Source organism: Mitsuaria sp. GD03876, assembly GCF_029840635.1.
GTDB lineage: Bacteria > Pseudomonadota > Gammaproteobacteria > Burkholderiales > Burkholderiaceae_C > Roseateles.
In genome coordinates this window covers 1-55,241 of the sequence record NZ_JAOCCU010000032.1, presented here as the reverse complement: position 1 = coordinate 55,241, position 55,241 = coordinate 1, and the positions used below count along the sequence as shown (strand labels likewise).

The following is a 55,241-nucleotide window of genomic DNA, read 5'->3' as shown; positions in this document are numbered from 1 at the left end:
CGATGGTCGTGCCCTTCTGTTCCTCGCCGCCCTGGTAGACGAGCTTGAATTCGCTGCGCGGGCGCTGGTCCAGCGACAGCGGGTCGTCGGCGGTGCCCGGGTCGCGGGGCGGCACCTCGACCGCGTGCAGCAGCTTGAGCGCCTTGAACTGCGAGAACTTCAGCGGCATCGCGTTGCGCGCCGGCGGGACCACGACCTGCGCCAGGCGCTCGGACGGGACCATCAGGATCACCTTGCCGACGGTGCGGCTGCCGTTCAGGCCGAGGATCTCGCAGGCCTGCGGTTCGCGTTGCGGCCGGGGGCGGGGATAGGCGGCAAAGGGCGGCGTCGGCCATTCGAACTGCGGTACCGCCGTGTCAGCCGTTCCGGAAGTCGGCTGAGCATGGGGCCATTGCAGCGGCATGGACGGGTCGGTCATCTGGCGGTCTCCGCGGGAATGCTTTATCTAGGCAGATCAGGGCGGGAGAGTAACCCGTTTGTAGGGTGCCCACTACCGGGATAAGCAGGGCGCGTGCCTGCCAGGCGGACGGGCAAGACCTGGCCACCGGCAACCCCGGCCGCCGGACAGGCCCGCCGCGAAGACGGCTCAGAGCGTCCGGGCGGCCAGCACGCGCGGCTGGGCCGGCAGGCCTTCCCAGGCCATCGGCGTGTCCAGCAGCTCGACCCGGGTCAGCGGGCGATCCCCCGGCACCTGGACCGCGAACAGCCGGAAGCTGTCGCCACGCAGCGGGTCGCGCGTGTCCGGGCCGGGGGTGCCGCGGGCCTGGTTGAACGGACGGAAACCGCCCTGCAGCAGCCGGTGGCGCACGGTGCCGTCCGCGTAGGTGAGCCGCAGGGTGAAGTCGCAACCGCCGGCGCGGCAATACCAGTAGTTCGTCGAGGTGTCGGGCACGATGCTCGCGCGGTCCTCGGCCGACGACGGATCGATGCCGCGCGGCAGGTTGCCGGTGAAGCTCAGCACCGGATAGATCTGCGTGATGCCGGCGCTCGTGGCCGGGTTGGCGGGGTCGGCGTTGCTCAGCGTCAGCACGATCGCGTGGACCGGCACGCCGCGCCGCGTCGCCAGGCCGCGATCCAGGCCCCAGATGCCGCCCGAGGCGGTCGCCGTCGAGGCCTGCACCCAGCGCTTGTCGAGCGTGTCCCATTGCTTGAACCCGCTGGCGAAGGCCGCGTCCTCCACCAGCCGGCCGCCCGCGACGTGGTTGCCCTTGTCGTCGAGTGTGGTCTTGCCTTCCAGGTCGCGCTGCATGACCGCGGTGCTGAAGTCCGAGAAGGTCGCGTAGCGATAGCCCGAGGCCTGGTCGCCGGCGCCGCTCTGCATCGGGTCCTGTTTCACGCAGCGACCCGTCGCGTCCAGGGTGCGCGGCTTGCCGCCGTAGGTGTCGGCCTTGCAGCGGGCGTAGCTGGAGGCGGTCGTCGGCACGAACGGCGCGAGGAACTCCTTGCGGCGCGCGTCCCAGCCCCAGGCCGAACCGTTCAGGCTGCCCCAGGCGTAAGGGTAGGCGCCGTCGTCGTAGGCCTCGCCCGCGTGCGGCAGGCCGAAGGCGTGGCCTTGCTCGTGGACGAAGATGCCGGTGTACGCGTCGTCGCCGGCACCGACGCTGCCGCCGCCCAGGCCGCCGCCGGGACCGCGGGACTTGCCGGCGGCGTCCAGCGCCAGCAGCGGCGCGTAGTACTGGACCGCGAGCGGCCCTTCGCCGTTGGCGTTGCGCAGCGCCCCCAGCACGCCGAGCACGCCGGCCAGGCCGGCGAAGCCGTCCTTGTAGTCGGTCGTCGATCGCGCGACGTAGGCGGCCCGCGGCTGGCCCGACGCGTCGCCGCGCGGACCGATCACCAGCGTCGGCCAGAACGCGGCGCGGGCCGGGTGATTGACGGCGTCGAGCCGGGCGACGGGCCATTTCGCCAGCAACTCGGCGACCGCGTCGGCCGGCGGCGCGGCGGTGGCGGACAGCGGCCGGCCGGTGTTCGATTCGTCGGCGCCGAACAGGTAGAACGGCAGCACGCGCAGCGTGAACGGCATGTCCGCGCCGACCTCGACCGGCCGCGCGTCGCCGGCCGTGTAGTTGGCCGCCTTGACGCGGAGCGAGAGCCCGGGCCGCAGCCACGCGGCCGGCAGGACGGCGCTGTGGAGGTCGCCGGCATAGGCCGGGCCGCCGGCCTCGGTCGGCGGCAACTGCGCCGGCGGCGTCAGCGCGACGGTGCCGAGCGACTGGCCGCCGAGCAGGCCCTCGACCATCGGCCGGTCGGCGTTCGTGGCCGACAACCGGACCAGCGCCAGCGCCTCGCGGTCGCCGACGAGGTGCAGCGTCTCGGTGGCCTTGGCGGGACTGGGCGGCGCCCAGCTCCGCGAGCCGTCCGGCAGCAGATGCGTCTGGGCGAGCTCGAGGCGCTGGATGTTCAGCGCGCCGGACGGCTGCCCGATGCCGATGGTCGATCCATCGGCGCCCGTGTTGGCATCGCCGCCCCCCGAACCGCCGGAGCCCCCGCAAGCGGCCAGCAACGCGCTCACGACGAGGGCGGCGCCGGCCGCCAGCGCGACCGGCGTCCGCGCCCGGAGCGGGCGGCGAGCGGCGTCGGAGGAGGGCGCGGGGCGATCGGGCGGCTGGATCCGGGGCATGGGGAGCGAAGGAAGGTCGAAAGGGGCGAAGTCTCTCCGGTGCGCGCCGGCGGGGCCGCCGCCCCAAGGCGGGTTTCTGGCCGCATTTGGGTAAGCGCTGTAACGCCAGGTGTCCATCGCGCCGCGGCAACGGAACGTCGGCGTCCGGACCGCGCCGCTAGACTCGCCGCCATGAACAACGTGCTGGTAACCGGCTTCGAGCCGTTCGGGGGCGAAAGCGTCAATCCGTCGTGGGAACTGGCGCGCGCGCTCAACGGCGAGGTCGTCGCCGGGATGCGGGTGGTGGCGGTGCAGCTGCCGTGCGTGTTCGGCGAGGCGCTGGCGCGGCTGGACGAGGCGCTGCAGCGGGTGACACCGGCCGTGGTGCTGGCGATCGGGCAGGCGGGCGGCCGCTGCGACCTGTCGCTGGAGCGCGTGGCGATCAACGTCGACGATGCCCGGATCCCCGACAACGCCGGCGCGCAGCCGGTCGACGAGCCGGTCGTGCCCGACGGTCCGGCCGCCTACTTCTCGACCTTGCCGATCAAGGCGATCGTGGCGGGCCTGCGGGCGGCGGGGTTCCCGGCCTCGGTGTCGCAGACGGCCGGCACCTTCGTCTGCAATCACCTGTTCTACGGCCTGCAGCACCGGCTCAGGGAGGCCGGTGCGCGCAGTGGCTTCATGCACATCCCCTACCTGCCGGAGCAGGCCGCCCGCCATCCCGGCGCGCCCAGCCTGCCGCTGCCCACGCTGGTGGCGGCGACGCGGCTGGCGGTGGAACTGGCGATCACGGCGCGGGAGATCCGCGCCGGCGGCGGCCAGCTGGACTGAGGCCGCCGCGCCGCGATCGCCGCGGCGCTCAGAGCGAGCGCTCGGCCAGCACGCGCGGCTGGACCGCGAGGCCTTCCCAGGCCATCGGCGTCTCGAGCAGCTCGACCTTCGTCAGCGCCTTGTCGCCGGGCACGTTCAGCGCGAACAGGCGCCAGCTGTCGCCCTTGAGCGGATCCTGCGTGGCCGCCGACGGCACGCCCCGGGCGTCGCCATAGGGCCGGAATCCGCCCTGCAGCAGCCGATGGCGGATCGTGCCGTCCTCGTAGCTCAGGCGCAGCGTGAAGTCGCAGCCGCCGTTGCGGCAGTACCAGGGGTTCGCCGACGCGTTGGGGACGATGCTCGCGCGGTCCGCGGCCAAGGTCGGATCCATCGTCCGGCTCAGGTTGCCGACGAAGCTCAGCGGCGGGTAGATCTGCGTGGCGCCCTCGGTGCCCGCGTTGCTGATCGTCAGGACGATCGCGTGGACCGGCACGTCGCGCTGCTGCGGCAGCCCGCGGTCCAGGCCCCAGATGCCGCCGGAGATCGTGCCGGTCGCCGCCGCCACCCAGCGCCGGTCGATCGAATCCCACTGCCGGTAGCCGGTCGCGAACGCCGCGTCCGGCACGAGGCGGCCACCGGGCACGTGGCGGCCCTGGGCGTCGACGGTCGTGACGCCTTCCAGGTCGCGCTGCATGCCGGCCGTGCTGAAGTCGGAGAAGGTGGCGTAGCGATGGCTGGACGCCTGGTCGCCGGCGCCGCTCTGCATCGGATCCTGCTTGATGCAGCGGCCCGAGGCGTCGAGCCTGCGCGCCTTGCCGCCGAAGGTGTGGGTCTTGCACTTCGCGTACGAGGCGGCCGTCGTCGGCACGAACGGGGCGAGCAGTTCCTGCCGGTTCATGTCGAAGCCCCACGTCGATCCGTCCAGGCTGCCCCAGGCGTAGGGATACACGCCGGCATCGAAGGAATCGCCCGCGTGCGGCAGGCCGAAGGCATGGCCCTGTTCATGGACGAAGACGCCGGTGTAGTGCGCGTCGCCGACGCCGACGCTGGCCCCGCCGAGCCCGCCGCCCGAACTGCCGTACTTGCCCGCGGCGTTCAAGCCCAGCAGGGGCGCGTAGTACTGGACCGCCAGCGGGCCCTCGCCGTTGGCGGTCCGCAGCGCCGACAGCACGCCGTACAGCGCCCCCAGGCCCGCGAAGCTGTCGCGGTAGTCGCTGCTCGAGCGCGCGACGTAGGCGGGCTGCGCGGTGCCGGACCGATCGCGCGGCGGGATCACGAGCGTGGGCCAGCGTGCCGCGCCGGCGGGGTGGTTGACCGCCTCCAGGCGGGCCACCGGCCATTTCGCCAGCAGCTCCGCGACAGCGTCCGCCGGCGGCGCGGCGACCTTCGACAGCGGGAGCCCGGTGTTCGAGTCATCGGCGCCGAACAGATAGAACGGCAGGACGCGCAGCGTGAAGGCCATGTCCGCGCCGACGTCGACCGGTCGCGCGTCGCCGGCCGGATGGCCGGTGGCCTGGGCCCGGAGCGAGAGCCCCGGCTTCAGCCAGGAGGCCGGCAGCATCGCGCTGTGGAGGTCGGTGGCGTAGGCGGGACCCGATGCCTCGGTCGGCGGCAGTTGAGCCGGCGGACGCAGCGCCACCGTGCCGAGGGACTGGCCATTCAGCAGGCCTTCGAGCAGCGGCGAGGGCGCATCGGCGACGGACAGCCGGACCAGCGCCAGGGCCGCCCGGTCGCCCACCATGCGCAGCGAGCCGATGACCTTGGCGGGCGATGACGACGACATCCAGGTCCGCTGGCCGTCCGGCAGCAGATGCGTCTGGGCGAGCTCGAGCCGCTCGATGGTCAAGGGAGGCACGGCCGGCGGGGCCAGCGCATCGAAACGCGCGACCGGCGGGGCGATCGCCTTGGGCGCGGCCGTGGCGGGCACGATCCTGGAAAGGGGCACGGGTGTCGCGGACGGGCCGGCCGCGGCGCCGGGGACAGCGATGGCGAGCGCGGCGACGGGCGCTGCGACGGGTGCTGCGACGGGTGCTGCGACCGGCGGCGCGGCGACGGTCGGCAGCGCGAGAGGGGCGATGCGCCCGTCGGCTTGCGGCGAGGGCGCTGGCGCGGGGTTGGCGGCCGGCGCCTGGACCGGTTGCCCTTCGTTGCCGGGCAAGTCGACAGACAGCATGGCGGGCGACGGCTCCGTGACGGGAGGGATTGCCGTCGATGGGTCGACCGGGAACTCGCCGGGTGGAGGCGCTGCCACGGTCGGCTCGCCGATCTCGGGCAGCGCGTTCGCGATCTCGTTCGAGGCCAGGCCGCCCGCCTCGATGACCGGATCGGGGAGGACCGGCTCGGTGGATGGCGACTGGCCGCCGCCGCATGCCGCCAGGACAGCGACGCACAGCAGCGAGAGGGCGATCGGCGAGCGTCGAGGGGCGGTGCGACCGCGATCGCGAAGGCGGGGCGGGGACGAGGGCAGGGCGGTCGACGGATCGGTCGATGCGGACATGGGGGACCTCTGGCGGTGGAAGAACAACCAGTCTCGGTTCGACATCCACACGCGACCATCGCCTGCACTTGCACACCTGATCACGCATCGAGGTGGTTCGACCTCGATCCATGACGCCGGACGTCAACGAGCCGGCCCGCGACGCGAAGCGCTACTGCCGCAATCTGACAATTCCCGCGCCTACGCTGCGGCCTCTCATCCCTGATCCTTGCAGCGGAGTCCCTCATGAACAGCGCCGAACTCACCCTCTACTTCGCCCTCGTGCTCGGCATCGTGCTGATCCCGGGCATGGACATGGCCTTCGTCGTCGGCCACAGCCTGACCGGCGGGCTGCGCGCGGGGCTGGCCGCGCTGGCGGGCGTGGTCGCCGGCGCGCTGTGCCACCTGGCGATGGGCGCGATGGGCCTGGCGCTGCTGCTCAAGGCCTTGCCCGGCGCCTTCACCGCGATGTTGGCGGCGGGTGCCGTCTACCTGGCCTGGCTCGGCTGGGGCCTGATGCGCGTCGAGCCGAGCGCCGTCGCCAGCGAGCGACCCGTGGGCGGGCCGCAGGCGCGGTCCGCGTTCCTCGGCGCGATGCTGACCAACCTGCTCAATCCGAAGGCCTACCTGTTCAGCCTGGCGGTGCTGCCGCAGTTCGTGCACCCGGAGCGCGGTGGCCTGGCGCTGCAGCTCGGCGCGATCGGCCTGGTGACCGCGTCGACGCAGATCGGCGTCTACGGCGGGCTGGCCTGGCTGGCCGCGGGCGGACGCCGCCGGCTCGAGGGCGCGGACGCCGCCGCGCTGGGCCGGCAGCGCCTGCTGCTGCGCATCGTCGGGCTGCTGCTGTGGGTGACGGCGCTTTACACCGGCTGGCAGGCCTGGACCCAATCGGCATCGCTCGCGCCATGAGCCGCGTATGTGCCGCGTCATGAGCCGCGGCTGAACGCCGCGCCATTGCGCCTGCGGAGCGAACCGTCCGGCGGTTCTCACCGCCGGCGGGACCCGATTGATCGATGTCAACCGGGTGGGCCGTCCACAGCGCAAGACGGGAGAGTGACCCAACTGAGGGGCCTGCGCTCGGCGGGCACGGTCGAATGGACCGGTCGCCGGGCGCGTCCTTTTCCCTCTTCGCGGGCGTTGCCTCGCACATCGGAGTCGCTCATGACCACTCGTCACCTCGTCCTGGCCGCATTGACGGCCGCGTTGGCGGAATGCCGCCGGGAGGACGGCGTCCCGCCGCCTCGGCCGGGCCGCCTCGGCGCGGCGCTGTGGCCGGTGGCGGTGGGCCTGGGCTGGCGCCAACGCGACGACCACGAGGCGATCGCGGCCGCCACCCCGGGCATCGACTTCCTCGAGCTGCGCATCGAGGACTTCCTCGCCCCCAGCGGCGCGATCCGGCAGCGCCTGCTGGACGTGGCCGGCCGCCTGCCGGTGAGCCTGCAGGGCGTGAGCCTCGGACTGGGTTCGGCGGCCGGCATCGACTGGCAGCACCTGAAGGCGGTCCGGGCCCTGGTCGAGGCGGTCAAGCCCGGCCTGGTCTCCGAACCCGCCTGCTTCAACCGCGTCGAACGGCATCACGCGCCGATGCACGCCCATGCGCTGCTGCCGATCCCGTTCAGCGAGCGCGGCCTGTCGCTGCTGGCGGCGCAGGTCGACACGGTCCAGCAGACGCTGGGCCGGCAGATCCTGCTCGAGAACCTCGCCACCTGCGTCGCCTGGGACGAGGACGCGATGCGCGAAGCCGAGTTCTTCAATGCGCTCGTCGCGCGCACGGGCTGCGGCCTGCTGCTGGACCTCACCAACCTGCAGGTGAACGCCCTCAATCGGGGACGGGACGAGGAGGGCGCCGTGCGCGACTGCCTCGCCTGGCTCGACGAGATCGACTCGGCGGCGGTCGGGCAATACCACGTCGCCGGGCGGATCACGATCGATGGCCGGGCGGTCGCGGCGCCGGGCCGGACGGTCGACGAATCGACCTGGGCGATCTATCGCCATGCGCTGGGCCGCATCGGCGCGCGGCCGACCCTGATCGAGCGCGACGGCACGCCGCCGCCGATGACGGCGCTGCTGGCGGACATCGCGCGGGCCCGCCGGGAGCAGGACGGCTTCGCCCGCGAGGCGATCGCCCCGCCGCCACCGAGGCCCAATTCCCGCTCCGCCCCACCGGGCCGGGTCCTGCGCCACACCGTGCGCGCCGCGCTGAAGGAGGCCCGCCATGTCGCGCAATGAATTCGACGAGATGAGCGAGCGCTACGAGCTGCTGGCGCAGCAGTCGCGGCTGGTCGACGCGGTGCTCGCGCCGGAGGCGTCCGACCCGACGGCGCTGGCGCCGTCGGGCCTGCGCGCGCTGCCGGGCCTGCCTGGCGGGTTGCCGCAGGCGCTGTCGGCGTATCGGGCCGACGCTCGCGCGCAGTCGGAACAGGCGCTGGCGGCGGTTTATCCGCGGCTGCGCGGGCGCATGGAGGCGCGGGTCGCCGGCAGCTTCGCGGCACTGGCCTGGGCGTGCTGGTGCGAACGGGGACCGGCGCAGGGCGATCTCGGTGCCTGGGGCGAGGTCCTGGCCGAGCGCCTGGCCGCCGACGCGACCGGCACCCTGCCGGACGCCTGGACCGCGCTGGCGCGGATCGAGTGGGACCTGCACCGCGTCCAGCGGATCGCCGACCCGGTGCAGGACCTCGGTTCCCTGGCGCTGCTGGGCCGGCTGCCGGCCGGCGCGGTGCGGGTGGTGCTCGCGGACCACGTCGCGCTGCATCGCTGCGATGCGCCGGCATTGGCCGAGCTGCTCGAGCTGCCGGACGAGCGCTTCGGCGCCGGCCCGGCCGCGGGGCTGATCGTCTGGCGCGACGGCTGGCATGCGCGGCTGGCCGCCGTCGACGAGGCGGTGCTGCGCTGGTGCGAGATGCTGCGCGCCGGCGCGGACCTGGAGCACGCGTTGCGGGACGCGAGCCTGGCGTTCGACTTCAGCGCGTGGCTGCCGGCGGCCGTGGCGCGCGGCTGGCTGACGCGCATCGATCCCGTGGAGATGGCGGTGTCCGGCTGGGACACGCGCCGATGAACGACGGCATCGGGCGCCCATGAGCCGGCGCCGATGAAGAAAAGGCCTCGGATCGCGCCGAGGCCTTTTTCATTGGTGACGAGGTCATCGCCGACCTGTCATGGCCGTCGCACGCGAGGCCGCCGTCGGGCGGCCCGCGGGCGCGGGCGTCATTCCCGCGGACGGAAGGTGATGATCATCACCGAGGGCACCCGGCCGTCGGTGTCGGGCGGGAACTTCTCGGTCTTGTCCAGCGCGCGCAGCACCGCGTTGTCGAAGTCGGGAAGGCCGCTGGAGCGGACGACCTTGCGGGCGATGATGGTGCCGTCCGGACCGGCGCGGACCTCGACCTCGGCTTCCGGATTCGCGGCGCCGCCCGGATCGCTGTAGATGATGTTCGGCCGCACCCGGGCCTTGATCCGGCCCGCGTAGTTGGCCGACGGCCCGGAGCTCTTGAGCGCCGTGCCCGTCGAGGTCGGACCGCCGCTGGCGCCGGCCATGCCCTGGATGCGCCGCAGGTTCTCCTGGCGCTGCGCCTCGGCGCGGGCCTCGGCGTCCTTGCGGGCCTTGTCGGCCTTGGCCTTGTCCAGCTTGTCCTTGGCCTCGTCCTTCTTCGCCTGTTCTTCCTTGGCCTTGCGGTCGCGTTCCTTCTGCTCCGCTTCCTCCTTCTTGCGCAGCTGCTCCTGCTTGCGCTTGTCGTCGGCCTCGCGCTGCTCCTGCTCCTCCTTGAGCTTGCGCTCCTTGGCCTTGGCGATCGCGATGTCGGCATCGCGCTGCGCCTGGACCTCCTGGGGCGTGGGCTGCTGGGGCCGGGGCGGCTCGGGTTGGGGCTTCGGGGGCTCGGGCTGCGGGGTGGTCGGCAGTTGTTCCTTCGGGGCGGCGGCCTGCGGCACGGCGGACCAGAGTTCCGCCTCCAGCGCCGGCACCGGCGTCGAGCGCCAGCTCACGCCGAAGCTCAGCGCCACCACCAGCAGCACGTGCGCGGCCACGGCCAGGCTGAAGCCGCGGCCCAGGCCGGGCGCGGGCGGCGGCCGCAGCGGGTCGCGGTCCGGGTGGAAGCGGGAGGCCATGCCCATCGCGTTGCTCACGGCGTTGCTCATCGCGTGATGTCGCTCCGGCGCTCAGCGATCGGCCGGGGCGCCGTTCTTCACGGACAGCCCGACGCGCTGGATGCCCGCGCGCTGCAGCGCGTCCATCGTCTTGACCACCGCCTCGTACTTGACGTTGCGGTCGGCGGAGATGACGACCGGCGTGGCCGCGTCGCCCTTCTGCGCGTCCTTGACGCGCGCGGCCAGCGCCTTGAGCGGCACCGGGGAGGGATCCTGCTCGCCGTCGAGCTTGATCTTGAGCTGCTCGTCGGTGCCCACGATCACCTGGATCACGTGCTGGGGCTGGGTCTTGGCGGTGCCGACGCTGGGCAGGTCGACCACGCCGGTGGTGATCAGCGGCGCGCTGACCATGAAGATGATCAGCAGCACCAGCATCACGTCGATGAACGGGACCATGTTGATCTCGTTCATCGTGCGGCGGCGGCTGCCGCCTCGGGAGGACATCGCGGGCATGTCGGTCTTTCGAGGTCGCGCGCGCTCAGCGCTGGGCGGCGGGCGCGGGCTGGCCGGCGTTGCGCTGCAGGATGTTGGAGAACTCCTCGATGAAGGTCTCCAGCGTGATCGCGTTGCGGTCGATCTGGCGCGCGAAGCGGTTGTAGGCCAGCACGGCGGGGATCGCGGCGAACAGGCCGATCGCGGTGGCGACCAGCGCCTCGGCGATGCCGGGGGCGACGGTGGCCAGGGTCACCTGCGTCAGGTTGGACAGGCCGACGAAGGCGTGCATGATCCCCCAGATCGTGCCGAACAGGCCGACGTAGGGCGACACCGAGCCCACCGACGCGAGGAAGGACAGGTGCGATTCCATCGCGTCGAGCTCGCGCTGGAAGCTGGCGCGCATCGCGCGGCGGGCGCCGTCCAGCAGCGCGCCGGAATCGACGACGCGCTTCTCGCGCAGCTTCAGGAACTCGCGCATGCCCGAGGCGAAGATGCGCTCCAGCGGGGCGCCGTCCTGGCGGTTGGCGACGCTGTTGTAGAGGTCGTTCAGGTTCTTGCCGGACCAGAACTCCTGCTCGAAGCCCTCGTTGCGGGCCTTCACGCGGCCCAGCGCGATGAACTTGCTGAAGATCACGCTCCAGCTCGCCAGCGACACCAGCAGCAGCGCGGCGATGACCAGCTGCACCGTGAGGCTGGCGTGGGCAATCAGGGAAACGATGGAGAGGTCTTGGTTCATGGGGTCGACGGTCGGTGATCGCGGCACGGCCGGTGGAGGGGGCCCGGCCGGGAAGTGCGGCCGAACGGGGAGCGAAGCTGGAATTGTGACAAGACTGGCGGCTGGGACGGCAAACGGCGGGCCAGGGACTGCAAAGAAGCGTGTCAGCCGTGCGAGGGCGTGACCGCGCCGGCGTCCGCGGGCCCGCCCTGCAGCGCGGCCAGGATGCGGGCCGGGATGCGCGCGGGCTTGAGGCTGAGCGCGTCGACGCAGCCGATGCGGATGCGCCCCTGGGTCAGCAGTTGATCGCCGCGAAAGACCTGCTGGTCGAAGGTCAGGCTGGCGCGGCCGATCTCGGACGGCTCGACGCTGACGCGCAGCCAGTCGTCCAGCCGCGCGGGCGCCAGGTAGCGCAGCGCGGTGTCGCTGACGACGAACATCAGGCCCTCGTCGCGGCGCATCGCCTCCTGTTCGAAGCCGATGCCGCGCAGCCACTCGGTGCGGGCGCGTTCCATGAACTTCAGGTAGTTGGCGTAGAAGACGACGCCGCCGGCGTCGGTGTCTTCCCAGTAGACGCGCAGCTCGTGCTGGAAGGCGGGCAGGGCGGCGGGACCGCCGGCGACGGCGAGCGGGCCGCCGAGCAGGGCCGGCACGGCGGCGGAGGACGAGGCGGACGCGGTCATGCGGCGCGGGCTTTCAGGTGGTCGAGGCGGACGCGGATGCGGGCGAGGGCGTCGCGCAGCTCGTCCATGCTGTTGGCGAAGGACAGGCGCAGGAAGCGTTCGCCGTAGGCGGGGCCGAAATCACGGCCCGGGGTCAGCGCGACCTGCGCGTGCTGCATCAGGTCCATGCACAGGTCCCAGCTACCCAGTCCGGTGCCGGAGGCATCGGCCCAGGCGTAGAAGGCGCCGTCGGGCATCACCGGCACGGGCAGGCCCATGGCCTCGAGCGCGGGCACCACCAGGTCGCGGCGGCGGCGCAGCTCCTCGCGGCGGCGTTCGTACTCGGTCAGCGACTCGGGCTCGAAGCAGGCCAGCGCGGCCTGCTGCGCGATCGTGGACGGGCAGATGTAGAGGTTCTGGGCGAGCTTCTCGACCGCGCCGACCATGGCGGGCGGCAGCACCAGCCAGCCCAGGCGCCAGCCGGTCATGCCGAAGTACTTGGAGAAGCTGTTGATCGAGACCACGTCGTCGCCGAGCGCCAGCGCGCTGCGCGCGTAGCGGTCGTCGTAGCTCAGCGGCTGGTAGATCTCGTCGACGATGGTGAGGCCGCCGCGCTCGCGCACGAAGCCGTGCAGCCGGGCGAGCTCGTCGGGCGCGATCGAGGTGCCGGTCGGGTTGCTCGGCGAGGCCAGCAGCACGCCGCGGCTGCGCTCGGTCCAGTGGGCGCGCAGCGGCTCGAGGCTGAGCTGGAAGCGCTCGGCGGCGGTGGACGGGATCAGCACCGGCGTGGCGTCGACGGCGGCGACGAAGTGGCGGTTGCAGGGGTAGCTGGGATCGGGCATCAGCACCTCGTCGCCGGCCTGGAACAGGGCCAGGCAGGCGAGCTGCAGCGCGGCGGAGGCGCCGGCGGTGATGACGATGCGATCCGGGTCGATGTCCAGGCGCTGGGTATTGCGGTACCAGTCGGCCACGCGCTGGCGCAGCGCGCGCAGGCCGTTGGCATGGGTGTAGGGGATGCGGCCGGCGGCGGTGAAGCGGGCGGCGGCGTCGCGGACGGCGGGACTGGCGCCGAAGTCGGGCTCGCCGATGTTCAGGTAGATCATGTGCCGGCCGCCCTGGGCCGGATCGCAGACGGCGGAGCGGGCGATCTCGTCGGCGCGCTTGGCGCATTCCATGACGTAGAACGGTTGGATGCGGTCGACGCGGTCGGACAGTCTCATGGCGGGCGGCCGGTCGGGCGGGGGCCCGCGGCGGTCATCGGGAGGTCGGGAGTGGCGCCCGCGGCGGCGACTTTCGCCAGGGTGGGCACGACCGGCGATCATAGGGCTCCGTTGCCGAGGATCGTCCGCCATGATCGAACCGACCACGCTGCTGGCTTTCACGCTGCTCAACATGAGCTTCGCGCTCATCCCGGGCCCGGACGTGGTGTGCATCCTGACCAACGCGGTCTCGCGCGGCACGCGCGCCGGGGCGTTGGTGTGCGCGGGGATCGCCTGCGCGGCGCTGGTGCACGTGGCGGCGGCCTCGCTGGGGCTGACGGCGTTCCTGGCGGCGGTGCCGACGGCGTTCCTGCTGGTCAAGGCGGTGGGCGCGCTGTACCTGGCGTGGCTGGGCTGGCAGATGCTGCGCCGTCCGGCCGCGCTGGACCTGGCGCCGACGCGCGGCCGCTGGTCCTCGCCGTTCGCGCAAGGGGCGGTGTCCAACCTGCTCAATCCGAAGATCGCCCTGTTCTTCCTGGCGGTCATGCCGCAGTTCATCGATCCGGCCCAGGGCCATCCCGGCCTGCAGGCGGCGATCCTGGGCCTGGTGTCGATCGTCTCGGGCACGGCGGTGAACCTGTGCACCGCCGGCCTCGGCGGACGCGCCCGGCGCTGGCTGACGAGCCGTCCCGCGCTGCTCCAGCGCTTCCAGCAGCTCGCCGGAGCGGCGTTGATCGGACTGGGGCTCAAGGTGGCGATGGAGCGGGCGCGGTGACCGGGGAGGAGGCGATGCCTGAGGAGGAGGTCGAGGCAAGCGGTTTGCCACGTGATCTCGGCACAACCTCGCCGACGACCCGATGGACGCCTTGCTCGACGCCCTCCAATGGCCCGCGATGGCCGTGACCTTGATCGCCGCCTGGCTGGTGGCATCCCCGGACGCCGGCCGGCGGACCTGGGGGTTCTGGGTCTTCGTCGCCAGCAACCTGCTCTGGACGGCGTGGGGCCTGCACACGCAGGCCTACGCGCTCATCGTGCTGCAGCTGGGGCTGTTCCTGCTCAACCTGCGGGGCGTCCGCAAGAACGACCGGGAAGAACGTCGGGAGACGGCGGCGGCTCGTGGTCCGGTGTCCCCCGCCGTCTCGTCCGGGATGCCCACGTCCACTCCGAAGCCCTTGCCGACCCGAGGCGCCGACGTCTCGGCAACTGACGGCGACGCTCGGTCGTCCTCGACGCCCACCGCGCCGGCAGCTCCCGCAGCGCCCGCGGCAACGGCACCGTCCGGGTCCCGGCGTTCGCCGCGCACCTGGTGGACGCTGATCAAGGACGCGGTGTCCGCCTGGATCGACGACTACGCGCCCAGCATGGGCGCGGCGCTGTCGTACTACACGGTGTTCTCGATGGGGCCGTTGCTGGTGATCGTGATCTCGCTGGCGGGGCTGGTCTTCGGCGAGGACGCCGTGCGCGGCGAGCTCTTCGGCCAGATCGACGGGCTGATGGGGCCCGAGGCGGCGCAGGGCATCCAGGAGGTGCTGCGCAACGTGAGCCGGCCCAGCACCGGCGTGATCGGCACGGTGATCGGCGTGGCGGTGCTGCTGATCGGCGCGACGACCGTCTTCGGCGAACTGCAGGACGCGTTGGACCGCATCTGGCGCGCCCCGGCGCGGGTGCGCGAGAGCGGCCTGTGGTCGCTGCTGCGGGCGCGGCTGCTGAGCTTCGGGATGATCGTCGGCGTGGCCTTCCTGCTGCTGGTGTCGCTGGTCACCGGCGCGGCGGTCTCGGCGCTGGGCAAGTGGTGGGGCGGTTGGTTCGGCGGCTGGGAATGGCTGCTGCAGGGCATCAACGCGGTGGTCGGCTTCGCCATGACGACCGTCGTCTTCGCGCTGGTCTACCAGGTCATGCCGCGGGTGAAGGTCGCCTGGTCCGACGTGTGGGTGGGCGCGGCGGTGACCGCGGCGCTGTTCACGATCGGGCGGGTGTTGATCGGGCTGTACATCGGCAAGACCGGCGTGGCCGGCGGCTTCGGCGCGGCCGGGTCGGTCGCGGTGATCTTCGTGTGGGTGTACTACTCGGCCCAGGTCTTCCTCGTCGGGGCGGAGTTCACCTGGCTCTACGCGCAGCGGCTGGGGTCGCGCCGGGGACGCGGCGATCCGGCTGTCCGGCCGACCCCGGCGGGAACGTCCCGCTGATCCGCGCCCCTCACTCCGGGATCACGAACGCCCTCAACTCGGCCATCTTGCCGTCCCGGAACCGCCAGACGTCGCAGTAGGCGTAGACCACGGCCTCATCGTCGTCGCCTGCCATGTCGATGGTGCCCAGCGCGATGACGAAGTCGCCGTCCGCCACCAGGTCGGACACGGTGAAGGAGGGCGGTTCCCGATAGGCCGTCTTCATCCATTGGCGCACGGTCTCCTTGCCGACCAGCGTGTCCTGGCCGACCGTCGTCCAGACGATGTCCTCGGCGCAGTGCGCCAGGAATCCCTCGTGATCGCCTCGCTCGATCGCCGCGTTCGCGGCTTTCAGGACGTCCTTGTTGCGCTCCGGCATGTCGTCTCCTTGATGGGGGAGGACGAGCAGGGCAATCGGCGCGCCAGCCGTCCGCGCCCGGAGCCTCGTCACGGCCACGCGCGCGCCCGAGCGCGAGACCGAGCTGACCCACCTCGATCGCGCGCTGGTGACCCGGCTGGACGTGCAGGACGCCGACTCGATCCGCCAGGCCGTCGAGGCCGGCCTGCCCCGCTTCGGCCGCATCGACGCGCTCGTCAACAGACCCGTCCGATCGGCTGCGCTTCGAGGCCGGATCGGACGCGGTGCAGATCCTGGCGCGTCGCCGCGAGATCGGGCACACCGCCTTCTTCGCGGAAATGCAGGCCCGGTTCGGCGGATGAGGGCGTCGGACGAAATTGCCGGATGATCGCGCTCCGATGACGCCCTGGACCTATGCCCTGGACACGACGTGGCGCACGCTGCTGAGCGATCTCGGCGTGTCATCCGCGAACGTGCTGCGCCGCGCCGGCCTGCCGGACGACCTGCTGCGGCAGCCGTCGGCGCGGCTGCCCGCGGCGGACTACTACCGCCTCTGGTCCGGCATCGAGGCCGAGATGGGCGACGCGCCACTGCCGCTGCGCCTGTGCGAGGCGGTGCGCAGCGAGTCGTTCTCCCCGGTGCTCTTCGCGGCGCTGTGCAGTCCCGATCTGTCGGTCGCCGCGCAACGGATCGCGCGCTTCAAGCCCTTGATCGGACCGATCCGGCTGCAGGTCGACGACACCGACGGCGGCGTGGGCCTGACCTTCGCCTGGCTGGACGAACCGCTGCGGCCGCCCCGCTCGATGGTGCTGATGGAGCTGCTGTTCTGCGTGGCGCTGGCCCGCATGGGCACGCGCGCGCCGGTGCGGCCCGTCGCGGTCACGACGACGGAGCCGCCGTCGCCGGCCGCGCCCTACGAGGACTTCCTCGGCGCGCGCATCCGCCGCGGGCCGGCGCATCGCGTCGCCTTCAGCGCGGAGGACGCGCACCGTCCCTTCCTCACCTCGAACGACGCGATGTGGCGCGCCTTCGAGCCTTCGCTGCGCGAGCGCCTGGCCGACCTGCAGGCGCGGGCGGGCACGGCGAGCCGCGTGCGCGCCGTCCTGCTGGAAGGACTGCCGAGCGGACTGCCGGGCATCGACGACGTCGCCCGGCGGCTCGCTGTCAGCAAGCGGACGCTGCAACGGCGCATCGAGGCCGAAGGCACGAGCTACCAGAAGATCCTCAACGACACGCGGCTGGACCTGGCGCGCCATTACCTCGAGAAGACCGCGCTGTCCCACGCGGAGATCTCGTTCCTGCTGGGATTCGACGAGACGAATTCGTTCTATCGCGCCTTCAAGGCGTGGACCGGGTTGACGCCGGACGCGGCGCGCCGCCAGGACGACGCCGGTCGCGGCGGGTGATCAGCCCGGCAGCATCAGCACCCCGTCCGGGTAGCGCGCGCAGAGGAAATCGACGAAGGCCTTGACCTTCGGGCTGGCCAGCCGCCGCGAGGTGTGCAGCACCCACAGCTCGACCTCCTTGCCCGGCACCGCGCCCCACTGGACGAGCTCGCCCCGCGTCAGCCGGTTCCAGACGATCGACTGCGGCAGCAAGGCCGCGCCCGCGCCGGCGATCGCCGCGTCGCGGACCATCTGCAGCGACGACAGCCGCAGCACCGGCACGGGATCGACGACCAGGCCGCCGTCGACGACCCAGTGGCTCCCGCCGGTCAGCGAGGTCACGACCGCCGGCACGCTCGCCGGGACCTCGCCCGGCGCGGGCATCGGGATCGAGGGCGCCGCCACCACGACCAGCCGGTCCTTGGCGAAGCGGCGTCCGACCAGCGTCGTGTCCATCCGCGGATTGGGACGGATCGCCACGTCGAAGCGCTCCTCGACCAGGTCGACGACCCGGTCCTCGGCGACGACCTCCACCAGCACCTCGGGATGCAGCGCGCGGAACTCCGCGCACAGGCGCCCCATCGCCAGCTGCGAGAACAGCAGCGGCGCGGCGACACGCAACTGCCCGCGCACCTGGCCGGTCTCCTCCAGCGCCGAGGCGAACGCGTCCGCCACCTCGCTCATCGGGCCTTCGGTGCGGTTGAGCAGCCGCTGGCCGGCCTCGGTGAGCTCCAGGCCCTTGGTGCCCCGCTCGATCAGGCGCACGCCCAGTTGCTCCTCCAGGTCCGCGACGCGGCGCGACAGCGTCGCCTTCGAGCGCCGGCTGGCGCGGCTCGCCCGGCCGAAGCCGCCATGCGTGGCCACCAGCGTGAAGTCGGCCAAGGCGTTCAGGTCCATCTGTTCCATCCGTGAGACGAGTTGTCTCGATTTTGGCGTCTGTGTTTATAGGATGCAACGACCTATCGTTCTCCCATCGCAACCTATCCGATCGAAGGAACCGACCATGACCACCATTCGTGCCTTGACCCTGAATGCCTACGGCGGCATCGCCGGAACCCAGGTCTCCGCCGTCGCGGCGCCCGCCGCCGGTCCCGGCCAGGTGCTCGTGAACGTGCGCGCCGCCGGCCTCAACGGACTGGACTGGAAGCTGCGCGAAGGCCTGGTCCGCGACGCGTTCCCGATCCCGCTGCCGACGGTGCTGGGCCTCGAGCTCGCCGGCGTGGTGGAAGCCGTCGGGGAGGGCGTCAGCCGTTTCCGGGTCGGCGACCGCGTGATGGGCGCGCTCGGCGGCCTGGGGGCCTATGCCGAGCTGGTCGCCGTCGACGAGGCCCGGCTCGCGCCGACGCCGGACGGCCTGGACGACCTGACCGCCGCCTCGCTGCCGGTCGCGTCGCTCGCCGCCTGGCAGAGCCTGCACCTGGCCGGGCCGGTCTGGCCGTCCCAACGCGTGCTGGTCCATGGCGCGGGCGGCGGGCTGGGCGCCTTCGCCGTGCAGTTCGCCAAGCGCGCCGGCGCCGTCGTCGTCGCGACCGCCTCCGAACGCGACGCCGACTGGCTCCGCGAGCTCGGCGCCGACCAGGTCATCGACTACCGCCATGAGCGTTTCGAGTCGATGGTCCGCGACATCGACCTGGCGCTCGACTACGTCGGCGGCGAGACGCAGGACCGGACCTGGCAGGTGCTGTCGCGCACCGGCGTCGTCGTCGGCACCTCGTCGCCCGAGATCCTGGCCAAGACACCGGCCGGCCTGCGCGGCCTGTGGTTCGTCATGAAGCCCGATGCCGGCCTGCTCGAGCGGATCGCCCGCCAGGTCGCCCAGGGCGAACTCCAGGCCCGCGTCGACGAGGTCGTCCGCTTCGCCGACCTGCCCGACGCGATCGAGCGCCATCGCCTCGGCGCCATTCACGGCAAGGCGGTCGTCGACCTCACCGCCTGAGCGCCGCCCGCCTGGCGCGATCCCATTCCCCCGTTCCCCACCCGTTCTCCACGTGCGCCCCGTGCGCCGTGGCCCGCGCGATCCCCGCGTTCATTCCACCCGTTCCCTCACTCGTTCCCCCCGTTCCCTCATCCCAAGGAGATTTCCATGAGCATCCTCGTCACTGGTGCCACCGGCACGATCGGTTCCCTCGTCGTTCAAGGCCTGGCGCGCCAAGGCGCCTCCGTCAAGGCGCTGGTGCGCCAGCCCGGCAAGGCGGTCCTGCCGGCCGGCGTCGCCGAAGTCGTCGGCGACCTGTCCGATCCCGCCTCGGTGCGCCGCGCGCTGGCGGGCGTGCGGACGCTGTTCCTGCTGAACGCCGTCACGCCCGACGAAGTCACGCAAGGCCTGCAGACGCTGGGCCTGGCCCGCGAGGCCGGCATCGAACGCGTCGTCTACCTGTCCGTCATCCACGCCGACCGCTTCACCGACGTGCCGCACTTCACCGGCAAGCACACGGTGGAACGGATGATCGAGAGCCTGGAGATTCCCGCGACCGTGCTGCGCCCGGCCTACTTCATGCAGAACGATCGCCAGGTCCAGGCCGTGATCCAGGGCTACGGCGTCTATCCGATGCCGATCGGCGCGGCGGGCGTGGCGATGGTCGACACCCGCGACCTCGCCGACGTGGCTGTCGCGGAGCTGCTGCGCCGCGACGGCGCGCCGGCACCGCTGCCGCGCGAGACGCTGGATGTCGTCGGCCCGCAGGCGATGACCGGCGAGTCCGCGGCCGCCACCTGGGGCCGCGCGCTCGGCCGCGAGATCGCCTACGGCGGCGACGACCTGCCGGCCTTCGAGGCGCAGATGGCCCAGGTCGGGCCGGGCTGGATGGCCTACGACATGCGCGTGATGATGGGCCGCATCCAGCGCCACGGCATGACGCCGGTCGACGGCACGGTGCAGCGCCTGGAGGCGATGCTCGGCCGGCCGCTGCGGCGCTACGAAGCGCTGGTCGAGGAGCTGGTCCGCGCCGCGTGAGCCTCGCGCCGGATCTCGTGGATCAGGCTGAGGGGCTCGCCGGGCTTGAAGCGGTTGGTCTCGGGGTCGCCATGCACGGCGATCGCGCCGTCGACGTCGGTCGATTCGGGCCGGCGCAGGCGGAAGGCGGCCGTCACGCCTCGGACCTCCGGTGCGCGGCCACGAGGATGTGTTCCAGGTCCTTCAGCGCCGCGGCCGCGGTGCCGTAGGGGCTGGAGCCGCCGCCGGTCAGCGTCAGCTCGCCCATCAGGTCGGTGACGACGTGGACGGCCTTCGCGCGTCCATGGGCGTGGAAGAACGGATGCTCGGGCCGGTAGAGCTCGATGCCGACCGAGGCCTCGTAGCGACCGTCCGGACGGTCGATCCGCCCGACCAGCCGCGGCCGCACGCCATCGGCCTTCCACCGGCGCACGTCCGCCAGCGTCACCTGCTCGATGCCCTGGCGCGGCATCGCCTGCACGTCGATCGCGGTGCCGAAGGCCGCGTTGCACAGGATCGCGATCTTGCAGGCCGTGTCCCAGCCGTGCGTGTCCAGCGTCGGGTCGGACTCCGCGATACCCAGCCGCTGCGCCTCGGCCAACGCGTCGGCGAAGTCGCATTCGCGATCCAGCATCTCGGACAGGATGATGTTGGTGGTGCCGGTCACGATCGCCGCCAGCGAGCGCACCTCGCAGCCCGCGAGGTTGTAGCGCACCAGGTCGATCGTCGGCATCGCCGAGCCGGCCGCGCCGCTGACCTTCAGCGCCAGGCCGCGCCGCGTGGCCTCGGCCTGCAGGCCTGGGAAGTCGAAGGCGAGCGCGCCCTTGGAGATCGCGATCACCTGCATCTGCCGCCGGAACGCCGCGCGGATGTAGCCCAGCGCCGCGCCGCCGGTGCGGAAGTCGGTCGGGCTGGCCTCGATCAGCAGGTCGGCCGGGACGCGCTCGATGAAGGCGTCGCCGGTCAGGCCGGGGACGTAGCCCGCCCGGTCGGCGAGTGCCGCGGCGCCGAGCCCGGCCTCGTCGATGAGCCCGGCGGAGGCGCCGCAGACACCGACGAGCCGGACGTCGAGCCCGAAGCGTTCCTGGTACCGGGCGGTCCGGGCCGAGAGCAGCTCGGCGACCTTGCGGCCGATGCCGCCGAAGCCGGTGATGGCGATGTTGAGACGAGGCATGGGGCGACGACCTGAGCGTGGGGCGAGCGCGGATTCTGCGCGAACTCAGGAACCGCCGTGCAGCGGCAGGTGCACCACGACGCGCAGGCCCGGGTTGGCGTCCGGCGTCGTCAGGTGGACCTGGCCGCGGTGGCGCTCCACCACCGACTTGACGATCGCCAGCCCGAGGCCGCTGCCGCTCTGCGTCTGGTCGGGGCTGCGGAAGAAGCGGTCGAACACCCGCGCGCGCAGCTCGGGGGCGATGCCGGGGCCCTGGTCGTCGATGGACAGCACCGCGCGGCCCGCCATGCGGGACAGCCGCACGACGACCTCGCCGCCCTGCGGGCTGTACTTGATCGCGTTGTCGACCAGGTTGTCGATCATCGAGACCAGGCTCTCGCGCTCGCCGAAGACCGGCTGAGGCCCCTGCGAGATCAGCTCGAGCGCCACGCCCCGCACGTCCGCCAGCGCCTCCATCAGCGCCAGCCGGTCCTGGATCAGCTCCTCGAGGTCCAGCATCGCGAACGCGTCCTGGCTTTTCTCGGCGTCGCTGCGCATCAGCCGCAGCAGCTGGCCGACCAGCCGCGTCGCGCGTTCGTTGCTGCGCAGCAGGCTGCCCATCAACGCGCGCTCGCGCGGATCGGTGGCCTCGTCCTTCATCGCCTCGACGTTGACCCGCATCGCCGCCAGCGGCGTGCGCAGCTCATGCGCCGCGTCGGCGATCAGGCTGCGCTCGCGTTCCGCGCTGTCGCGCACCCGCTGCAGCAGTGCGTTGATCGCCTGCGCCAGCGGCCGCAACTCCAGGTGGCGGGCCTGGAAGCGCAGCGGCGCGAGGTCGCTGGGGCCGCGCGCGGAGAGCTCGTCGCCGACCTCGCGCCACGGACGCAGCGCCATGCGCACCGACAGCCAGGCCGGCAGCACCAGGAAGGGCAGGCTCACCAGCAGCGGCAGCAGGTAGTAGCCGCGGTCGTAGACCGTCAGCACCATCTGGAACACCCCCGGCACCATCATCACGACGCGGATGCCGGAGCTCGGCGACACGCGGGTCCGGACCAGCCACTCCTTGCCGTCCGCGTCCGAGATCCGCTCGAGCACGTCCGGCTTGGTGTTGGTCAGCAGCGGCGTCTCCGGCGACGACCGGTAGACCAGGTCCGCCCCGCGCCAGACCAGGATGCGGGGCGACAGGTCGTTCTCGGGCTCGCCGCCGCTGCCCACGCCGCGCACCGCCATGTCCATCGCGACCAGGCTTTCATGCAGCCGCTCCGGCTGGTCGCCGAAGTTCTGGGTGACGGAGATGAAGGCGTCGGCGATCGGCTGCGCGTCGATCAGCTCGTTGCGGCTGCGGCCCTCGTACAGCACCAGCGCGAAGAGCAGCGTCCACAGCGCCACCAGCAGGCCCATCTGCGCCGTCACCAGGCGCCGCGCCAGCGAGGGGCTCGCCAGCAGCGGCCACAGACCTCGGAGCCAGGCGGTCATCGCGCGCCGTCGCCCAGGCCGTCGCCCGCGTCGTCGCGCGACTTCGGGTCGATGACGTACCCGATGCCGCGCACCGTGCGCACGTAGCCCTTGCCGATCTTGCGGCGCAGGTTGGAGATGTGGACGTCCAGCGCGTTGCTTTCGTTGGTCGGCCCGCCGGGCAGCACCTGCTGCTCCAGCGCCCGGCGCGTGACCACGCGGCCCATGCACTTGAGCAGCAGCGCCAGCAGGTCGAATTCGCAGCGCGACAGCTCGATGTCGCGCCCGTTGACGCTGACCGCGCGCGTGGCCTCGTGCAGCGCCAGGCCGCGCAACGTCAGCTGGCCCTCGTCGAAGCCGTAGCTGCGCCGCGCCAGTGCGCGCACCCGCGACAGCAGCTCGGCCAGCGCGAAGGGCTTGACCAGGTAGTCGTCGGCGCCGCCGTCCAGGCCGCGCAGCCGGTCCTGCAGCTCGTCGCGCGCGCTCAGGATCAGGATCGGCAGGTTCTGGCGGTGGCGGCGCAGCCGCCCCAGCAGCTCGAAGCCGTCACCGTCGGGCAGGCCCAGGTCGAGCAGCACCATGTCGAAGGTGTGCGCGTCCAGGCTGCCGGCGGCATCCGAGAGCCGCCGCACCCACACGACGTCCATGCCCTGCTGCAGCAGCGCGATGCGCACGCCGTTGCCCAGCTCCAGGTCGTCTTCCAGCAGCAGAACCTTCATAACCTCCCAGCCCGCCCTTTCGCCATCGGCCATCGCGCCCGCGTTCGCGCGCGAGGACGGAGTGTCCCAGCGCGCGGACCGGCAGGTTAACGAACTCTTCATGAAGCCGGAAACGACCAGGGCCCGGGACGTCGCCGTCCCGGGCCCTGTCTGTCGGCATCGGCCGGCGCGGGATCAGCCGCGGGAGGCCTTGACCTCGACCGGGCGCAGGTCGACCGCGGCGCGGTCCAGCACGCCGTTGACGTACTTGTGGCCGTCGGTGCCGCCGAAGGACTTGGCCAACTCGACCGCCTCGTTGATCGCGACCTTGTACGGGATGTCGATGCAGTTCTTCAGCTCGTACGCGCCGATCATGAGGATCGCGTGCTCGATCGGGGACAGCTCGGTGGTCTTGCGGTCCGCGTGACGCGCCAGCACCGTGTCCAGATCGGCCGCTTCCTCGATGGCGCCGTTGAAGAGCTTGTCGTAGTGACCGCGGTCGGCCTTGTCGAAGCCGTCCTGCTCGCGGGTGTGCGCGTCGATCACGCCGACGTCGTCACCGGTCACCAGCCATTGGTAGATGCCTTGCAGCGCATGCTCGCGCGAACGGCGGCGGGCCGACTTGGCCGGTGCCTTCTTCGCCGCGGGCTTGCCGCCGGACTTGGCCGCGGGCTTGCCGGCGGTGGGGGAGGTGTCCTTGTTGCTCACTTCAGTTCTTTCAGCAGCTGTGCCATCTCGACGGCGACGGTGCCGGCATCGCGGCCCTTGTCCTCGGCCCGCGCCCAGGCCTGTTCCTCGTTCTCCACCGTCAGGATCGCGTTGGCGATCGGCAGACGGTGGTCGAGCGTCAGGCGCGTCACGCCGGCGCCGCTCTCGTTGGCGACCAATTCGAAATGGTAGGTCTCGCCGCGGATGATGCAGCCCAGCGCCACCAGCGCGTCGTAGCGACCGCTCGCGGCCATCGCCTGCAGCGCCACCGGCACTTCCAGCGCGCCGGGCACGGTCACGTGGCGGATGTCGCCGTCCTGCACGCCGAGCCGCTTGAGCTCGCCCAGGCAGGCGGTGGCCAGCGCGGTGGTCAGCGTGTCGTTGAAACGCGCCTGGACGATGCCCACGCGCAGCCCGCGTCCATCGAGCGGGGTCGACCGACCCTTGTCAGATCCTTGCATGCGGTCCTCGGCCTTCAGCAGTCGTTGGGGGTGGCCTGCGCGGCCTGGAAGCCGGTGACCTCAAGCCCGTAGCCGGTCATGCTGGGCATGCGGCGCGGGCTGCCGAGCAGCTTCATCCGGTGCACGCCCAGCTCGCGCAGGATCTGCGCGCCGACGCCGTAGGTGCGCAGGTCCATGGTCTGGCGCGGTTCTTCCGCGCCGGCCGGCTGCAGGCGCGCCAGCAGCGCGTCGGCGTCCTCGCCGCAGTTCAGCAGCACGGCCACGCCGGCGCCTTCCTGCTGGATCGCGGCCAGCGCCTGCGGCAGCGGCCAGCTGTGGCCGCAGCGCCCGGCGTCCAGCAGGTCCATCGCCGAGAACGGCTCATGCACCCGCACCAGCACTTCCTGGTCCTTGTCCCACTGGCCCAGCGCCAGCGCCATGTGGACGTTGTTGGAGCGGTCGCGGAAGACGTGGCACTCGAAGCGGCCCTCGCGCGTGTCCAGCGGACGTTGCGCGATGCGCTGCACGATCGACTCGTTGCGGCTGCGGTACTCGATCAGGTCGGCGATCGTGCCGATCTTCAGGCCGTGTTCCTTGGCGAAGATCTCCAGGTCCGGTAGGCGGGCCATGGTGCCGTCGTCGTTCATGATCTCGCAGATCACGCCCGCGGGCGTCAGCCCGGCCATCCGCGACAGGTCGCAGCCGGCCTCGGTATGGCCGGCGCGCATCAGCACGCCGCCGTCCTGGGCCTGCAGCGGGAAGATGTGGCCCGGCTGCACCAGGTCCGCCGCGACGGCGCCCTTGGCGACCGCGGCCTGCACCGTGCGCGCGCGGTCGGCGGCGGAGATGCCGGTGGTCACGCCGGTGGCGGCCTCGATCGACACGGTGAAGGCTGTGCCGTGCTTGGTGCCGTTGCGCGTGGCCATCGGCGGCAGCTGCAGTTGCTCGCAGCGCTCGCGCGTCAGCGTCAGGCAGATCAGGCCCCGGCCGTACTTGGCCATGAAGTTGATCGCCTCGGGCGTGACGTGATCGGCGGCGAGCACGAGGTCCCCCTCGTTCTCGCGGTCTTCCTCGTCGACGAGGATGACCATGCGGCCGGCCGCCAGTTCGGCGACCAGCTCGGGAATCGGTGAAATAGGCATGGGCGCGATTGTAGGCGGGGCGGCATCAAGCGGTGGCCGGTCTCAGGCGCAGCCGCAGGTCGCCGCCGACCGGCGCGCTGTCGACCAGCCGCCAGCGCGAGGCCTGGTCCAGGGCCGTCAGGCCGCCGAGGTCGACCATGCCGCGGCCGTCGCCCAGCAGCATCGGCGCGAGATAGAGCAGCAGTTCGTCGACCAGCCCGGTGCGCAGTAGCGAGCCGTTGAGCTTGTACCCGGCCTCGATGTGCAGCTCGTTGACCTGGCGCCGGCCCAGGTCCCGGATGGCCGCGGCGAGGTCGACCTTGCCGCGCGCCGGATCGGCGACGGACACCAGCTCGGCGCCCCGGGCGGCCAGCGCCGCGCCGCGCTCGCCGGGCTCCGCCAGCGCGTGATAGACCAGCAACTGGCCGGGCGGGTCCAGCAGCCGCGCCGTCGGCGACAGCTCCAATCGCGAGTCGATCAGCACCCGCTGTGGCTGCAGCACCGTCTCGACGTCGCGCACGTCCAGGCGCGGATCGTCCTCGCGGGCGGTGCCGATGCCGGTCAGCACCGCGCCGGCCCGGCGTCGCCAGGCATGGCCGTCGCGGCGCGCGTCGGGGCCGGTGATCCATTGGCTCACGCCGTTGGACAAGGCGGTCCGGCCGTCCAGCGAGGCCGCGACCTTCAGCCGCACGAACGGCCGGCCTTGCCGCATCCGGGTCAGGAAACCGATGTTGAGCTCGCTGGCCGCGACGGCGGACGGATGGTCCACCGGCAGGACCTCGGTCGCGATGCCCGCGGCCCGCATCCGCGCCAGGCCTTGCCCGGCGACCTGCGGGTTCGGGTCCCCCAGCGCGACGACGACCCGGCCCACGCCGGCCGCGATCAGCGCGTCGCAGCACGGCGGCGTGCGGCCATGGTGGGCGCAGGGCTCGAGCGTCACGTAGACGGTCGCGCCGCGCACGTCCCGCTGGCGCGACTGGGCATCGCGCAGGGCCATGACCTCGGCATGCGCCTGCCCGGCCGGTTGCGTGTGGCCCTGGCCGAGCACCTGGTCCTGCCCGTCGACGATCACGCAGCCGACGCGCGGATTCGGATCAGTGAGGCCGATGCCGCGCTCGGCGAGCTGCACGGCGTGAGCCAACCAGCGGTCGTCGCGCGAGGTCGGCGAGGCCGGAGCGGTCGCGGAGCCGGTGGCCAGGGGCGGTCGGGAATCTTGCATGGCGCGCAGTCTAGCGGCGGCCTCCGGGCCCAGGAGCAGCCATGCGGAGAGGGCGGGATCGGTGGTCGGCAACAGGCTGTCCAGCGCCAGCGCGTGGGGGCGTCCCTGGCGGTCGATCCACTGCACGCGCAGGTGGACGGGGCGAAGGGGCAGGGCGGTCATTCCCGCGTCTTGCTCGCTGCTGTGTCCAGAGCTGCCGGGGCCGGGGCGCCCGCCGGCGCGATCCCGGTCGGCGCGGTCCCGATCGGTGCGACCGAGGCCGAGCGCCTCGTCCAGCGTGGCCGAGCGGCCGGTGACGTGGAACGCGGTGGTGGGTCCTTCCCAGGTCAGGGCGGGCGCCGAGCCCTCGGGCCGCCAACGCCAGCGTTCAAGTTCGTTGCGCGCCAGGCGCAGGCCTTGATCCTGGTTGCGGACCTCGTCGGCAGCCAGCCGGAGCCGGACCTGCAGGGTCATCAGGCCGACGATGCCGATGCTCAGCAGCGCCAGTGCGATCAGCGCTTCGATCAGCGTGAAGCCGCCGTGGCTGGCCGGCCGTCGGGGAGGGGTGAGCGGTGTGGTCATCGTGTCGGCGTCCATCCGCCAGGGACTGGCAGGAAGCTGCCCATCCGGCGATGAAGCTGGTGCAGCACCGCCCGGTCGTGGATCAGCTCCACGGAGCGGGCCCGGTCGATCACGCCGTCGGTGACGAGCGCGCCACGCAGCGAGGCTGCCGTGCCCGCCGCCGGGTGCCAGTGGATGCCGTCTCGCGCATACAGCACCCCTTGGGGATGGCCGGGGGCGGACAGCGTCAGCAGTCCATCGACCACGAGGATCCATGGCGTGCCGTCCAGCGCCTCGTCCGGCCAGCGCGACAGCCGAGCGTCGCCGTCGATCCAGACGAGGCGCCGCCCGCGCGCGAGCGCTTGCGCCAACGGGCCGGCGCACTCGCCGTCGCATCGAAGCCGGGCGATCGCGGGTTGGTTTCGGTAGTGCGCCGGTGGGTAGCCGAATACCTGGAGGAAGCTGCCCGGGCCCTCGACCCGGGCCGACGCGGGCGGCAGCCGCAGGGCGCTCAGGAGGGCCAGGTGCTGGGACGTCTCGGCCACGCCGGACGGGCCGTCGGTCAGGTCGTCGCAATGGGGGCGCTGGTCACTGCATCCGGAGGCGATCAACTTGAGCTGGCCCGGTGCGCCGCCATCGATGAACCGCACGCTGAATCGCGGCCTCGGCGCCCCGCCCGCTGGACTCGCGTCGTCATTCCCTTGGCTGCCGGACGAGCATCGGCAGGTCCAGCGCAGCGCGTCCGTGTTCCAGCAGGTCGGCGGCGGCGGGGCGTCGGTGCTCGCGGGGGCGCGGTAGTGGCCATCGGTGCCGATCGACAGGAACCGGGTGCGGAAGTCGAGGGCGGTCGAGCCGCCGAGCTTCGTGGGCGCCTGGGTTGTCGCCATCGTCGCCGCGGCGGATGTGGCCGTCCCGACGACGGCGGGTCGGCAGGCGGCGTCGATGGCGCCGCCGTTGAGCATCGCGACCGCCCAGGCCAGGCCGGATTCGGCGGCCTCGAAGGCCAGGGCCGCGCGATGGTCGTTGGCGGCGACGCGCTGCGCCGTCGTCATCTGCCGCGCCGCCCAGGCCGCGCCCAAGGCCAACACCATCAGCATCACCGCGCAGGTGGCCAGCGTGCCGATGCCACGTTCGCGTCGTCGCGTCATGGGCAGGACTCCGTCAGCGTGTCGTTGCGCAGGCGGCTGTGCAGCTCGAGGCGGTGGCGGACGCGACGGTCGTGCGCCGCCTCCGCGTCGATGGACAACACGACGAGCCGGCGGTCGAGCCGGGGTTCACAGCGGGACGGGTTGCCAGCCCCACCATCGTCCGAGCCTGAGCCTGAGCCTGAGCCCGAGCCCGAGCCCGAGCCTGAGGCGGTGGCGGTGGCGGTGGCGGTGGCCGAAACCCTGGCTTCGAAGGCCCGCACGCGCAGGACCGTGGGATCGATCAGCGGCTGGTGTCGACCGGCGATGAGCTGATCGATGCGGCCGTTGACGAGGCGGAAGCCCGCGCCCTCGCGAGCGGCGTCGCCGCCCGCCGCGCCTTCCCGCGCGAAGCTGTAGGCGATGCGCGTGCCCGCGTCCGCGATCGACAGGTCGGCAAAGGGGTTCGATACCGGCGACGGCCGGTCCACGTCCCAGACACCGTCCTGCGCCCGGTCCCAGAACGCCGCGCGTCGCAGGTCGCGCAGCATCAATTCGGCCGTTCCCCGCAGGTCCTGCTGGACCTGCAGCTCGAGCATCAAGCGGTGATGCTCGCCAAGCTGCCATCCCGCCATCGCGAAGGCGCCGGCCATCAGGGCCAGGCCGATGGCCAAGCCGATCAACAGTTCCACCAGCGTGAAGCCGCGCGAGCGGCTCGGACGCGGGATGGCGCGGCTCATGGAATGCCTCATGTCCTGCGCCTCGTCATCGCGGCCAGCAGGCGGCCTGTTCGGCACCCTGCTCGTCCAGGCCGGCGGTGTGGATGGCGCCCAGTTCCAGCCGCAGCCGCAGGACGCGACAGGGGCGGTCGCCGCCTTGGGTGCCTTGGGCGATCGCCTCGACCGTGTAGGTCGTCGCATCCGCCTGCACGATCCGCAATCGATACAGGCTGCTCCGGGTCGTCGCCGGATGCTCCAGCGCCTCCAGCCGATCGGCGTAGCGCGGGTTCCTGGACCGGAACCGCTCTTGCGCCAGTTGGACGGCCTGCAAGGCCTCGCGCGCCTCGGCGCGTCGGCCCTGGAGGATCTGGGCGCGGAAGCCGGGCAAGACCAACGCCGCGAGCACGGCCAGGATCGCGAGCACCGCCAGGACCTCGATCAGCGAGAAACCGCGGCGGCTCATGCGCACCTCGGCAGGCGGTTCATCGCGCTGTCCGTGCCGCAGCTGCGGACACGCCCGGTGATGTGGACCACGTGGCGCACCGCGCCGATGCCGGTCATCCGCACCTCGACGGTCCCGCTGACCGACACCGTGCCCTGGCGGCCGCTGAACAGCATCGACGGCACGTTGGCCACCACCTCGGCCTGCCCGCGGCCGCGCTGCCAGCGGGCCTGCTTGAGCGCCTGCGCGCCGGGGTCGCAGACCGGCGGCGCGTCGACGCGACAGGCGCAGGCGCCAGCCGGGCCGGTGTGCAGCACGTAGCAGCGGCCGCTGCCGCTGACGCCGGACTCGTCGCCGCCGAAATGCAGGATGACGTTGCGCGCGCCCTGGATCGCCTCGCTGCGCGCGAGCTGCAGGTCGCCGAGCACCGCCTGCGCCGCGTTCGACAGGCGCTGGCGCCAGAGCCAGTCGCGCAGGTCGGGCCCCGCCAGCACGGCCAGCAGCGCGACGATCGCGACGCTGACCAGCGCCTCGATCAGGCTGAAGCCACGCGCGTTCGAGCCGAGGCGGCCATGGGCCGCGCCGACGAATGGCGCGTCGACGAATGGCGCGTCGGCAGATGGCGCATCGGTGGACGGCGCATCGGTGGACGGCGCGGAAGCGGGAAGGGGAGCGAACGGCGGCACGGTGGATCTCCGGAAGAGTTGCCAGGAACTCTAGGGAGACGGCGAGCCGCGCGCTTCGCCTTCAGGAGGGAAAAGCCGGCCCGCTGAAGGGGGCCGGCTTTGGGGGGAGGACTGTTCGGGAAGAGGTCAGATGTCCCGGATCAACTGCCGGAACTCGTCGACGTCCTCGAAGGAGCGGTACACCGACGCGAAGCGCACGTAGGCGACCTTGTCGATGCGCTTGAGTTCGCGCATCACGTGCTCGCCCAGCTTGGTCGACGGGATCTCGCGCGCGCCGCTGCTGAGCAGCTTCTCCTGGATGCGCTCCAGCGCGGCGTCGATCTGCTCGATGCTGACCGGCCGCTTGCGCAGCGCCAGCGTCATCGACGCGCGCAGCTTGCCCATGTCGAATTCGGCGCGCGTGCCGTCCTTCTTCACGACCATCGGCAACGCGATCTCCGCGCGCTCGTAGGTCGTGAAGCGCTTGTCGCAGGACTGGCAGCGCCGGCGGCGGCGCACCACGTCGCCCTCGTCGGACTCGCGGGTCTCCGAGACTTGCGTGTCGCCGTGACCGCAGAAGGGGCAACGCATGCGCCGCGGGCTCCGCTCAGCGGTAGACCGGGAACTGACGCGTCAGCTCGGCCACCTGCTCGCGCACGCGGGCCAGGTTGGCCTCGTCGTGCGGCTGGTCCAGCACGTCGGCGATCAGGTGCGCGGTCTTGCGGACCTGCTCTTCCTTGAAGCCGCGCGTGGTCATCGCCGGCGTGCCCAGGCGGATGCCGCTGGTGACCATCGGCTTTTGCGGGTCGTTCGGGATGCCGTTCTTGTTGCAGGTCATGTGGGCGGCGCCCAGGATGGCCTCGGCTTCCTTGCCGGTCAGGTTCTTCGGACGCAGGTCGACCAGCATCACATGGCTTTCGGTGCCGCCGGAGACGATGCGCAGGCCGCGCTCGATCAGCGTGTCGGCCAGCACCTTGGCGTTGGCGACGACCTGCTGCTGGTAGGCCTTGAACTCGGGCGACAGCGCCTCCTTGAACGCCACCGCCTTGCCGGCGATCACGTGCATCAGCGGGCCGCCCTGGATGCCGGGGAAGATCGCCGAGTTGATCTTCTTGGCGATCGCCTCGTCGTTCATCAGGATGATGCCGCCGCGCGGGCCGCGCAGGCTCTTGTGCGTCGTGGAGGTCACCACGTCGGCGTGCGGCAGCGGGTTGGGGTAGGCGCCCGCGGCGATCAGGCCGGCGTAGTGCGCCATGTCGACCATGAAGTACGCGCCGATCTCCTTGGCGATCTTGCCGAAGCGCTCGAAGTCGATGCGCAGCGAGTAGGCCGAGGCGCCCGCGATGATCAGCTTGGGCTTCTTCTCGCGCGCCAGCGCTTCCATCGCGTCGTAGTCGATCTCTTCCTTGGCGTTCAGGCCGTAGGAGATCACGTTGAACCACTTGCCGCTCATGTTCAGCGCCATGCCGTGGGTCAGGTGGCCGCCCTCGGCCAGGCTCATGCCCATGATGGTGTCGCCGGGCTGCAGCAGCGCGAAGAACACGCCCTGGTTGGCCTGCGAGCCGCTGTTGGGCTGCACGTTGGCGTACTCGGCGCCGTAGAGCTGCTTGAGGCGGTCGATCGCCAGCTGCTCGACGATGTCGACGTACTCGCAGCCGCCGTAGTAGCGCTTGCCGGGATAGCCCTCGGCGTACTTGTTGGTCAGCTGGCTGCCCTGCGCTTCCATGACCGCCGGGGAGGTGTAGTTCTCCGAGGCGATCAGCTCGATGTGGTCTTCCTGCCGCTTCGTCTCCTGCTGGATGGCGGCGAAGACTTCGGCGTCGACGTGGGCGAGGGTCTGTTGGGTGCGGTCAAACATGATGATGTCGGCTCAAGGGTTGGCGCCGCCCGGCCGGCGGCGCATCGGCGCGATCGCGTGAGCGAGGCGGCGACGGATGCCGGAACGACGGCGGCCCAGGCGAACGGCACGGACAGCCGGAGAACGTCTCCGGCCGCTCGCGCTTCCCGGTGGTGACCCACCTCGGGCGACGCCTGCGCCGCGACCGGATGTCACGTGCAGGGCGCCCTGATCGCCAGTTGCGCGAAGCGTGCAGTGTAGCCGCACCGGACCGGGGCACGGCCCGGGCCGTGACATTGTTCCGGGGAGGCGGCGGCAGGAGCCTTCGCGAATGAAAAACGGGTTCCCGAGGAACCCGTTGAGCGTGCCTCCCGCGGGGGGAGCGGCTGGCGCCGGTCAGTGCATCGAGGCGGTCATCGCGACCTGCTCGCCGGTCGGGGCCGGCGCCGAGGCCGGCTCGCGGATCGGGCGCGGCGCCGACGGGCTGATGTTGCGCCCCTGGACCACCGCCTTGAGCAGGTCCTGCTCGGCCAGCACGCGGCCGGCGTAGCCGGTGTCGTCGGGCAGGTTGGCCGCGCCGACGTAGCGGCGCAGGCCTTCCTCGAGGCTGCCGGCGCGCTGGATGCATTCCTTGAGCACCTGCACGCCGACGCGCAGGTTGGTGATCGGGTCGAACGCGGCCAGGTTGCCGCCGAAGGCCTCGTACTTGTCGTCGTGCACGCGCGTCATCACCTGCATCAGGCCCTGGGCGCCGACGGCGCTCTGGGCGAACGGGTTGAAGCCGGACTCGATCGCCATGATCGACAGGATCAGCGTGGGATCGACGCGGGCGCGCTGGCCGACGTCCCAGGCTTCCTTGACCAGGCGGCTGACCGGCTCCGGCGCCACGCGGTAGCGGCGCGCCAGGTAGTTCGCCACCAGCGCCTGCTGGCGGGTCAGCTCCTTGGGGTCGACCGCGGTGGCGCGGGTGATCGCCTCGGGCTCGGCCAGCAGCGCGAGCACGTCGCCGGAGGCCTCCACGCGCGCCTCGTGGCGGGCGTTGAGCCAGCCCAGCACCTGGCCTTCGAGCTGCTGGCGCAGGTCGGTCTGGCTGGCGAAGACCAGGCCGATGGCGACCACGGCGAAGCCCACCAGGGCGAGCGTGTTGTGGCTGACGACCAGCAGGCCTTGGCCGATGTCCTTGATGAAAAGCACCAGGGCGGCTTGCGCCTGGCGGGGCAGGGATAACAGGTCAGAACGCGCTGTCATGCGACTCCTTTCTCCGACCACGTCCGCCTCGGGTCCGTCGGGGAACGCGGGTGCGTTCTCTCGTCGGGCGCCTGGCTGGGCGTGGCGATAATGGGCCGGTTCGGGCGTCGTCGTCGGCTCGGAGGGCTCTCAGAGGGCTCCGGGCGCTTGGTGCGACGGACGGGCGATCCAGCGTCCATTGGCAGCGGACCGGTTTCGCTTCCCACAGCGAAGACCGGGATAACCCTGGGATCAGGGCAGGGCGCGATTCTATGGATCAAAAATAACCCGTCAACCGTATAAGGCTTGTTCTAAACAACTAATGGTTATGAAGTACCGAGATCTCCGTGACTTTGTCGGCGCTTTGGAGGGCATGGGGGAGCTGCGGCGCATCGCGGATCCGGTGTCGCCGGTGCTCGAGATGACGGCCCTGAGCGACCTCGTCCTCAGGGCGGAAGGCCCGGCGCTGCTGTTCGAGCAGCCGACCGGCCACCGCATGCCGGTGCTGGCCAACCTGTTCGGCACGCCGCGCCGGGTGGCCCTGGGCATGGGGGCCGAGTCGACCACCCAATTGAGGGAGGTCGGCCAGCTGCTGGCGACGCTGAAGGAGCCCGAGCCGCCGCGCGGCCTGCGCGACGTGGGCAAGCTGGCGCAGATGGCCAAGGCGCTCTGGGACATGAAGCCGGCGCTGGTGAAGCGCCCGGTCTGCCAGCAGCAAGTGGTCGAGGGCGACGACGTCGACCTCAAGCGGCTGCCGATCCAGACCTGCTGGCCCGGCGACATCGGCCCGCTGCTGACCTGGGGCCTGGTGGTGACGCGCGGCCCGCAAGGGATTCCCAATCCCCGCCTGCGCCAGAACCTCGGTATCTATAGACAGCAGCTGATCGGCAAGCGGCAGCTGATCATGCGCTGGCTGGCGCACCGGGGCGGCGCCCTCGATTTCCGCGACTTCGCGATCGCGAATCCGGGACAGCCGTTCCCGATCGCGGTGGCGCTGGGCGCCGACCCGGCGACGACGCTCGGCGCGGTGACGCCGGTGCCGGATTCGCTGTCCGAATACCAGTTCGCCGGCCTGCTGCGCGGCTCGCGGACCGAGGTCGCCGACACGAACGTCGGCGAAGCCGGCCGGATGCTGCAGGTGCCGGCGACGTCGGAGATCGTGCTCGAAGGCCACATCCCGCCGGCCGCGCCCGGTTTCACCGGCCACAGCGAGGACGGCATCCCGCTCAAGGAGAAGGGCGGCTACCTGCATGCGCTGGAAGGCCCCTACGGCGATCACACCGGCTATTACAACGAGCAGGACTGGTTCCCCGTGTTCGAGGTCAGCCGGATCACCCAGCGCGACGGCGCGATCTACCACTCGACCTACACCGGCAAGCCGCCCGACGAGCCGGCGGTGCTGGGCGTGGCGCTGAACGAGGTGTTCGTCCCGATCCTGCAGAAGCAGTTTCCGGAGATCGTCGACTTCTACCTGCCGCCCGAGGGCTGCAGCTACCGGATGGCGGTGATCTCGATCAAGAAGGCCTATCCGGGGCATGCCAAGCGGCTGATGTTCGGGCTGTGGAGCTACCTGCGCCAGTTCATGTACACGAAGTTCATCGTCGTCGTCGACGAGGACGTGGACATCCGCAACTGGCAGGACGTGATCTGGGCGATCACGACGCGGATGGATCCGGCGCGGGACACGACGCTGGTCGAAGGCACGCCGATCGACTACCTGGACTTCGCCTCGCCGGTCAGCGGGCTGGGCGGAAAGATGGGCATGGACGCGACCAACAAGTGGCCGGGCGAGACCAGCCGCGAGTGGGGCCGGGTGATCGAGATGCCGGCCGAGCAGAAGACCCGGGCCGCGGATCTCTATCAGCGTTTGTTCGGGGGCTAGGAAATCACTAGTTCCTAGGGATCACGCCTTGAAGGGCGCGGAGGGCCGACCTAAGGTTGTCTGGCCTTTCCGGCACTTTCTCTGGCGCAGTCTCTGCGCGCCAGGAGCCCCGCGGCAGATGGCCGTGGAGCCCCAAAGGCGGCTGGTCCGCCCACCCCTCCCGCGTCCGGGTCGCCCGGCTCGGGAGGGGTTTCTATTTGGGGCCGGCGTTTTCGGGCGCTCGGTCAATGCCCGGCGACGTAGCCCAGCCATTCGTAGCCGAGGTAACGCGCCCGGGCCGTGCCTTCCTGCGACGGCAGCAGGTCGCGCCACTCGATGCCCGGCAGCGCCAGGTTCATCGGCGCGGCGACCAGCTCCACCTCCGGCGGCAGCGCCTCGCGGAAGGCGCGCATCGCGCGGCGCATGTGGACGTCGTGCGTGACCAGCACGACGCGCCGGATGCCCTTGCCCCGCAGCAGCTCGGCGGTGTAGCGGGCGTTCTCGCGGGTGTCGGTGGCGCGGTCCTCCTGCCAAGCCAGCGTGAAGCCGAATTCCTCGCGCGCGGTCCGCGCGGCCACGCCCGCTTCGGTGAGGGTGTCGTCGGACGCGTCGCGCGGCGTGCCGCCGGTGAACATCAGCGGGATGTCGGTCTGGCGCGAGAGCCAGATGCCGTAGCGCAGCCGTTCGATCGACACCGTCTTGAGCTGCGCGCTGCCGTATTCGGGCATCAGCCGGCGGGCGCCGCCCCCGAGCACCACGATCACGCTCTGCCGCGGCGGGACGTCGCGCAGCGCCTGGACGGTCACGGCCTGCTGCGGGCCGAGCAGCCGGTCCTGCAGCCACAGCGCGCCGAGCTCGGTGCTGCCGACCCAGACCGCGAGCAGCCCGCTCGCGAACAGCGCGCCCGACAGCCAGCGCCGGCGATGCCGCAGCCACCAGGCCAGCAGCAGCAGCGGGAAGGCGCCGGTGGGCGGCAGCAGGAAGGCCGCGACCGCGTGTATCAGGTCGTTCATCGAGAGGCGGGAGGGGTGTCAGGTGTTGAGCCCGCCAGCATAATCAGCTTCCTTGACGACTCGTCCGGCACCGCCCGCCGGTTCCCCCTGTGTTCTTCTCCGCGCTCCCCGTCTGGCCTCGTCGCGTGCTGCGCGCGCTCGTGGGCCTGGTGCTGTTCCTCGTCGCGCTGCTGCTGGTGGCGTGGGTGGCGCTGCCGATGTGGATCGAGCGCGTCGGCGTGCGCATCGCCTCGGAGGAACTCGGGCGTCCGGTGACCCTGGGGCGCGCGAGCTTCACGCCCTGGCGGCTCGCGCTGTCGCTGGAGGAGCTGAAGATCGCCGGCCCGACCGCCGCGGCACCGCCGCTGCTGGAGATCAAGCGCGTCGGGGTCGCCTTGTCGCCGCGCTCGCTGTGGCACCTGGCGCCGGTGCTGTCGTCGCTGACGGTCGACTCCCCGCGGGTGCGGGTGGCGCTGCTGCCGGACGGCAAGACCGACCTGGACGACATCGTCGCCCGGCTGAGCGCCGCGCCCCAGACGCCGCCGAAGGCCGACGACGGCCCCGCCGAGGCCGCGGTCTACAACATCGAGCTGACCGACGGCGAGTTCCGCCTCGACGATCGCGCGGCCGGCATGGTCCATGAGCTCAAGGCGCTGCACCTGGGCATTCCTTTCCTGTCGACGCTGGACGCGGACGTCGAGGTGCATGTGCAGCCCCGCCTGTCCGGGCAGTTGAACGGCGTCGGCTTCCAGAGCGAGGGCGAGGCCCGGCCGTTCGCCGACACCCGCAGCGCGAGCATGACGGTCAAGCTGGACGCGCTCGACCTGTCGGCCTATCGCGCCTACTGGCCCAAGGCGCTGCCGATGCGCCTGGCCAAGGGCCTGGTCGACGCGCAGTTGACGGTCGATTTCAAGCAGCCGCCGACGCAGGCGCCCGAAGTGAAGCTCAGCGGCCGGACGGCCGTGCGCGCGCTGTCGCTGCAGCGCCGCGTGGACGGCGGCGCCGGCGCGGCGGCCGAAGGCGGCTGGGAGGACTGGTTGCGCTGGCAGGCCCTGACCATCGACCTGGCCAACGTGCAACCGCTGAAGCGGCAACTGCTGCTGGGCGCGGTCTCGCTGAAGCAACCCGAGCTGCTGATGGGCCGCGACGCGCAAGGTCGTCTCTGGCTGCCGGACTTCGCGGCTGCGACGGCGTCGACGACGACCGCGGCGCCGAAGGCGGCACCGAAGCCGGCTCCCGCGCCCTCGGGCGCGGCCTCTGGCGCGGCCAAGGGCGCCGCACCCGCGGGACCGTGGCGCGTCGGCGTGCAGCAGCTGGCGCTCGAGGGCGGCCGCATCGGCTGGACCGACGAATCGCTGCGTCCCGCGGCCACCTGGCGCGTCGACGGCCTGAGCGTGAAGGGCAGCGGGCTGGGCTGGCCGCTGGCGGCCAAGGCGGCGCCGGTCGAGATCGCCGCGACCGTCGCGCCCGAGGGCGCCAAGTCCGCCGCGAGCCTGTCCGGCAAGGGCGAGGTCGGCGCGGCCGGCGTCGTGCTCGAGTGGGCGCTGAAGGACCTGGCGCTGGACGGCCTCTCGCCCTACCTGAAGGCCGCGACGCCGCTGTCGCTGCAGGGCAGCTTCGCGACGCAGGGCGCGGTGCGCGCCGGCCCGAACGGCGAGGACCTCCGCCTGTCGCTGAAGGCGCTCAGCCTGGACGGCCTGCAGCTCGCCGACGGCAAGAAGCCGGTGCTGTCGCTCAAGCAACTGAGCCTGGACCAGGCCGAACTCGCGCTGGACAGCCGCAAGCTGACCGCCGGCCGGCTGGCGCTGGTCGCGCCGAAGGCGCAGCTGGGAAGAGACAAGGCCGGCAAGTGGAGCTGGGACGCCTGGACGAGCGCCTCGGCGACGCCGGCGGGCCAGGGCGCCGCGGCCGCGTCGCGCCGCCGCGCGCCCGAGTCGCGTGGCGACCGGCTCACGCTGGATGCCCCGGAACGCGCCGAGGTCGCCGCCGCGCCCGGCGCCGGCGCGCCGTGGACGGCCCAGGTCGCCGAGGTCGCCATCGAGGGCGGCGAAGCCACGCTGCTGGACCTGGCCACGCATGTGCTGGACGACGAGCCGGCCCGGCCGATCGGCGTTCAGGAACTGGCGCTGAAGGTGTCGGGCATCGACTGGGACGGCCGACAGCTGCGCAAGGCGCTGCCGGCGCAACTGAGCGCGACGCTGCGGCGGCCCGATGCGACGCGCCGCGCCACGCGCGACGTGCCCCGGTTCCAGTGGAACGGGCAGGTCGCGCTCGCGCCGCTGAAGGTCTCGGGCAAGGTCAACGCCGAGCACCTGCCGCTGCACTGGGCCGATCCCTACCTCGATCCGACGATCGGCATCCACCTGCAGCGGGCCGAGGGCTCGATGCGGGGCGGGTTCGAGTTCGCCGAGACCCCCAAGGGGCCGTCGGTGCGCGCCGGCGGCGAGCTGCTGATCGCCGACCTGCGGCTGCGCCAGGCGCGGCTGCAGGAGGGCCGGCGCCGCTCGGCCGAGGACCTGCTCAGCTGGCAGGGCCTGAAGCTGGGCGGCCTGCGCGTGGCGCTGGCGCCGGGCGGCGCGCCCGACGTGAAGATCCAGCAGGCGGTGCTGGACGAGTTCTACGCGCGGCTGATCGTCAACGAGCAGGGCCGGCTGAACCTGCGCGACCTCAACCAGACCGAGCAGGGCCAGGCGGTGGCCGCGGTGGCGGGCACGCCGGCGGCCTCGGCGCCGGTGGCGGCCACGGTGGCGCAGGCGACCTCGGCCCCCGCGCCGACGGCCGCGTCGGCGGCGGCCTCGTCCGCGGCCGGCGAGCCGCCGCTGCGCCTGAGCATCGCCGAGACCCGCCTCAACGGCGGCAAGGTCGACTTCAACGACCGCTTCATCAAGCCCAACTACAGCGCCAACCTCAGCGAGCTCACCGGCACGCTGGGCGCGTTCGCGGCCGGTTCGGCGGCGATGGCGCCGCTGCAGCTCAAGGGCAAGGTCGAGGGCACCGGCCTGCTGGACATCAGCGGCCAGCTCAACCCCAGCGGCGCGCCGCTGGCGCTGGACATCACCGCCAGCGCCACCGACATCGAGCTCGCGCCGCTGTCGCCGTATGCCGGCAAGTACGCCGGCTACGCGATCGAGCGCGGCAAGCTCTCCACCCGCGTCCACTACCAGATCGAGCCCGGCGGCCGGCTGCAGGCGGACAACAAGATCGTGCTCAACCAGCTGACCTTCGGCGACCGCATCGACAGCCCGACCGCGACCAAGCTGCCGGTCAAGCTGGCGGTGGCGCTGCTCAAGGACCGCGACGGCGTCATCGACGTCAACCTGCCGGTCAGCGGCTCGCTCAACGACCCGCAGTTCAGCGTCGGCGGGCTGGTGGTCAAGCTGATCCTCAACCTGCTGGCCAAGGCGCTGACGGCGCCGTTCTCGCTGCTGTCGGGCGGCGGCGGCGCGGAGATGAGCCAGCTGGAATTCCGCCCTGGCACGGCGGCGCTGGCGCCCGAGGCGGCGAAGAAGCTCGAGCCGCTGACCAAGGTGCTGGGCGACAAGCCGTCGCTGCAGCTGAGCATCACCGGCTGGGTCGATCCGCAGGCGGAGCGCCGCGCGGCGCAGGCCGCCCGGCTGGAGGAGGCGCTGGTGGCCGAGCGCCGCCGCGAGCTGCGCCGCAGCGCGTTCACGCAGGCGGCGGCCCCGGCAGCGTCCGGCGCGGGGTCCGACGCCAGCGCGGCGCCGGTCGAGCTCGACGACGCGCAGCGCGCGCGCCTGCTCAAGACCGTCTACGACAACGCCAAGCTGCCGGGCAAGCCGCGCAACTTCCTCGGCCTGGCCAAGGACATCCCGGCCGAGCAGATGCGCGCGCTGCTGATGGACAGCTACACCGTGACCGACGAGCAACTGCGCGAGCTGGCGCTGCAGCGCGCGGTGGCCGTGCGCGACGCGCTGATCGAGCGCGGCGTGGCCAACGCGCGGATGTTCCTGGCCTCGCCGAAGCTGCACGCGGCCGGCGACGATCGCGGCGACGACAAGGACAAGCCCTGGCAGCCGCGCGTGGACCTGGCGCTGAGCGCACAGTGAGCGGCCGGCGCGGGGCTTGATCCGCGATGATCCGGCCCGATCTGAGCCGGCCGACAGCTTTCACGAGGACACGCCATGAGCACCACCCCGAACCCCGTCACGCTTCGCCCCGGCGAGGAACTGATCACCCTGGGCGGTGGCTGCTTCTGGTGCACCGAGGCCGTGTTCCTGCGCGTCAAGGGCGTGCTGGGCGTGGAGTCGGGCTACACCAACGGGCCGTTGGAGAACCCGAACTACGAGCAGGTCTGCTCCGGCAACACCGGCCATGCGGAAGTGGTGCGGGTGCGCTTCGACAGCGCGGTCGTCTCGCTCGAGGACCTGCTGCAGGTGTTCTTCACCATCCATGACCCGACGACGCTGAACCGCCAGGGCGCCGATGTCGGCACGCAGTACCGCTCGGGCATCTACTACAGCCGGCCCGAGCAGCTGGGCGTGATCCGCCAGGTCGTCGACGAGGCGCAGCGCGCCCACGGCGGCAAGGTCGTCACCGAAGTCCAGCCCGAGCAGAACTACTGGCCCGCCGAGGCCTATCACCAGGACTACTTCGCCAATCACCCGGAGCAGGGCTACTGCGCCTTTGTCGTCGCGCCCAAGGTCGACAAGTTCGCCAAGAAATTCAAGGAATTGCTGAAGGACGGGGCGGCCGGCTGATGGCCTTGACGGGGGACGAGCCGCTGGTCGCGTTCGAGCGGCTGCGATACCGCTATCGTCGCGACGGCCGCGACGGCCGCGACGGCCGCGATGGCCGTGGCGATGCCGCCCGCTCCGGCGCTGATGCTGGCGTCGGTGCGGTCCACCGCGGCGGTGGCGGCAGCGGTAGCGGTAGCGGTAGCGAGAACGGCGGCATCGACGCCGCCGAACTGTCGTTCCCCGATTTCCTCTTGCCGGCAGGCGCGCATCTGCTGCTGCGCGGCGCCTCGGGCAGCGGCAAGAGCACGTTGCTGGCGCTGATGGCCGGGCTGCTGACGCCGTCCGCAGGGCGGCTCGCGATGGGCGGCGTCGAGGTCGGGGCGCTCGCGCCGGCCGCGCGCGATGCCTGGCGCGGCGCGAACCTCGGCTTCATGCCGCAGCGCCTGCATCTCAGCCCGTCGCTGAGCGTGCGCGACAACCTGTCGCTGCCTTTCGTCGCCGCCGGGCTGGCGCCCGACCGGGCGAGGATCGAGGCGGTGCTCGACGAGCTCGGCATCGGCGCGTTGATCGAGCGCCGTCCGCATGCGCTCAGCCAGGGCCAGGCGCAACGCGTCGCACTGGCGCGGGCGCTCCTTCGCGCGCCGCGTTTCGTGCTGGCCGACGAGCCCACCGCCAACCTGGACGACGACGCCTGCGAGGCGACGCTCGCGCTGCTGCGGCGCGTGGCGGACCAGCATGGCGTCTGCCTCGTCATCGCGTCGCACGACGCGCGCATCGAGGCCGCGTGGGCGGACTGGCCCGCGCTGCATCGGCTGCGTCTGGCGGGCCGGAGTGCTGGCACCGCCGCGTCTGCGCTGGATCCAGCGTCGCCCGCCGGCAAGGCAACGAACGTCTCGACCGCATGAGCCGCGCGCCGTTGAACCTGCCGCGCCTCGCGTGGCGCTACCTCTGGGCGCGTCCGATGCTGACCGCGCTCAACCTGATGCTGCTGAGCCTGGGGCTGGCGGCGATCGGTTTCGTCGTGCTGGTCAGCGAGCAACTGGAGCAAGGCCTCAAGCGCGACCTGGGCGGCATCGACCTGGTCGTCGGCGCCAAGGGCAGCCCGATGCAGATCCTGCTGGCCGGCGTGTTCCACCTCGATCAATCCACCGGGAACATCCCGCTGGCGACGGTGGCGCAGTTAGGCGCGCAACCGCTGGTCGCGCAGGCGGTGCCGATCTCGCTCGGCGACAGCTTCCGGGGTTTCCGCATCGTCGGCACGACGGCCGAGTACCTCGGCATGTACCGGTTGTCGATCGCGCAAGGGCAGGGCTGGCGCGCGCCGATGCAGGCGGTGCTCGGCGCCGAGGTGGCGAGGCAGGCCGGCCTGAAACCCGGCGACCGCTTCCACGGCACGCACGGCCTGGCGTCCGGCGGCGACGAGCACGAGGAGGCCTACGAGGTCACCGGCGTGCTGGCGCCGACCGGGGGTGTCGTGGACCGGCTGGTGCTGACGGACCTGGCCTCGGTGTGGGAGGCGCATGACGAGCATCTGCATGCCCATGCCGATCAGAGCACCCTCGAGGTCAGCATGGTGCTGGTCCGCTATCGCAGCCCGCTTGCCGCGGTGATGCTGCCGCGCTGGGTCAACGCGCAGGCCGGGCTGCAGGCGTCGGTGCCGGCGCTCGAGACCGCGCGGCTGCTGAGCATGGTGGGCGTCGGTGTCGAGGTGCTGCGCGGCTTCGGCGGCGTGCTGCTGCTGGCGGCGGCGCTGTCGGTGCTGGTGGCGCTGCTGCACGCGGTGCGCGAGCGCCAGGGCGATCTCGCGATGCTGCGCATGCTCGGCGCGACGCCGGCACGCGTCGCCGGGCTGATCGCGCTGGAGGCGCTGATGCTCGCGGCCCTGGCCACCCTGCTGGCGCTGGGGCTGGCCCATGCGCTGGCGGCGGTGCTCGGCGGCGTGCTCGCGTCGCAGCAGTCGGTGCGGATCTCCGGCGCCTGGTGCTCGCCGTGGGAGGCGCTGGTGCCGGCCCTGGCGCTCGGCCTGGCGCTGCTGGCCGCCGCCTGGCCGGCCTGGCGCGGTTACCGGCTCGACGTCACCGAGCTGCTGCAGACGCCGCGATGACCGCGGCTCGCCCCGGGGTTCGTTCGAGCCGTCACCGGGGCGGTGCACAATGGCGGGCTTCACGCGGCGCTGAGTCCGCGTTCATGCCCATCTCCCGATGCCTGCACGTTCCGCCAACGCCGCGCCACGCCTTCGCCGATTGCCGACGTCGCTCCTGACGATCGTCATGGCGGGCGCGGCGACGCTGGCGATCGCCGTCGAGGCGCGGGCGCAGGCGGCCGCCTCGGGCGCCGCGATGCCGATGGGATCCGGCCCCGGTTACCACGACCCGCGCAGCCCGTTCAAGCCGCTGCAGGAGGTCGAAGGCGTCGTCAGCTGGAAGCTGCTGTCCTCGGTGACGGTGAAGGCCGACCGGAGCAAGGTCATCCCGAGCTTCCCCGCCGGCGTGCTGGCGCTGGACAAGCGCACGGTGAAGGTCCAGGGCTTCATGATGCCGCTGGAGCCCGGCGACAAGCAGAGCCACTTCCTGTTGTCGTCGGTGCCGACGAGTTGCTCCTTCTGCGTGCCCGCCGGTCCGGAAGGCCTGGTCGAGGTGCGCAGCAAGTCCCCGGTGCGCTACACGCTGGACGTGGTCACCGTCGAAGGCCAGATGGCCGTGCTCGGCGACGACCCGTACGGCATGTTCTACCGCGTCACGCAGGCGGTGCCCGCGGGCCGCTGAGCCCCGCGACCCCGCCCCGATCCCGATGCGACACGCGACCCTCACGCCGACGACCCGCCGCCAACGCGGCTGGATCTGGCTGTGCCTGGTCGCGCTGCTGGGCTTCCAGGCGCTGGGCCTGGTGCACCGCGCGCTGCACGGCGGGCCGATGCCCGAGCCGGTCCGGCTCGCGGTCGCCGCCGCGCGCCAGGCCGTCGAGGTCGAGCGCGTGTCGCCCGACGACGGCGGCGCGCTGAAGTTCGGGCACCTCGCCGGCTCCGGCGATTGCCAACTGCTGGACCAGCTCAGCCATGCGCTGGGCCCCATCGTCCAGGCGCTGACCTGGACCGCCTTGCCGCCGGCGCTGCCGGCCGGCGTCGACACGCCCCACGACGCGACGCTCGCGCAGTGGTGGCGCAAGGGCGCGCGCGGACCGCCGCGGGCCTGACACCTCCATCGATCGCTCCCGTTCCGGACCGCCGCGGCCTTGCCGCCGCGGACCGCATGCATTCGCGCGCGGGAGTTCCACAACATTGATGGCGCCGCGGCCTGGGTCCGCCGGCGCTCGAGAGTGTCTCCATGGCCATCACCATTTCCGCTTCGATCCGTTCGCTGGCGCCGTCCCCGCTGGGCCGCGTCCCTTTCCAACCCACGCTGATGGCGCTCGCGCTGGGCCTGGCCGCCGGTAGCGCCTGGGCGCAGCAGGCGAGCACCGCGGCCGCCGACACCGCCAACGGTGCCTCCGCCGAGGCGGCCCAGGCCGACACCGCGTCCGGCGGCGCGACCCGGCCGCACAAGCACAAGCTGGACGCGGTCGTCGTGACCGGCAATCCGCTCAGCCAGCGCGAGCTCGCCTCCCCGGTGCAGGCGCTCAGCGGCGACGCGCTGACGCTCAAGCGCGGCGCCAACCTCGGCGAGACGCTGGACGGCCTGGCCGGCGTGGGGTCGACCTACTTCGGCCCCAACAGCAACCGCCCGACGATGCGCGGCCTGGACGGCGATCGCGTGCGGATGCTGAGCAACTCGGGCGCGTCGGTCGACGCGTCGAGCCTGAGCTTCGACCATGCGCTGCCGGTCGACCCGCTGGTGCTGACCCGCGTCGAGGTCCTGCGCGGCGCCGCGGCGCTGCAGTACGGCGGCAACGCGATCGGCGGCGTCGTCAACGCGATCGACAACCGCATCCCGCGCGCGGCGCAGCCCGGCCTGGGCGGCGCGGCCGAACTGCGCCTGGGCGGCGCGTCCAAGGAGCGCGGCGGCGCGGTCGTGCTGGACGGCGGCACCGCAGGCACCACCGGCTTCGCCTGGCACGTCGACGCGGCCGACCGCCGCGCCGACGACCAGCGCGTGCCGCGCTTCTCCAGCGAGGACGGCAGCTCGACGCATGTCCGCAACTCCGACAGCCATGGCCGCAGCGGCGCGGTGGGCGGCTCGCTGCTGTTCTCGCAGGGCTATGCCGGCGTGTCGGTCGAGGACTATCACAACGAGTACGGCGTCACCGTCGAACCCGATGTCCGCATCGAGATGCAGCGCCAGCGCCTGGCCACCGCCGGCGAGTGGCGCGATCCGCTGCCGGGCCTGGCGCGCGTGACCTGGCAGTTCGCCAGCAGCCGCTACAAGCACCAGGAAGTGGAGGGCAGCGGCGAGGTCGGCACCGTGTTCTCGTCGCGCGGCAAGGACGGCCGCGTCGAGGCGACGCACGCGGCCTTCCAGGGCGACTGGGGGTCGGTGCAGGGCGTGCTGGGTTGGCAGTGGGAACTGAGCGACTTCTCCGCGCTGGGCGAGGAGGCGCTGGTGCCCACCACCAAGACCCGCAACAACGCGCTGTTCCTGATCGAGCAGTTCAAGTCCGGGCCGTGGAGCCTGCAGGCCGGCGCGCGCGCGGAGCGCGTCAACGTCGGCTCGCGCGGCGGCGACGAGGAACGCTTCGGCGATCCGGTGACCCGGCGCTTCAGCCCGAAGAGCTTCTCGCTGAGCGGCGCCTATGAGCTGGGCAACGGCTTCAGCCTGTCGAGCAACCTCAGCAGCAGCCAGCGCGCGCCGACGTTCTACGAGCTGTTCGCCAACGGCGTGCACGTGGCGTCGGGCGCGTTCGAGGTGGGCGACGTGAACCTGGGCCTGGAGCGCGCCAAGGCGATCGACCTGGGCCTGCACTGGAAGCAGGGCGACGCGAAGTGGAGCGTGCAGGTCTACCAGACGCGCTTCTCCAACTACATCGCGCTGGATGCGAGCGGGCGCTCGATCGACGAGGTCGGCGAGGACGGCGAGACGTCCTCGGTGCCGGAGTTCCTGTACCGCGGCGTGCGGGCGCGGATGCACGGTGTCGAGCTCGAGGGCCGCCAGCCGCTGCCGGCGCTGATGGGCTGGGGGCTGACGCTGGGCACCACGGTGGACCTGGTGCGCGGCACCGACCGTGACACCGGCCAGCCGCTGCCGCGGCTGTCGCCGGTGCGGGGCAGCCTGTCGCTGCAGGCGGAGCGCGGGCCGTGGCTGATCCAGGCGGAGCTGCGCGGCGCGATGCGCCAGGACCGCGTGCCGGCGTTCGACACGCCGACCGGCGGCTACGGGATCCTGCGGCTGAACATCGCGCGCCACTTCGACATCGGGAACCTCGACGCGATGTGGTACGTCAAGCTGGACAACCTCGCCAACAAGCTGGCCTACAGCGCGGGCAGCGTGCAGACGATCCGTCCGCTGACGCCGCTGGCCGGACGCAGCCTGTTCGCGGGGGTGCAGGTCAAGTTCTGACGGGAGGACTCACCCGACCCTCACCCCATCCCTCTCCCGCCGTGCGGGAGAGGGGGCCGCGGGAGAGGGCGGGGAATGAGGGTCGTCGAGGTCCTCTGTCCTCAGGGCGCGAGCCGTTCGCGGACCCAGTCCGCGCCGTCGCGCCGATACACCAGCCGATCATGCAACCGCGACTTGCGACCCTGCCAGAACTCCCAGCGCTCGGGCACGAGCCGGAAGCCGCCCCAATGCGGCGGTCGACTGGGGTTCAGCCCATGCTGCGCCGCCGCCTTGGCCGCGTTGGCGACCAGCACCGCGCGCGACGCGATCACCTGGCTCTGCGGCGAGGCCCAGGCCCCCAGCCGCGAATCCAGCGGCCGCGACGCGTAGTACGCATCCGACTGCGCGCCGTCGACCTTTTCGACCACGCCCTCGATGCGCACGACACGCTCCAGCTCGACCCAGTGGAACTGCAGCGCCGCGAACGGATGGACCGCCAGTTCCTGGCCCTTGCGACTGTCGTAGTTCGTGTACCAGACCAGCCCGCGTTCCTCGATGTCCTTGATCAGCACGATGCGGGTCGACGGCCGGCCGTTGGCGCCGACGGTGGCCAACGTCATCGCGTTGGGTTCGGGGACCTTGGCGTCCAGCGCCTGCTGGAACCAGTCGCGGAACTGGCGCAGCGGCTCGCCGGCGGCCAGGTGTTCGTCGAGCTCGTCGCGCTCGTAGCTCTTTCGAAGGTCGGAGAGTTTGTCCATCCTTCGGAGTATCGGGCGAATCCTTAAGTAAAGCTCCCACTCGTGAAACTCCGGGTGGGATCGCTCCCGGCCGGCAGGCATGCTGTCCCACACGAAGCCGTGCCGGACAGAGGCGGCCCAGGGAGGATCGGGACCAACCAGAAGGAAGTACGCATGAATCAACGACGACCCGCCGTCGTCGTGCTCGCGGCAGGGCGCGGCCAGCGCTTTCGCGGCGAGGGCCACAAGCTGGAACAGGTCTTGAACGGGGACACCGTGCTGGCGCTCACGCTGCGCCAGACGCTGGCGTCCGGCCTGCCGATGCTCGTGGTGACCTCGACCGCGCTGGCGCCGCTGGTTCGACGTCACGTGGCCTCGCGCGACATGCTGGTGCTGCCCGACCAGGACCGCCTCGGCCGTCCCGCGCCGCTGGGCATGGGGCACTCGATCGCGGCCGGTGTCGCGGCGACCGGGGACGCGCCGGGTTGGCTCATCCTGCCCGCGGACATGCCGATGGTGCGCGCCAGCACGCTGGCGGCGGTCGCGCAGGCGCTGGAGAAGGATCCCATCGCCTACGCGCAGCACCGGGGCCGCCGCGGCCATCCGGTCGGCTTCAGCGCGGAGCTCTTCTCCGAACTCACCGGGTTGCAGGGCGACGAAGGCGCGCGCCGGCTGCTGGCGCGCTACCCGGCGCAGGCCGTCGAGGTCGACGACCCCGGCGTGCTCATCGACGTGGATACCGTCGAGGACCTGCAGCGGCTGGCGATCGATCCGTCGATGCCGCGTCCGAGCGACATCGGCATCCGCACGGCCGGCTGAGCTCGCGATCCGCCCGCGGGCTCAGAGCCCGTTCAACTTGGCCAGCGCGAGCTGGCGCTCCAGCGCGCGATCGTGGATGCCGTGTTCGCGCAGGCAGACCACGGCGCGCTGCAGGTAATCCAGCGTCGTGCCGTAACGGCCGCGCGCGTGGCGCAGGATGTGCAGCAGGCGCTCGTCGCCGAGCTCGCCCACCCAGCCCGGGCTGCGGCGCGACAGCGTGAAGGCCAGCGCCTTGCGGGCGCCGTGACCGTCGGGGACGTGGCAGTCCAGCCAGCGCGGCACGTAGGTGCCGACCACCATCTCGCGCAGCCACAGGCGGCGCAGCGTGGCCGCGCTGTCCTCGGGGGCGACGCGGTACAGCAGCCCACGGCAACTGCCGCCCGAGAGCAGCGTCATCACGAGGCCGGGCTGGTCGGCGCTGCCCCGGTTGACCAGCGAGCGCAGCCGAAGGGCGCGGTGGTAACCCTGGACCTTGGCCACCAGCGTCTGTGCCGGGGCGAAGCCCGGGTTCCACATCAGCGATCCGTAGGCGAACAGCATCAGGCCTTGCTCGCGGTCCCATTGGCGTTCGGCGATCTCCAGCAGCTGCTGGCTGTGCGGGGGGAGGTCCTCGAGCCGGGCCTCGGCAAGTGGGTCGTCAATCATCTTGGTCATGCTGCCATAGGGGGACCGCCCCCCTGCCAACGTAGGTGCGCTGGCCGCAAGGACATGAGGCTGTCGGACCTGCGGTCCTCCAGCGCTCGCCAGGCGTCGCACAGTCCACTGGACTGTGCTCGGTCCTGGCTCTCCCACAGGCGGCAAGCGCCTGAACCTCATGCCCTTCCGTCCTCCATCGCCGTCTGCCTTCCACGGATTCGGGAACGTGGTCTGCCGCGAGCTCGGGGCGAGCTTGGGGCGAGCGTTTTCGTAACCCGCTTGTACCTGGGAAACCCGCCAAGGAGAGGTGGACGTCCTCGCGGGCGTGTAATATGGTTACCAATCTAACCCTGGCTGAGTTACATCAGCAGTCGGCATGAACAAGACGCTTCTGGACGTCACGGCGCGCATCAAGGCGCGCAGCGCCGCTTCGCGCGAGCGTTACCTGGACCTGATCGAGCGCATGGCGGGTCGCCAGCGCGGCGTGCAACGCCTGGGCTGCGCCAATGTGGCGCACGCGGTGGCGGCGATGCCGGCCAACGACAAGCTGCGCATCGTGGCGGAGAAGGCGCCCCACCTGGGCATCGTGACCGCCTACAACGACATGCTGTCGGCGCACCAGCCCTACGAGGGTTACCCGGCCCTCATCCGCGACGAGGTGCACCGCCTGGGCGCGACGGCGCAGGTCGCCGGCGGCGTGCCGGCGATGTGCGACGGCGTCACGCAGGGCACGCCGGGCATGGAGCTCAGCCTGTTCTCGCGCGACACGATCGCGATGGGCACGGCGGTGGCGCTGTCGCACGACGTGTTCGACGCGGCGCTGTTGCTGGGCATCTGCGACAAGATCGTCCCGGGGCTGCTGATCGGCGCGCTGCATTTCGGGCATCTGCCCTGCGTGTTCGTGCCGGCGGGGCCGATGAGCTCGGGCCTGTCCAACAACGACAAGGCCAAGGTCCGCGAGCTCTACGCGCAAGGCAAGGTCGGCCGCGACGAGCTGCTGCAGGCCGAATCCCAGGCCTATCACGGCGCCGGCACCTGCACCTTCTACGGCACGGCCAACAGCAACCAGATGCTGCTGGAGGCGATGGGCCTGCATGTGCCGGGCGCGGCGTTCGTGCATCCGCACGACGGCCTGCGCGAGGCGCTGACCCGCGAGGCGGTGCGCCAGGCGCTGAAGATCATTCCGCAGGCCGACTACACGCCGATCGGCCGCATGGTCGACGAGCGCAGCATCGTCAACGCGATGGCGGCGCTGCTGGCGACCGGCGGGTCGACGAACCACCTGATCCACTGGATCGCGGTGGCGCGCTCGGCCGGCATCCTGATCGACTGGGGCGATTTCTCCGACCTGTCGGCGGTGGTGCCGCTGCTGGCGCGGGTGTATCCGAACGGCAGCGCCGACGTGAACCAGTTCCAGTCCGCGGGCGGACCGGGTTTCGTGATCAAGGAACTGATCGGCGCGGGCCTGATGCATGGCGACGTGCTGACCTCGGTGTCGGGCCAGGACCTGAACGCCTTCGGCCGGCTGCCGCGCCGCGCGGAGGACGGGTCGGTGACCTGGTCCGACCTGCCGGCCCGCAGCAACGACGAGGCGGTGGTGCGCACGGCCGCGGCGCCGTTCTCGCCGACGGGCGGGCTGAAGCTGCTGGCGGGCAACCTGGGCCGGGCGGTGATCAAGGTGTCGGCGGTGCCGGAGGACCGGCACACGGTCGAGGCGCCGGCGCGGATCTTCGACAGCCAGGAGGCGATGCAGGCGGCGTTCAAGGCCGGCGAGCTGGAGTGCGACGTGGTTGTCGTGGTGCGTTTCCAGGGGCCGCAGGCCAATGGCATGCCGGAGCTGCACAAGCTGACGCCGCCGCTGGCGGTGCTGCAGGGCAAGGGTTTCAAGGTGGCGCTGGTGACGGACGGCCGCATGAGCGGTGCGTCGGGCAAGGTGCCGGCGGCGATCCATGTCAGCCCGGAGGCGCTGTCGGGCGGCCCGTTGGCAAAGCTGCGCGATGGCGACCTGGTGCGCGTGTGCGCCAACAGCGGCGAGCTGACCGCGTTGGTGCCGGCGGCCGAATGGGATCGCCGCGAGCTGGCGCGGATCACCGCGGACGCGGTGGTGGACAACGGCGCGGGCATGGGCCGGGAGCTGTTCGCCGGCATGCGGCGCAACGTGACCTCGGCGGAGGAGGGCGCGGTCACCTGGCTGTGAGGCTGGGCGGCGCGTGCCGCATGATTTCGGATTCGACTAGGAGGACCATCCCATGACTTCCCTCAAGGACACCCTGAGCCTGGCCGATCACGGCCCGGTGATTCCGGTCATCGTCATCGACCGCGTGGAGCATGCGGTGCCGCTGGCGCGCGCGCTGGTGGCTGGTGGCGTGAAGGTGCTGGAAGTGACGCTGAGAACGCCGGCGGCGCTGGAGGCGATCGCCGCGATCGCCAAGGAGGTGCCGGAGGCCATCGTCGGCGCTGGCACGCTGCGCGTGGCGGCCGATGCGACGGCGGCGAAGAAGGCCGGTGCCCGTTTCGCGGTCAGCCCCGGCTTCACGCATGAGCTGGCGGGCGCCTGCGAGGCGCAGTTCCTGCCCCTGTTGCCGGGCGTGTCGACGGCCAGTGAGGTGATGATGGCCGCGGACGCCGGCTACACCTTCCTGAAGCTGTTCCCCGCGACGGCGGTCGGTGGCGTCAACCTGCTGAAGTCCCTGGCCGGCCCCTTCGCCGACGTGTCCTTCTGCCCGACGGGCGGCATCACCGTCCAGACCGCCCCGGACTTCCTCAAGCTGCCCAACGTCAAGGTCTGCGGCGGTTCCTGGCTGACGCCGGCCGACGCCGTCAACGCCGGCGACTGGGCCCGCATCACCCAACTGGCCAAGGAAGCCAGCGCGCTGCGCTGACGCGCAACGCGCCCCCTCCCGAAGCTCACCCGCCCCTTGGGGGCGGGCCGGGGTGGGGTGACATCTGCCCCGCCCGCTCGGAGGGCGGGGATGGGGTGGGAGCTCAGCCCTTCCCCCGGAAGGGATCCGCCTGCGGATCCCTCGCCCGCTTGGAAGGCGGGGATGGGGTGGGAGCTCAACGATGAAAAGGGCTTTCAGAGCCTGCGAGGCCGGCTGCCGTGTTCACCGCTTCGGCGGATCGAAGATCAAGCAAGTCGTGCTCCCATGCGCATACAACTTCCCGTCGTGGCCGACCAGGTCGGCCTCGGCGGTGGCCATTTGCCGGCCGACGTGGCGCACGCGGCCGATGGCGCGCACGACGGGCACGCGCTCGTTGAGCGCCCGCACCAGGTTGATCTTGAGTTCCAGCGTCGTGTACCCCCGCCCGGCATCCAGCGTCGTGTGAACGGCGCAGCCCAGCGCGGAGTCCAGCAGCGTCGCGTACCACCCGCCGTGCACCGTCCCCATCGGGTTGTAGTGCCGGACCTTGGGCGTGCCCTGGAAGATCACCTCGCCCCGGGCCACGCGCAGCAGCGTGAAGTCCAGGGTCTGCGCGATCGGCGGCGGCGGGAGCTTGCCGTCGAGCATCGCCTGCATCTGTTCCAGGCCGTTCAGGCCGGCGATCTCCGCCATCGTGGCGACGCCGTGATCCGGGCGGAACTTCGCGCGGGCGGTTTTCTCTTCATCGAGCCATTGGGCCAGCGCCTCGTCGTGCGAGGGGGTCGGAACTGCGCTCATGGGGCATCCTGTCTGGTGATGGAAACTTGCGGCTGCAATGGTTGCAGCTACAATCTTCCGCTGTCAAGCCTCCACGCGACACCTGTCCGAGCGCCCCATGAACGCCACTGCCACGAAATCGCCGTGCGCGACCGCGCAGGCGGAGCCGATCTCGCCCAAGGGCTGCACCAACTTCAAGTTGCGGCAGGTGACGCGGCTGGTGTCCAACCACTGCGAGGCCCATTTCGCCGAGACCGGCCTGAAGACCACGCAGTACGCGCTGCTGTCGCATGTCGTCGTGTTGGGACCGATCCAGCCGAGCGAACTCGCCCGGCGCATGGACCTGGACCTGTCGACGCTGTCGCGCAACGTGCAGCCGCTGCTGGCGATGGGGCTGGTGGAGATGCTGCCCGGCGCCGACGCGCGCAGCCGGCAGCTGCAGGCGACGGAGGAGGGCCACGCCCGCCGCAAGCAGATGAAGGCGACCTGGAAGCGCGCGCAGCTGTCGCTCAACGAGCGGCTGGGCGACGAGCGGGTGCAGCGCCTGCATGCGCTGCTGGACGAATGCGCGGCGCTGATGCGCGGCGAGCTGGATCCGGACGAGCTCGACGGCGACACGCCCTGAGCGCCGCGTCGCCCGCGGGCGACGACGCGTCCGGGCCCGCAGAGCCTCAGAACCTCAGGCCTTCAAGCCCTCCAGCCCCCCTGGGGAATCCGGGCGCTCATGCCTCCATCCGGAACACGTTCAGCGCCGACGCCACCTCCTGCGCCTGGCCGCGCAGCTTGTCCGAGGAACGCGCCAGGTCCTCGACCATCGCGACGTTCTGCTGCGTGATCTGCTCCAGCTGACGGACCGCGTCGGTCACCTGCGAGATGTCGTCGAGCTGCGCCTGCGCGCTGCGCTCGATGTCCTCGATGACGCCGCCGAAGCGCTCGACCGCGGACAGCGTGTCGGCCATGCTGCGGCGCGCCTCGCCGGTCTGGCGGGTGCCGGCCTCGACCTTGTCGCCGGAGGCGGCGATCAGCTGCTTGATCTCGCGCGCCGCGACGGTGCTGCGCTGCGCCAGCGCGCGCACCTCGCCGGCGACGACCGCGAAACCGCGGCCATGCTCGCCGGCGCGCGCCGCCTCGACCGCCGCGTTGAGCGCGAGCAGATTGGTCTGGAACGCGATGCCCTCGATCAGCTGCGTGATCTCGCCGATGCGGGCCGAGGCCTGCGCGATCGCCTGCATCGTGTCGTTGACCGAGCGCACGTTGCCGTCGCTGCGCCGCGCCGCCTCGCCGAGCTCCACCGCCACCTGGCGCGCGCGATGCGCGGCGTCGCGGTTGCCGCGGACTTCGTCGGTGATCTGACGCATGCTGGCGGCGGTCTGCTCCAGGCTCGCCGCCTGGGCCTCGGTGCGATGCGCCAGGTCGTGGTTGCCATGCGCGATCGCGTCGGACACCGCGCGCATCTGCCCGAGCTCATGTTGCGTGTCCGACACCAGCGCGCGCAGGTTCACCCGCAGCTGTGTCAGGGCGCGGTCGAGCAAGCCATGCCGCTCGGCACGACTCCCCCGCGGCAGGCTGAGATCGCCGGCCGACAGCCGGCCCGCGACGCGCAGGCCCTCCCGCCACTCCGCCCGACGCGCGCCCGGACGCAGCGCCGCGCCGAGTCCCCGCAACGAGCGTTGCCACCAGGTGCCGCGCACGCGGCCCTGCCGCAGCACGACGGGGGCGCGGCCGTCGCGTTCGGCGGTCTTCATGCGCGCATGCAGCGCCTCGGCCTCCGCGACCTGCGCGCGCGTCGGCTGGCTGCGCACCGACAGGTAGCCGATCGGCGCGTCGCCGCGCAGCAGCGGCGTCACGTTGGCCATCACCCAGTAATGGTCGCCATCCTTGCGGCGGTTCTTCACCAGGCCCGACCACGGGTGGCCGGCCTGGATCGTGGCCCAGAGGTCGCGGAACGCCTCGGCCGGCATGTCGGGATGGCGGATCAGGTTGTGCGGCTTGCCCAGCAGCTCCTCGCGGCTGAAGCCGCTGACGGCGACGAATACGTCGTTGCAGTGCTGGATGCGGCCCTTCAGGTCGGTGGTCGAGACCAGCGCCCGGCCTTCGGGAAACGGGAACTCGCGTTGCGTGACCGGTAGATTCGTTCTCATCGGATGCCTTCCCCTGTACGTTTGTCTTGATCTGGATCAAGACGAAGCATCGGGGAGGGCCGCGCGGCGCAAGTTGCGCAAGATCAAGCCATTGAGGCCTGGATCAAGGGGTGCTACCGCGGCGTGAACGAAGTCGCGGCCCGGCGGGGTGCCGGCGCGAGCACCGCCCGGCGCGCGTCGCGTCGACGTCGCGCGGTTGGCGGAGTGGGGTGCCCGGACCCGACGCGCGAGCGCGCGCGGTCAGTCCAGGGTGACGATGACGGGCGCGTGGTCGCTGGGCTTGGGCAGCTTGCGCATCTGGCGGTCGATCGTGCAGGCGGTGACCCTCGGCTTCAGCGCGTTGCTGACGAGGATGTGGTCGATGCGCAGCCCCTTGTTCTTCTGGAAGCCCAGCATCCGGTAGTCCCACCAGCTGTAGCTCTTGGGCGGCTGCTCGAACATCCGGTAGGCGTCGGTCAGGCCCAGGTCGATCAGCGCCTGGAAGTGCGCGCGTTCCTGCGGCGAGGTGTGCGTCTGGCCGACGAAGGCGGCCGGATCGTAGCAGTCGCGGTCCTCGGGCGCGATGTTGAAATCGCCCATCAGCACCAGTTGCTCGTGCTGCTGCAGCTCGCTGGCGAGCCAGGCGCGCAGGCCGTCCAGCCAGGCCATCTTGTAGACGAACTTGTCGCTGTCCAGCGCCTGGCCGTTGGGGAAGTAGGCGCCGATCACGCGCACGCCGTCGACCGTGCCGGCGATCAGCCGCGCCTGCTCGTCGGCGTAGCCGGTGATGTTCTTGACCACGTCCTGGGCGGGCGTGCGGCTCAGCAGCGCCACGCCGTTGTAGGTCTTCTGGCCGAACCACTGGACCTGGTAGCCGGCGTCCGCGATCTCCATCGTCGGGAACTTGTCGTCGGTGAGCTTGGTCTCCTGCAGCACGAGCGCGTCGACCGGATTGGCGGCGAGCCACTCGAGCAGCTGCGGCAGGCGCACGGCCAGGGAGTTGACGTTCCAGGTGGCGAATTTCATGGGTCTTCCAGCCTTGTGACTTG

52 protein-coding genes (1 of these 52 running past the window's edge) are annotated in these 55,241 nt (G+C 71.9%); 21 read left to right on the top strand and 31 right to left on the bottom strand.

The window, feature by feature from the left end:
* A protein-coding gene (locus N5D62_RS19455; RefSeq protein WP_279759535.1) for an ATPase, T2SS/T4P/T4SS family crosses the window boundary here: on the bottom strand, positions 1-418 show its beginning. 2,123 nt of this gene lie to the left of the window's left edge; 418 of the gene's 2,541 nt are visible here — the first part of the coding sequence; it begins with the start codon at positions 416-418; its stop codon lies off the left edge, out of view.
* 168 nt (positions 419-586) lie between these two features.
* A complete protein-coding gene (locus N5D62_RS19450; RefSeq protein ID WP_279759534.1) occupies positions 587-2,617 on the bottom strand; it encodes a M66 family metalloprotease in 2,031 nt (676 codons plus the stop codon).
* Between the two features lie 171 nt (positions 2,618-2,788).
* Here N5D62_RS19450 and pcp point away from each other — a divergent pair, with 171 nt between their 5' ends.
* Entirely contained in the window at positions 2,789-3,427 is a 639-nt protein-coding gene (gene pcp / locus N5D62_RS19445) for a pyroglutamyl-peptidase I (RefSeq protein WP_279759533.1), read from the top strand.
* A 28-nt stretch (positions 3,428-3,455) separates the two neighbouring features.
* Here pcp and N5D62_RS19440 read toward each other — a convergent pair whose 3' ends face one another.
* Positions 3,456-5,579: a M66 family metalloprotease gene (locus tag N5D62_RS19440; RefSeq protein WP_279759532.1), complete on the bottom strand. Its 2,124-nt coding sequence runs from the start codon at positions 5,577-5,579 to the stop codon at positions 3,456-3,458.
* A 549-nt stretch (positions 5,580-6,128) separates the two neighbouring features.
* Here N5D62_RS19440 and N5D62_RS19435 point away from each other — a divergent pair.
* The 3 genes from N5D62_RS19435 (at position 6,129) to N5D62_RS19425 (ending at position 8,937) form a co-directional block, all read left to right on the top strand.
* Complete coding sequence (locus tag N5D62_RS19435) at positions 6,129-6,791, top strand: LysE family translocator (RefSeq protein WP_279759531.1); 663 nt, start codon at positions 6,129-6,131, stop codon at positions 6,789-6,791.
* A 252-nt stretch (positions 6,792-7,043) separates the two neighbouring features.
* Positions 7,044-8,111: a DUF692 domain-containing protein gene (locus N5D62_RS19430; RefSeq protein ID WP_279759530.1), complete on the top strand. Its 1,068-nt coding sequence runs from the start codon at positions 7,044-7,046 to the stop codon at positions 8,109-8,111.
* Complete coding sequence (locus tag N5D62_RS19425) at positions 8,098-8,937, top strand: hypothetical protein (RefSeq protein ID WP_279759529.1); 840 nt, start codon at positions 8,098-8,100, stop codon at positions 8,935-8,937. The genes N5D62_RS19430 and N5D62_RS19425 overlap by 14 nt, the downstream gene beginning before the upstream one ends.
* A 149-nt stretch (positions 8,938-9,086) precedes the next feature.
* Here N5D62_RS19425 and tolA read toward each other — a convergent pair whose 3' ends face one another.
* The 5 genes from tolA to N5D62_RS19400 all read right to left on the bottom strand — a co-directional run bounded on the left by tolA (position 9,087) and on the right by N5D62_RS19400 (position 13,057).
* Positions 9,087-10,016 (bottom strand): cell envelope integrity protein TolA, encoded by a 930-nt coding sequence (gene tolA, locus N5D62_RS19420; protein ID WP_279759528.1) that lies wholly within the window; start codon positions 10,014-10,016, stop codon positions 9,087-9,089.
* Positions 10,017-10,037: 21 nt separating this feature from the next.
* Positions 10,038-10,478: a protein TolR gene (gene tolR, locus N5D62_RS19415; RefSeq protein WP_279759527.1), complete on the bottom strand. Its 441-nt coding sequence runs from the start codon at positions 10,476-10,478 to the stop codon at positions 10,038-10,040.
* A 25-nt stretch (positions 10,479-10,503) separates the two neighbouring features.
* Complete coding sequence (gene tolQ, locus N5D62_RS19410; protein WP_279759526.1) at positions 10,504-11,196, bottom strand: protein TolQ; 693 nt, start codon at positions 11,194-11,196, stop codon at positions 10,504-10,506.
* A gap of 143 nt (positions 11,197-11,339) precedes the next feature.
* The gene (gene ybgC / locus N5D62_RS19405; protein ID WP_279759525.1) at positions 11,340-11,858 is read right to left on the bottom strand and encodes a tol-pal system-associated acyl-CoA thioesterase; all 519 of its coding nucleotides are present in this window, start codon (positions 11,856-11,858) and stop codon (positions 11,340-11,342) included.
* Positions 11,855-13,057 carry a pyridoxal phosphate-dependent aminotransferase gene (locus N5D62_RS19400; protein ID WP_279759524.1) on the bottom strand — a complete coding sequence of 401 codons (1,203 nt, stop codon included), beginning with the start codon at positions 13,055-13,057 and terminating at the stop codon, positions 11,855-11,857. The genes ybgC and N5D62_RS19400 overlap by 4 nt, the downstream gene beginning before the upstream one ends.
* Before the next feature lie 130 nt (positions 13,058-13,187).
* Between N5D62_RS19400 and N5D62_RS19395 the strand changes: the two genes are divergently transcribed.
* On the top strand, positions 13,188-13,811 hold the full coding sequence (locus N5D62_RS19395) for a LysE family translocator (RefSeq protein WP_279759523.1): 624 nt from the start codon (positions 13,188-13,190) through the stop codon (positions 13,809-13,811).
* Between the two features lie 82 nt (positions 13,812-13,893).
* The gene (locus N5D62_RS19390; protein ID WP_347881827.1) at positions 13,894-15,222 is read left to right on the top strand and encodes a YihY/virulence factor BrkB family protein; all 1,329 of its coding nucleotides are present in this window, start codon (positions 13,894-13,896) and stop codon (positions 15,220-15,222) included.
* A gap of 10 nt (positions 15,223-15,232) precedes the next feature.
* Here N5D62_RS19390 and N5D62_RS19385 read toward each other — a convergent pair whose 3' ends face one another.
* Positions 15,233-15,580 carry a nuclear transport factor 2 family protein gene (locus N5D62_RS19385; protein WP_279759522.1) on the bottom strand — a complete coding sequence of 116 codons (348 nt, stop codon included), beginning with the start codon at positions 15,578-15,580 and terminating at the stop codon, positions 15,233-15,235.
* Positions 15,581-15,957: 377 nt separating this feature from the next.
* Between N5D62_RS19385 and N5D62_RS19380 the strand changes: the two genes are divergently transcribed.
* The gene (locus N5D62_RS19380) at positions 15,958-16,965 is read left to right on the top strand and encodes an AraC family transcriptional regulator (RefSeq protein WP_279759521.1); all 1,008 of its coding nucleotides are present in this window, start codon (positions 15,958-15,960) and stop codon (positions 16,963-16,965) included.
* On the opposite strand, the gene N5D62_RS19375 is transcribed toward N5D62_RS19380, so the two are convergent.
* Positions 16,966-17,841, bottom strand: coding sequence for a LysR family transcriptional regulator (locus N5D62_RS19375; RefSeq protein WP_279759520.1), 876 nt, complete (start codon positions 17,839-17,841; stop codon positions 16,966-16,968).
* Between the two features lie 106 nt (positions 17,842-17,947).
* Between N5D62_RS19375 and N5D62_RS19370 the strand changes: the two genes are divergently transcribed.
* Together N5D62_RS19370 and N5D62_RS19365 are read left to right on the top strand one after the other, a co-directional pair.
* The gene (locus N5D62_RS19370; protein WP_279759519.1) at positions 17,948-18,880 is read left to right on the top strand and encodes an NADP-dependent oxidoreductase; all 933 of its coding nucleotides are present in this window, start codon (positions 17,948-17,950) and stop codon (positions 18,878-18,880) included.
* A gap of 147 nt (positions 18,881-19,027) precedes the next feature.
* Positions 19,028-19,897 (top strand): NmrA/HSCARG family protein, encoded by an 870-nt coding sequence (locus tag N5D62_RS19365; protein ID WP_279759518.1) that lies wholly within the window; start codon positions 19,028-19,030, stop codon positions 19,895-19,897.
* On the opposite strand, the gene N5D62_RS19360 is transcribed toward N5D62_RS19365, so the two are convergent.
* The 15 genes from N5D62_RS19360 to N5D62_RS19285 all read right to left on the bottom strand — a co-directional run bounded on the left by N5D62_RS19360 (position 19,858) and on the right by N5D62_RS19285 (position 33,245).
* Positions 19,858-20,034 (bottom strand): hypothetical protein, encoded by a 177-nt coding sequence (locus tag N5D62_RS19360; RefSeq protein WP_279759517.1) that lies wholly within the window; start codon positions 20,032-20,034, stop codon positions 19,858-19,860. The two genes, N5D62_RS19365 and N5D62_RS19360, sit on opposite strands and share 40 nt — an antisense overlap.
* Positions 20,031-21,050, bottom strand: coding sequence for a homoserine dehydrogenase (locus N5D62_RS19355; RefSeq protein ID WP_279759516.1), 1,020 nt, complete (start codon positions 21,048-21,050; stop codon positions 20,031-20,033). The genes N5D62_RS19360 and N5D62_RS19355 overlap by 4 nt, the downstream gene beginning before the upstream one ends.
* A gap of 45 nt (positions 21,051-21,095) precedes the next feature.
* Positions 21,096-22,505: an ATP-binding protein gene (locus N5D62_RS19350; RefSeq protein WP_279759515.1), complete on the bottom strand. Its 1,410-nt coding sequence runs from the start codon at positions 22,503-22,505 to the stop codon at positions 21,096-21,098.
* On the bottom strand, positions 22,502-23,203 hold the full coding sequence (locus N5D62_RS19345; protein WP_279759514.1) for a response regulator: 702 nt from the start codon (positions 23,201-23,203) through the stop codon (positions 22,502-22,504). Before N5D62_RS19345 ends, N5D62_RS19350 begins: the two co-directional genes overlap by 4 nt.
* 174 nt (positions 23,204-23,377) lie before the next feature.
* Complete coding sequence (gene nusB / locus N5D62_RS19340; RefSeq protein ID WP_279759513.1) at positions 23,378-23,890, bottom strand: transcription antitermination factor NusB; 513 nt, start codon at positions 23,888-23,890, stop codon at positions 23,378-23,380.
* Entirely contained in the window at positions 23,887-24,351 is a 465-nt protein-coding gene (ribH, locus tag N5D62_RS19335) for a 6,7-dimethyl-8-ribityllumazine synthase (protein WP_279759512.1), read from the bottom strand. The genes nusB and ribH overlap by 4 nt, the downstream gene beginning before the upstream one ends.
* Before the next feature lie 14 nt (positions 24,352-24,365).
* Positions 24,366-25,472 carry a bifunctional 3,4-dihydroxy-2-butanone-4-phosphate synthase/GTP cyclohydrolase II gene (gene ribBA, locus N5D62_RS19330; protein ID WP_279759511.1) on the bottom strand — a complete coding sequence of 369 codons (1,107 nt, stop codon included), beginning with the start codon at positions 25,470-25,472 and terminating at the stop codon, positions 24,366-24,368.
* A 25-nt stretch (positions 25,473-25,497) separates the two neighbouring features.
* Positions 25,498-27,231: a bifunctional diaminohydroxyphosphoribosylaminopyrimidine deaminase/5-amino-6-(5-phosphoribosylamino)uracil reductase RibD gene (gene ribD, locus N5D62_RS19325; RefSeq protein WP_347881826.1), complete on the bottom strand. Its 1,734-nt coding sequence runs from the start codon at positions 27,229-27,231 to the stop codon at positions 25,498-25,500.
* Positions 27,228-28,358, bottom strand: a complete 1,131-nt coding sequence (locus N5D62_RS19315; protein WP_279759509.1) for a PilX N-terminal domain-containing pilus assembly protein — start codon at positions 28,356-28,358, stop codon at positions 27,228-27,230. Before N5D62_RS19315 ends, ribD begins: the two co-directional genes overlap by 4 nt.
* A complete protein-coding gene (locus N5D62_RS19310) occupies positions 28,355-29,074 on the bottom strand; it encodes a prepilin-type N-terminal cleavage/methylation domain-containing protein (RefSeq protein WP_279759508.1) in 720 nt (239 codons plus the stop codon). Before N5D62_RS19310 ends, N5D62_RS19315 begins: the two co-directional genes overlap by 4 nt.
* A 25-nt stretch (positions 29,075-29,099) precedes the next feature.
* Positions 29,100-29,516, bottom strand: a complete 417-nt coding sequence (locus tag N5D62_RS19305; RefSeq protein WP_279759507.1) for a type IV pilin protein — start codon at positions 29,514-29,516, stop codon at positions 29,100-29,102.
* Complete coding sequence (locus N5D62_RS19300) at positions 29,513-30,181, bottom strand: GspH/FimT family pseudopilin (RefSeq protein WP_279759506.1); 669 nt, start codon at positions 30,179-30,181, stop codon at positions 29,513-29,515. Before N5D62_RS19300 ends, N5D62_RS19305 begins: the two co-directional genes overlap by 4 nt.
* A gap of 126 nt (positions 30,182-30,307) precedes the next feature.
* Positions 30,308-30,751: a transcriptional regulator NrdR gene (nrdR, locus tag N5D62_RS19295; RefSeq protein ID WP_183479216.1), complete on the bottom strand. Its 444-nt coding sequence runs from the start codon at positions 30,749-30,751 to the stop codon at positions 30,308-30,310.
* 16 nt (positions 30,752-30,767) lie between these two features.
* Entirely contained in the window at positions 30,768-32,018 is a 1,251-nt protein-coding gene (gene glyA, locus N5D62_RS19290) for a serine hydroxymethyltransferase (RefSeq protein ID WP_279759505.1), read from the bottom strand.
* Positions 32,019-32,393: 375 nt separating this feature from the next.
* The gene (locus N5D62_RS19285; RefSeq protein WP_279759504.1) at positions 32,394-33,245 is read right to left on the bottom strand and encodes a lytic transglycosylase domain-containing protein; all 852 of its coding nucleotides are present in this window, start codon (positions 33,243-33,245) and stop codon (positions 32,394-32,396) included.
* Positions 33,246-33,552: 307 nt separating this feature from the next.
* Between N5D62_RS19285 and N5D62_RS19280 the strand changes: the two genes are divergently transcribed.
* The gene (locus tag N5D62_RS19280) at positions 33,553-35,106 is read left to right on the top strand and encodes a UbiD family decarboxylase (protein ID WP_279759503.1); all 1,554 of its coding nucleotides are present in this window, start codon (positions 33,553-33,555) and stop codon (positions 35,104-35,106) included.
* A gap of 224 nt (positions 35,107-35,330) precedes the next feature.
* Here the strand turns inward: N5D62_RS19280 and N5D62_RS19275 are convergent, their stop codons facing one another.
* Positions 35,331-36,098 carry a YdcF family protein gene (locus tag N5D62_RS19275; RefSeq protein ID WP_279759502.1) on the bottom strand — a complete coding sequence of 256 codons (768 nt, stop codon included), beginning with the start codon at positions 36,096-36,098 and terminating at the stop codon, positions 35,331-35,333.
* 125 nt (positions 36,099-36,223) lie between these two features.
* Here N5D62_RS19275 and N5D62_RS19270 point away from each other — a divergent pair, with 125 nt between their 5' ends.
* The 7 genes from N5D62_RS19270 (at position 36,224) to N5D62_RS19240 (ending at position 46,263) form a co-directional block, all read left to right on the top strand.
* Positions 36,224-40,144, top strand: a complete 3,921-nt coding sequence (locus tag N5D62_RS19270) for a DUF748 domain-containing protein (protein ID WP_279759501.1) — start codon at positions 36,224-36,226, stop codon at positions 40,142-40,144.
* A gap of 75 nt (positions 40,145-40,219) precedes the next feature.
* A complete protein-coding gene (msrA, locus tag N5D62_RS19265) occupies positions 40,220-40,795 on the top strand; it encodes a peptide-methionine (S)-S-oxide reductase MsrA (protein ID WP_279759500.1) in 576 nt (191 codons plus the stop codon).
* Positions 40,795-41,679 carry an ATP-binding cassette domain-containing protein gene (locus tag N5D62_RS19260; RefSeq protein WP_279759499.1) on the top strand — a complete coding sequence of 295 codons (885 nt, stop codon included), beginning with the start codon at positions 40,795-40,797 and terminating at the stop codon, positions 41,677-41,679. The genes msrA and N5D62_RS19260 overlap by 1 nt, the downstream gene beginning before the upstream one ends.
* On the top strand, positions 41,676-42,878 hold the full coding sequence (locus tag N5D62_RS19255; protein ID WP_279759498.1) for an FtsX-like permease family protein: 1,203 nt from the start codon (positions 41,676-41,678) through the stop codon (positions 42,876-42,878). Before N5D62_RS19260 ends, N5D62_RS19255 begins: the two co-directional genes overlap by 4 nt.
* A 139-nt stretch (positions 42,879-43,017) precedes the next feature.
* Positions 43,018-43,539 carry a DUF3299 domain-containing protein gene (locus N5D62_RS19250; protein WP_279759497.1) on the top strand — a complete coding sequence of 174 codons (522 nt, stop codon included), beginning with the start codon at positions 43,018-43,020 and terminating at the stop codon, positions 43,537-43,539.
* A 25-nt stretch (positions 43,540-43,564) separates the two neighbouring features.
* Positions 43,565-43,966, top strand: coding sequence for a hypothetical protein (locus tag N5D62_RS19245; RefSeq protein WP_279759496.1), 402 nt, complete (start codon positions 43,565-43,567; stop codon positions 43,964-43,966).
* 131 nt (positions 43,967-44,097) lie between these two features.
* Positions 44,098-46,263 carry a TonB-dependent receptor gene (locus N5D62_RS19240; RefSeq protein WP_279759495.1) on the top strand — a complete coding sequence of 722 codons (2,166 nt, stop codon included), beginning with the start codon at positions 44,098-44,100 and terminating at the stop codon, positions 46,261-46,263.
* A 101-nt stretch (positions 46,264-46,364) separates the two neighbouring features.
* Here the strand turns inward: N5D62_RS19240 and pdxH are convergent, their stop codons facing one another.
* On the bottom strand, positions 46,365-47,000 hold the full coding sequence (gene pdxH / locus N5D62_RS19235) for a pyridoxamine 5'-phosphate oxidase (protein WP_279759494.1): 636 nt from the start codon (positions 46,998-47,000) through the stop codon (positions 46,365-46,367).
* A 153-nt stretch (positions 47,001-47,153) separates the two neighbouring features.
* Between pdxH and N5D62_RS19230 the strand changes: the two genes are divergently transcribed.
* A complete protein-coding gene (locus tag N5D62_RS19230) occupies positions 47,154-47,798 on the top strand; it encodes a nucleotidyltransferase family protein (RefSeq protein WP_279759493.1) in 645 nt (214 codons plus the stop codon).
* 21 nt (positions 47,799-47,819) lie between these two features.
* On the opposite strand, the gene N5D62_RS19225 is transcribed toward N5D62_RS19230, so the two are convergent.
* Positions 47,820-48,452, bottom strand: coding sequence for a gamma-glutamylcyclotransferase (locus tag N5D62_RS19225; RefSeq protein WP_279759492.1), 633 nt, complete (start codon positions 48,450-48,452; stop codon positions 47,820-47,822).
* 358 nt (positions 48,453-48,810) lie between these two features.
* On the opposite strand from N5D62_RS19225, the gene edd reads away from it, so the two are divergent.
* Both edd and eda read left to right on the top strand, forming a co-directional pair.
* The gene (gene edd, locus N5D62_RS19220; protein ID WP_279759491.1) at positions 48,811-50,631 is read left to right on the top strand and encodes a phosphogluconate dehydratase; all 1,821 of its coding nucleotides are present in this window, start codon (positions 48,811-48,813) and stop codon (positions 50,629-50,631) included.
* A 52-nt stretch (positions 50,632-50,683) separates the two neighbouring features.
* Positions 50,684-51,316: a bifunctional 4-hydroxy-2-oxoglutarate aldolase/2-dehydro-3-deoxy-phosphogluconate aldolase gene (gene eda, locus N5D62_RS19215; protein ID WP_279759489.1), complete on the top strand. Its 633-nt coding sequence runs from the start codon at positions 50,684-50,686 to the stop codon at positions 51,314-51,316.
* 222 nt (positions 51,317-51,538) lie between these two features.
* On the opposite strand, the gene N5D62_RS19210 is transcribed toward eda, so the two are convergent.
* Complete coding sequence (locus N5D62_RS19210) at positions 51,539-52,093, bottom strand: PaaI family thioesterase (protein ID WP_279759488.1); 555 nt, start codon at positions 52,091-52,093, stop codon at positions 51,539-51,541.
* A 97-nt stretch (positions 52,094-52,190) separates the two neighbouring features.
* Here N5D62_RS19210 and N5D62_RS19205 point away from each other — a divergent pair, with 97 nt between their 5' ends.
* On the top strand, positions 52,191-52,697 hold the full coding sequence (locus tag N5D62_RS19205; RefSeq protein WP_279759486.1) for a MarR family winged helix-turn-helix transcriptional regulator: 507 nt from the start codon (positions 52,191-52,193) through the stop codon (positions 52,695-52,697).
* 97 nt (positions 52,698-52,794) lie between these two features.
* Here N5D62_RS19205 and N5D62_RS19200 read toward each other — a convergent pair whose 3' ends face one another.
* Positions 52,795-54,213: a methyl-accepting chemotaxis protein gene (locus tag N5D62_RS19200; protein WP_279759485.1), complete on the bottom strand. Its 1,419-nt coding sequence runs from the start codon at positions 54,211-54,213 to the stop codon at positions 52,795-52,797.
* A gap of 240 nt (positions 54,214-54,453) precedes the next feature.
* Positions 54,454-55,218, bottom strand: a complete 765-nt coding sequence (locus N5D62_RS19195) for an exodeoxyribonuclease III (RefSeq protein ID WP_279759484.1) — start codon at positions 55,216-55,218, stop codon at positions 54,454-54,456.
* Positions 55,219-55,241: the final 23 nt, after the last annotated feature.

Bases quoted from the DNA above. Each gene is read 5' to 3' on its own strand.
- N5D62_RS19450 (WP_279759534.1), bottom strand. From the start codon at position 2,617: ATGCCCCGGATCCAGCCGCCCGATCGCCCCGCGCCCTCCTCCGACGCC.
- pcp (WP_279759533.1), top strand. From the start codon at position 2,789: ATGAACAACGTGCTGGTAACCGGCTTCGAGCCGTTCGGGGGCGAAAGC.
- N5D62_RS19440 (WP_279759532.1), bottom strand. From the start codon at position 5,579: ATGCTGTCTGTCGACTTGCCCGGCAACGAAGGGCAACCGGTCCAGGCG.
- N5D62_RS19435 (WP_279759531.1), top strand. From the start codon at position 6,129: ATGAACAGCGCCGAACTCACCCTCTACTTCGCCCTCGTGCTCGGCATC.
- N5D62_RS19430 (WP_279759530.1), top strand. From the start codon at position 7,044: ATGACCACTCGTCACCTCGTCCTGGCCGCATTGACGGCCGCGTTGGCG.
- N5D62_RS19425 (WP_279759529.1), top strand. From the start codon at position 8,098: ATGTCGCGCAATGAATTCGACGAGATGAGCGAGCGCTACGAGCTGCTG.
- tolA (WP_279759528.1), bottom strand. From the start codon at position 10,016: ATGAGCAACGCCGTGAGCAACGCGATGGGCATGGCCTCCCGCTTCCAC.
- tolR (WP_279759527.1), bottom strand. From the start codon at position 10,478: ATGCCCGCGATGTCCTCCCGAGGCGGCAGCCGCCGCCGCACGATGAAC.
- tolQ (WP_279759526.1), bottom strand. From the start codon at position 11,196: ATGAACCAAGACCTCTCCATCGTTTCCCTGATTGCCCACGCCAGCCTC.
- ybgC (WP_279759525.1), bottom strand. From the start codon at position 11,858: ATGACCGCGTCCGCCTCGTCCTCCGCCGCCGTGCCGGCCCTGCTCGGC.
- N5D62_RS19400 (WP_279759524.1), bottom strand. From the start codon at position 13,057: ATGAGACTGTCCGACCGCGTCGACCGCATCCAACCGTTCTACGTCATG.
- N5D62_RS19395 (WP_279759523.1), top strand. From the start codon at position 13,188: ATGATCGAACCGACCACGCTGCTGGCTTTCACGCTGCTCAACATGAGC.
- N5D62_RS19390 (WP_347881827.1), top strand. From the start codon at position 13,894: ATGGACGCCTTGCTCGACGCCCTCCAATGGCCCGCGATGGCCGTGACC.
- N5D62_RS19385 (WP_279759522.1), bottom strand. From the start codon at position 15,580: ATGCCGGAGCGCAACAAGGACGTCCTGAAAGCCGCGAACGCGGCGATC.
- N5D62_RS19380 (WP_279759521.1), top strand. From the start codon at position 15,958: ATGACGCCCTGGACCTATGCCCTGGACACGACGTGGCGCACGCTGCTG.
- N5D62_RS19375 (WP_279759520.1), bottom strand. From the start codon at position 17,841: ATGGACCTGAACGCCTTGGCCGACTTCACGCTGGTGGCCACGCATGGC.
- N5D62_RS19370 (WP_279759519.1), top strand. From the start codon at position 17,948: ATGACCACCATTCGTGCCTTGACCCTGAATGCCTACGGCGGCATCGCC.
- N5D62_RS19365 (WP_279759518.1), top strand. From the start codon at position 19,028: ATGAGCATCCTCGTCACTGGTGCCACCGGCACGATCGGTTCCCTCGTC.
- N5D62_RS19355 (WP_279759516.1), bottom strand. From the start codon at position 21,050: ATGCCTCGTCTCAACATCGCCATCACCGGCTTCGGCGGCATCGGCCGC.
- N5D62_RS19350 (WP_279759515.1), bottom strand. From the start codon at position 22,505: ATGACCGCCTGGCTCCGAGGTCTGTGGCCGCTGCTGGCGAGCCCCTCG.
- N5D62_RS19345 (WP_279759514.1), bottom strand. From the start codon at position 23,203: ATGAAGGTTCTGCTGCTGGAAGACGACCTGGAGCTGGGCAACGGCGTG.
- ribH (WP_279759512.1), bottom strand. From the start codon at position 24,351: ATGCAAGGATCTGACAAGGGTCGGTCGACCCCGCTCGATGGACGCGGG.
- ribBA (WP_279759511.1), bottom strand. From the start codon at position 25,472: ATGCCTATTTCACCGATTCCCGAGCTGGTCGCCGAACTGGCGGCCGGC.
- ribD (WP_347881826.1), bottom strand. From the start codon at position 27,231: ATGACCACACCGCTCACCCCTCCCCGACGGCCGGCCAGCCACGGCGGC.
- N5D62_RS19315 (WP_279759509.1), bottom strand. From the start codon at position 28,358: ATGACGCGACGACGCGAACGTGGCATCGGCACGCTGGCCACCTGCGCG.
- N5D62_RS19310 (WP_279759508.1), bottom strand. From the start codon at position 29,074: ATGAGCCGCGCCATCCCGCGTCCGAGCCGCTCGCGCGGCTTCACGCTG.
- N5D62_RS19305 (WP_279759507.1), bottom strand. From the start codon at position 29,516: ATGAGCCGCCGCGGTTTCTCGCTGATCGAGGTCCTGGCGGTGCTCGCG.
- nrdR (WP_183479216.1), bottom strand. From the start codon at position 30,751: ATGCGTTGCCCCTTCTGCGGTCACGGCGACACGCAAGTCTCGGAGACC.
- glyA (WP_279759505.1), bottom strand. From the start codon at position 32,018: ATGTTTGACCGCACCCAACAGACCCTCGCCCACGTCGACGCCGAAGTC.
- N5D62_RS19285 (WP_279759504.1), bottom strand. From the start codon at position 33,245: ATGACAGCGCGTTCTGACCTGTTATCCCTGCCCCGCCAGGCGCAAGCC.
- N5D62_RS19280 (WP_279759503.1), top strand. From the start codon at position 33,553: ATGAAGTACCGAGATCTCCGTGACTTTGTCGGCGCTTTGGAGGGCATG.
- N5D62_RS19275 (WP_279759502.1), bottom strand. From the start codon at position 36,098: ATGAACGACCTGATACACGCGGTCGCGGCCTTCCTGCTGCCGCCCACC.
- msrA (WP_279759500.1), top strand. From the start codon at position 40,220: ATGAGCACCACCCCGAACCCCGTCACGCTTCGCCCCGGCGAGGAACTG.
- N5D62_RS19260 (WP_279759499.1), top strand. From the start codon at position 40,795: ATGGCCTTGACGGGGGACGAGCCGCTGGTCGCGTTCGAGCGGCTGCGA.
- N5D62_RS19255 (WP_279759498.1), top strand. From the start codon at position 41,676: ATGAGCCGCGCGCCGTTGAACCTGCCGCGCCTCGCGTGGCGCTACCTC.
- N5D62_RS19245 (WP_279759496.1), top strand. From the start codon at position 43,565: ATGCGACACGCGACCCTCACGCCGACGACCCGCCGCCAACGCGGCTGG.
- N5D62_RS19240 (WP_279759495.1), top strand. From the start codon at position 44,098: ATGGCCATCACCATTTCCGCTTCGATCCGTTCGCTGGCGCCGTCCCCG.
- pdxH (WP_279759494.1), bottom strand. From the start codon at position 47,000: ATGGACAAACTCTCCGACCTTCGAAAGAGCTACGAGCGCGACGAGCTC.
- N5D62_RS19230 (WP_279759493.1), top strand. From the start codon at position 47,154: ATGAATCAACGACGACCCGCCGTCGTCGTGCTCGCGGCAGGGCGCGGC.
- N5D62_RS19225 (WP_279759492.1), bottom strand. From the start codon at position 48,452: ATGACCAAGATGATTGACGACCCACTTGCCGAGGCCCGGCTCGAGGAC.
- edd (WP_279759491.1), top strand. From the start codon at position 48,811: ATGAACAAGACGCTTCTGGACGTCACGGCGCGCATCAAGGCGCGCAGC.
- eda (WP_279759489.1), top strand. From the start codon at position 50,684: ATGACTTCCCTCAAGGACACCCTGAGCCTGGCCGATCACGGCCCGGTG.
- N5D62_RS19210 (WP_279759488.1), bottom strand. From the start codon at position 52,093: ATGAGCGCAGTTCCGACCCCCTCGCACGACGAGGCGCTGGCCCAATGG.
- N5D62_RS19205 (WP_279759486.1), top strand. From the start codon at position 52,191: ATGAACGCCACTGCCACGAAATCGCCGTGCGCGACCGCGCAGGCGGAG.
- N5D62_RS19200 (WP_279759485.1), bottom strand. From the start codon at position 54,213: ATGAGAACGAATCTACCGGTCACGCAACGCGAGTTCCCGTTTCCCGAA.
- N5D62_RS19195 (WP_279759484.1), bottom strand. From the start codon at position 55,218: ATGAAATTCGCCACCTGGAACGTCAACTCCCTGGCCGTGCGCCTGCCG.